The sequence below is a fragment of the Micromonospora sp. WMMC264 genome (assembly GCF_027497275.1).
Classification (GTDB): Bacteria; Actinomycetota; Actinomycetes; order Mycobacteriales; family Micromonosporaceae; genus Micromonospora; species Micromonospora chalcea.
Genome location: NZ_CP114907.1, coordinates 3,025,824 through 3,083,494, shown reverse-complemented (window position 1 = coordinate 3,083,494; position 57,671 = coordinate 3,025,824). Strand labels below are relative to the sequence as shown.

The window sequence follows — 57,671 nt, the reverse complement described above, 5'->3', positions numbered from 1 at the left end:
CCGCGCCGGTCTCCCGCGCCATCCGGATCAGCCGTGTGTCCCAGTCCGGCGCGAACCGGGTGTGGCTGTCGACCTGCAACAGCCAGTCCTCACCGCGGTACCGCTGGAACGTCTGGTCGCGTGCCCAGCAGGCGCCCCGGCTGTCGCGGGCGTCGTACTCCTGGACGTCCACGCCGGGCAGGTCCCGGATGGCGGAGATGTCCTCGTCGCCGAGGTGCTGCCAGCAGACCGCGACGCGGACGTCCTGTGGGCGCGCCGCCTTCGCCAGGCAGTCCAGCACCGTCGGCACCAGTTCCCGGTCCCGGTACGACGCGATCGCCACGAAGATCGTCATGCGTCCGGCGCCGCCGGCACGAGGGCGTACGACTGGAACAGCAGGGCCAGCGCGCGGTGCTCGTCGGCGGGATCGGTGACCGGCAGCAGATCCCCGCGCGAGCGGATGTGGGCCAGCAGGTCCGGTTCCGGCGCCAGCCCGTACGCCTGCAGGTAGTAGGCGACCGACTCGGGCCACAGCCAGCGGCCGTCCGTGCGGTAGGTCATCGGCACGACCCGGCCGCGTTCGGGCCGGACCACGTCCGGTCCCCGCGCGGTGGTGGCCAGCACCGGGGTGCCCGCGTCGAGGTACGCGGCCACCCGGGCCAGTTCCGGGCCCGACAGCCGCTCCCGGTCGGGCGCGAAGCGGGCCCCGTCGTCGTCCACCTCGTCGTGGACCCGGGCGATCCGCAGTGGCTCGGCGTCCCGGTCGGCCCAGAGCAGCGCGCCGGATGCGCGGGCCGCCGCGGCGTACGGCGGAAGCTTGTCACCGGAGCGGTACACCTCGACCAGCGGCGCGGTGAGCCCGGCCCCGGCGAGCGCCCGCATCACGTTCGCCGCCGTCACCGCCTGCGGCCCGTTCGCCTCCAGCACGTACACCGGCGCGGGCGGGATCACCGAGGCCGCCCACTCCGGGGCGATCCGCCACGCGCGCCACAGCGCCACGGCGTCGGGCTGCCGCCGGACCGCCGCGACGGCGACCCGGTCGGTGTCGTCCATCAGGCCCTCGCGGCCGGTGAGGTCCGCCAGCGGCGGCACCCGCCCACCGAAGACACGCGGATCGGGTACGGCCGAAGCGAACGTGAACGCCAGATCGAGGGCCACGGGCGGCTCGGGCAGGGCCACCGTGCCGGTGTCGGCGAGCCGCAGCCGCGCCTCGGCCAGCATCGCGTCGGGGACCTGCCCGCCGAGGCGCAGCAGCGCGATGTGCAGCTGCTCCTGCTCCGTCATTCCCGGCCTCCTCGCGTCCTCGTCGGCGGCGCTCGGCGCATTCGACCACGCCGGGTGCCGTGGGCGCCGGTCCGGCCGGACGGTCGTGCCCTAAGGACACCCCGACCGAAGCCGTTCGTGCATCAGCGCGGCCAGCCGGCGCGTACCAGAGCGGCGAGCGCCCGGTGCACGGCGACCGCGTCGGCCGGCGGCCCCGGCTCGGCCCGGCGCAGCCGCAGGTGCCGGCGCAGGCCCTCGTCGGCCAGCGCGCCCTCGTCGAGCACCCGGTCGGCCAGGTCGGCCGGCCAGATCCACGCGCCGTCGGTGCGCAGGCGCTCGGTCAGCGCGGGGGCGGACCGCAGGTAGGTGACGAACGGCGCGATCTCGTCGTCGTCCAGTGGGAGCCGCCCGTCTCCGTCGGCGGCCACCCGGACCTCGCCGGGTGGCCGCGGGGCCCAGATCAGCGCCGACCGGGACCGGGCCGCCCACTGGTACGCGGGCAGCGGCAGGCCGGGCCGGTAGACCTCGACCGGCACGGCGTGACCGGCGGCGCCGAGCGCCCGCTGTCCCCGGTCGGCGACGTCGGGCAGCTCGTCGTCGGGCAGTGTCGCCTCGACCAGGTAGACGCGCACGGCGCTCGCCGTGTCGCCCGGCCCGGCGGTGATCCGCCAGCAGCGCCACACCCCGGCGGTGTGCGCCGGGTCCAGCACGTCGAGCAGGGCCCGGTCGAGGTCGTCCACGTTTCCGCCCGCGGTCTCGTCCACGACGAGCGGCGCGGCGGTCGCGTACAGCGGCAGGTCGGCCGGCGGGAACGGGACGAACGGGGTGCGCGGCTCGGTGTCCACGTCCTCGTCGGCCGCCGGGTCCGGCGGCAACGGCGTCTCCGGTGGCAGCAGCGCGGCCAGCGCCGCGATCTCCGCCGCGGACTGCGGGAACGCGCCGAGCAGCCGGGCCGCGCAGGCGCCCCGGTCGCCGTCGGCGAGCAGCGCGCGCAGTGCGACGAGGTCGTCGTCCGGGAGGCGGCCCGCGGCGCGCAGCAGGAGCAGGTGCAGCGTCCCGGCGCTCACGGCGCCGCCTCGCGCAGGAAGGCGGCGGACAGGCGGGCCGGCGCCGGGCCGCCCGGGTTGACCAGCGCGTCGTACGCGCCGGCCGCGGTGGCCAGTTCCGTCAGGTCGAGCAGCCGCCAGCCGGGCGCCGGCACCCGCTCCCGGTGTGCCGCGCTCGTGGTGACCACCACGCAGCTCCCGTCCTCGGGATCGGGCACGACGAGTGGCCGCCCGTCGCCGTTCGTCGCCAGGTGGAACGTGGCGTCCCGCAGGACCGTGAGCAGGTCCGCCGGCTCGGCCTCGCCCGCCGCGGTCAGGCGCAGCAGGGCGTCGGCCGGGTCGGTGGGGGAGTCCGGGAAGCGGGGACGGTACTCCGGGTTGCTCCGGAACCGGCCGACCTCGCCGTCCGGGCCGACCGGCCACATCCCGACGACCGCCTCGAACGGCGGCTCGTCGTCCTCGCCGTCGGTCCACTCCGGATCGAGCAGCAGAAGGAACTCGGCGTCGCTCACCCGGCGGCCTCCTCGTCGGCGGGCAGCAGGGCGTGCCAGACGATCGCGGCGGCCAGCCGTACCGGCTCGGGACCGTCCGGGTCGACGAGCAGGTCGATGCCGTCGGGCAGCAGTTCGGCGAGCTCGGCCAGCTCGACCGGGCGCCACAGCGGGGCGAACGTGTCCGCGCGCGTGGCCGCCGAGGTGGCCACCACCACGCAGGGCATGTCGTCGAAGGAGCGCACGACCAGCGGCCGGCCGTCGCCGTTCATCGCGAGGTCGAGCCGGGCGTCGCGCAGCGCCGACCCGATCCGCTCCACCGGTTCGTCGCCGCGCATCATCCGGTGCAGCAGATCGGCCAGCGGTGGTCCGGGCGGGGAAGGCCGGTCCGTCATGGTTCCTCCAGGTGGCGGGCGGTCCGCCGCGACAGTCCTGCCGGTCGCGGCGGACCGTCCGGGCTCAGGCGAACGGGTCCGGCGCGGCCGGAACCGGCACCGGGGGCAGCCCCTCCCGTTCGGCGTACTCGTTGAGCCAGCGCTCCAGCGGCGGGCCGGACGGGGCCACCCAGGGCTCGGCGCCGTTCTTCGGCACCACGAGCGGGCCCACCGCGAGCGTGTCCATGATGCTGCCGGTCTCGGTGGCCCGGACCGTGTTGAACGGGTACACCCAGCACCAGGCGTACTCGGCCGGGGCGTCCGGGGCGAGCAGCGTCAGCGGCTGCGCCGGGTTCTCCAGCCGGCGCAGCGCGTCCTGCGCCCGGGTGCGGGCGTCGTCGGCGTCCATCAGATTGTCCTTGTCTGTCGATGGTGGTCGGGCAGGGTGCCCGCCCCGGCCGCGGTGACGGCCGGGGCGGGCGGTGGGTCAGCGCCGGGGTACGGGGTCACGCTCCAGCCGCATCTGCGAGTCGTCGTCCCCGGCGGGGACGACCCGGCCCGCCGCGTCGTACGCGAACCGCGTCACCGCCTCGCCGGTGCGCCGCTCCACGACCCGGCCGAGCAGGTCGTACGCGTAGTGCGTGACAGCGCCGGTCGTGTCGGTGCGCTCGACGAGCTGCCCGGCGGCGTCGTAGACGTACCGCTGGGTGCGGCCGTCGAAGTCGGTCTCGGACACCATCCGGCCGTTCGGGTCGTACGTGTACGTCCACGTCGCGCCCGCCGGGTTGGTGACCCGGACCAGCCGCAGCTCGGTGTCGTACGCGTACTCGGTGCGGTTGCCCTCGTCGTCGATCTCGGCCGTGACCAGGTCGAACGCGCCGTACTCGCGGATCGTCCGGCGGCCGGTGGCGTCAACCCACTCGACCAGGTTGCCCTCGCCGTCGTAGCGGAACTCCTCGACCGAGCCGTCCGGGTTCTCCCGCCAGGCCAGGTCGCCCTCCAGTGTCCAGCCGAACTCGGTGAGACCGTTGTCGTCCTCGATGCTGAACAGGCGGCCGAGCGCGTCGTAGGCGTACTGCGTCTCGCCCTGCCCGGTGCTCACCGAGGTGATCTGCCCGGCCGGGTCGCGCACGACGGCGGTCGGGCCGACGTGCGTGGTCGTGCCCCGGCCGTCGGCGGCCGGCTGCTCGTACCGGACCACCTCGCCTGCGGCGTCCACCTCGGCGACCATCAGGCCGTCCGGGCCGAACTGACGGTTGCGGGTGCTCCCGTCGAAGTCGGTCCAGGACACCGCACGACCGAGGTCGTCGTACGTGGTGGTGGACCGGCTGCCGTCCGGCCGGGTGACCGCGACCAGCCGCCCGAGCGCGTCGTACTCGCTGGAGGTGGTGCGGCCCAGCGGGTCGGTCGTGGACCGCAGGCGGTACGCCTCGTCCCAGACGTTGCGCGTGGTCGCGCCCAGCGCGTCGGTCTCGGCGACCACCTGGAAGCGGTCGTTGAGCTCGTAGACGCGCACCGCGCCGAGCGAGTCGGTCACCACGGTGCGGCCCGGCTGGTAGTCGAACCGGTAGCGCAGGTAGCCGCCCTTGCCGTCGGTGGCGACGCACCGGCCGGCCTCGTCGTAGGTGTACGTGTACCACTCGCCGTTGCGGTCCTCCCAGCGCACGAGCCGCCCGTCGGCGTACGTGAAGCGCTCGGGGTCGCCCGAGGAGTTCGTCACCTCGATCAGGTTCAGGTCACCGTCGTAGCCGAACCGCGACGCCGCCATCAGGTCACCGGCCGCGTTGGGCAGGGAGACCATCGTGATCAGCCCGGTGGACGAGGTGAACGCGACGGTGGCCCCGGTCGACGACAGCAGCTGCGTCGGCGTACCCCGGCGGTCGCGCTGGATCGTCCAGCTGACGCCGCCGTCGGTGACGTCGGTGAGCAGCGACTCGGTGTCCGACGCCGCGGCGAACAGCAGGCTGCGGCCCGACGTCGGATCGGTCAGCAGCCAGCCGCCGCCCACCAGCCGGCGCAGCGGCAGCGTCCGGCCGGTCTCCGGCTGCGCCACCTCGCCCTCGGCGGGCAGCGGGTAGGTGAGCAGCGAGCCGTCGGCGGCCAGGTAGCGGACCTGCTCGCCGTCGACGATGATCCGCTGGTCCAGCGTGGAGGCCCAGGCCCGGCCGAACGACCGGCCCCACCGGTAGTCGGAGCGGTAGGTCCGCTCCAGCGTGAGCCCCGGCAGGACCGCGTCGGTGTGGGTGAGGATCATCCGCCCGGTGGTGACGTCGATCGGGTCACCCACGGTGGGCGTCTGCGCGGTGGTCTTCGCCACCGCCTCGGGCGCCACCCCGGCGAACGTCTCGGTGGTCGGCGAGAAGTCGGCCATGTCGACGTCGCTGTCGGCGTCGCGGACGGAGGTCATGTCGACGTCGGAGTCGGTGTCGCGGACCGAGGTCATGTCGACGTCGGAGTCGGCGTCGCGGACCGAGGCCATGTCCACGTCCGAGGACGGGGCCGGCTGCGGGTCGCTGGTCCGGATCAGGACGACGGAGCCGTCCGGGCCGATCTGCGGCAGCGTGGCCAGGCCCGGCACCTGCGAGTCCTCGAACGTCACGCGGCCCTGCGAGTCCTTCGACACGTTGACCACGTGGCCGACGGCGCCGGGGCCGTCGGTGCGGAAGCCGACGATGCCGTTGGTGCCGTTCGGCATGGCGCCGAGCGCGTCCATCAGACCCTGGAGGGTGCCGACCTCCTCGGTGGTGCGGCCCGGGTACTGCTTCTGGATGTCGCTGAGCGCTCTCGGGTGCGTCTGCGGCGGGATCTGGGTGATCAGCCCGGACTGCTTGTAGCTGTCCACGGCCATCGTGAGCGTGACGCAGTCGTTCTGATTGGCCGCGTCCCGGCCCTGGTGGATCTGCCGCAGGTGCCCCCGGTCCGCGTCGTCGAGCGTCGCCAGGTCGGCGGCGGTGTTCGCGGTGCCGCCGTGCGAGTTGGCCGCCAGGATCCGCAGCGTCGACCCGTTGCTCAGCGGGACGTCGCGGGACAGCGCGTCCCGGAAGGTGTCGAGGATCCGGGACTGCGCCGCCGGGTCACCCTGCGCGGCTGCCAGTTGCTCGGCCAGCGGCGTCGTGGTGTCCGCCGACGGCGTGGCGGAGGCGGCGCCGAGGCTCGCGGGAGCGCTCTGCGGCCCCTGGAAGCCGTACGCCTGACCACCGCCGCGCCGGTGGCTGCCGCCGCCGGGACGGCTCCGGTCCCGCGGGCTGCGTGACCTGTCGCTGCGGTCGCGGCTGCCGCTGGGCTCGCCGTCGACCGCCAACGTGCGGGCCGCGGTTCGCTGCGGCCGGCGTTCACCGGTGATCAGCTGATCTGGCCGGGGGCGCTCCGACGGCGGTACGTAGTCCTCCTCGCTGGCGTAGCCACGACGGGCGGGGCCGTACCAGTGACCGACGTCCCCCCAGTAGCGCCGTGCGCGCCCGCTCCGGGCCAGTGAGTGGATCTCCTGGAGCGCGTTCGCCGCCTCGTGCCGCTCCTGGCGGTAGCCACGGGCCTGCTCGGCGAACGCGACAACTGTGGCGAACTCCCGCCCGGCGGTGCTCTCGATGGACTCCAGGGCGGTGAAGCCGCGCAGGTAGTTCGCGATCTGGCCGGCGGTACGGCGGCCGCCGTCGGACTCCGCGCCGATCCGGTCGCCGAGGCCGCTCGTCCCGTCCGCATGGTTGTACGGGCGGCTGCCGATCATCGGCTCGTTGAAGTGACCCTCGCGGTTGCTGCGGGGACCGGTACGCGGGCGGTGACCGGTCCGCGCGTACATGTCGGCGCGGATGCTCTCGAAGCTCTGGTGCGCCGTCGAGGACGTGTCGGCCAGCGCCGTCTGCGGGGCGAAACCGACGGTGTCGAACCAGGCCTGGGCCTGCGCGGTGACCTGACCGACCGGTGTGCTCAACGGCGGCGGCGACGGGGTGTCGCGCTCCACGTACACGTGGGTGACGGTGCCGTCCGCGTTGCGCCTGGTCTCCCGCACCCAGACCGGCATGCCGTACAGCGCGCTCGGCGGGGGCGGCGCCGCGGTCGTGGGCAGGCTGCTGGGCGTCTGCGCGGAGGGAACGGCGAGCGCCGGCTCCACCGCGGCCATCGGGTGGGGCGTAGCCGGGGCCGGCGTGCAACTGGTCAGACCCAGCGGGTCGGCCACGGTCAGCGGGTCGGCGACGTACGCCGTCGGGTTCGGGCCGCCGGTCAGACCGAGCGGGTCGGGGCTGACGTACCGGCCGGTCGCCGGGTCGTAGTAGCGGAACCGGTTGTAGTGCAGGCCGGTCTCGGCGTCGACGTACTGGCCGGGGAAGGCCAGCGGCGTCACGGTGCGGTCCGCGCCGCGTCCCCAAAGGTCACCCCGCGACCACCAGCGCAGCCCGCCGCCCGGCTCGACCAGGTGGGTCGGGGTGCCGATGCTGTCGGTGATCACCGCGCGGAGCGTGCCGCCGTCGGTCTGCGCGACCGGCACCGGCGCGTCCGGCCGGTAGTCCCACGTGGTCGTGGTGGTCGCGCCGGTGACGTCGCGGTGCGTCTGCTCCAGCATCAGGTCGCCGGACCAGGCGAAGCACACCTCCTCCAGCACCCGGTCGCCGTCACCGAGGCGCTGCTTGGCGATGCGCCGGCCGAAGCCGTCGTAGCGGTAGCGCCAGCGGTCGCCGCCGGGGGTGACGGCCAGCACCAGCCGGTCCTCGGCGTCCCACTCGAAGCGCCACGCGCCAGCGGCGTCGACCCGGCCGGTGAGGCGGCCCTTCGCGTCGTAGGAGAACGTCGCGTCGTCGGAGCGCACCAGCATCGTGCCGGTGAACTCCCAGCGTCCGCCACCGGCGCCGACCAGGTTGCCGGCCTCGTCGTAGTCGTACCGCTGCGGGACGTCCCCGTCGACGGCCCGGATGCGGCCGGTGTCGTCGGCGGTGAAGGACTGGTCACCGGCGAGCGAGTCGGCGATCGCGGTGACCCGGTCGGCGGCGTCGTAGCTGTAGCGGCGCTCGGCGGCGTCGGCGATCTGCTGCCCGGTGAGCCGGCCCGCCGCGTCGAAGGTCTGCCGCAGCGCGACCAGGCCGCCGACGGTCCGGCCGATCTCCCGGCCGGCGTCGTCGTGCGTGAAGCCGAGCAGGTGCTCCCCGGCGGTCAGGCGCTCCGGGCGGCCGGCGGCGTCGAACGTCCACCGGCTCGACCGGCCCGACGGCGTGGTGCGCGTCGCGACCGCGCCGGAATCGGTGTACGACGTGTGCACCGTCCGGCCGTTGATCGTCTCGGACAGCACCCGGCCCTCGGCGTCCCGGGTGAACCGCACCTGCGCGTCCGGGCTGAGCACGGCCGCGACGTGACCGTCGGCGTCGTACTCGACGCGGGTGACGGCGTCACCGACCCGGCGTTCGACGACCCGGCCCAGCGCGTCCCAGCGGTAGTGGGTGACGGTGCCGGCGGCGTCGGTGTGCGCGACCAGCTGTCCCGCGTCGTCGTGCTCGTAGCGCTGGGTACGGCCGTCGAAGTCGGTCTGCCCGCACAGGCGGCCGGCCGCGTCGTACTCGTAGCGCCACGTCCGGCCCGCCGGATTCGTCACCCCGACGAGCCGTAGTTCCGTGTCGTACGTGAACTCGGTGCGGTTCCCCGCCTGGTCCACCCGGGCCGTGGGTAGATCGAAGGGGCCGTACTCGAAGCTCACCGCCCTTCCTGAGGCGTCGATGACGTCCACCAGATTCCCTTCACCGTCGTAGAACCACCGTTGCGTGGAGCCGTCCGGGCGGACCCGCCACGCGAGGTCCCCCTCGGCGGTCCAGCCGTACGTCGTGACCGCCCGGTCCGGGGCCCGGGTCGCCCGGACCCGTCCGAGCGCGTCGAACTCGATGCCGCCCGCGGGCGCGGGCCGGGGCGGCGGGACCCGGTGGGTCGAGCCGTCCGGCAGGGTGACCGTGCGCGCGTCGTGGTCGAACCGGGTGACGCGCCCGAGCGGGTCGGTGCGCGACAGCAGCCGGTTCGCCGCGTCCCACTCCTGCCGGGTGGTAGCGCCCAGCGGGTCGACGATCGCGGTGACCTGGCGGCGTTCGTTGATCTCGTACCGGGTCACCTGGCCCAGCGAGTTCGTCACGGACGTGACGCCGTCGTCGTACCGCAGGCGGTAGCGCAGCCAGTCACCGGCGCCGCCGGCCCGCACGCAGCGGCCCGCCTCGTCGTAGTCGTAGCCGAACCACTCGCCGTTGCGGTCCTGCCAGCGCACCAGCCGGCCCGCCTCGTCGTAGCGCAGCCGCGTGGCGTGGCCGGAGGAGTTGCGTACCTCGACCAGGCGCCGCCGGTCGTCGTAGCCGAAGGTGGGCAGGTGGAGCGCCTCGGCGGCGGTGTCGCCGGCTGCCCGTACGTGCGCGCCGACGACCAGGCCACCGGCCAGGTGCGGCACCACGACCACGCCGGAGGTGCAGGTCAGCAGCTCGGGGGTGCCGTCGGCGGCGCGTTCGACGTGCCACCCGACGTCGTCGCTGACCACGTCGCTGAGCCACGAGTCACCGTGCCCGGTGGCCGGGGCGAACAGCAGCCACCGGCCCGGCTCGGTGAGCAGCCAGCCGCCGCCGGTCAGCCGGCGCAGCGGCCCGCCGGGGCCCAGGACCGGCCGGGCCTCGTCGCCCTCGGCGGGCAGCGGGTACGTGTGGACGGAGCCGTCGGCGGCCAGGAACCGCGCGTGCGTGGCGTCGGTGACGACGCGCTGGTCCAGCGTGGAGGCCCAGGCCGGGCCGAAGCAGCGGCCCTGGCGGTAGTCGGATCGGTGGGTCCGCTCCAGCGTGAGCCCGGGGAGCCGGGCGTCCACCTCGGTGTAGATCACCCGGCCGGTGGCGACGTCGACCGGGTCGCCGACGAGCGGCGTCTGCGCGGTCGGCGTGGCGACGTCCTCGGCCGGCACGTCCTCCGGCGGGACCGGCTCCGGCGGCCGGGTCACCTCGGCCTCGTGCGCGTGGTGGGCGTCCCACCAGGCGCGCTCGGCGTCCGTCACGGCCCGCTCGGCGGCGGCGACGTCCTCCGGGTCCGCGTCGGCCCGGGACGTCAGGCCGTCCCGGCGGGCCGTCGTCTCGGACAGCGTCTTCGCCGCGTCGGCGACGGCGAGCGCGGACGCGCGCAGCCCCGGGGGGAGGTCCCGGCCGGTGACGGTGCGGGCCGCCTCCTCGTCCAGCCGGACCACGTAGCCGCCCGGCACCCGGACCTCGGCGCCGCCCCGGTGCTTGCCGGCGGCGTCGCGGGAACGCGCCACGAAGCGGAACTCGACGTCGTACTCCACCGCCGCGGTGAGCTTGTCGTCCGGATCGGTGCGCCGGGTCGGCTTGCCGGTCGTGCTGACGGTGACCTTGCCCTCGTCCTTCACCTGGCGGGCCGGGTCGGTGCGGTAGAGCTGCTGCTCGACGAGGGTCGCGGCGTTCACCGCGTTGAAGGCGTCCCGCTCGCCGACCTTGCTCGCGCCGCCCGGATGACCGACGCCGCCGACGACCAGCGGCCCGGCCGTCCTCAGCGCGAACGAATGAGCGCTGGTCTGCTCGTACTCGGTGTCGGCGCTGCGCTTCGCCGAGCCGCCGATCTTCACTGTGGCGTCCGCGCGCAGCAGCTTCGGGCGGGCCACCAGGCGGGCGTCGAGGAACAGGTCGCGGCCCAGCCGGGCCGGCATCGGCAGCGGGAATGCGCCGGCCAGCATGGCCGGCAGCGCCTTCATCCGGGTGACGGTCAGGGCGTCGCGCAGCGCTGCGGTGACGTCGCGGCCGGGTTCGACGCCCGAGGCGACGAGCGCCTGCCGGGCCGCTTCGTGCAGGTCGGGCAGGCGGACCAGGACGTCCTCGACGGCGAAGCGGCCCGGCTCGGGCAGTGGATCGAAGCCGGTGGCGGCGCGCCACACCTGCCGCCCCGCATCGGTGGTCTGCCCGGCGGGTACCGCCGTGACCGGCTCGGAGACGGCCTGCGACCGGCCCGGCGTGGCCGAGTACGTGGTGACGTCGCGGACGGCCCGGATCGACACGCCGTCCTCGGGCAGCCCCTTGCCGGTGACGGTCATGGTCAGCCGGACCGCCCCGCGGAACGTCGGCACCGGCCCGGAGACGGTGAGCGTCTGTTCGTACGTGCGGCCGGCGCGTTCGGTCGCCTTGGTGGCCCGGTTGTCGAGGGCGGCGGTGCCGGTGAGGCCGGCGGCGACGGTGCCGGAGGCCGGGCCGTGCCCGGTGGTCCGGGTGGCGTCGTCCTCGACCCGTTCGGTCTCGGTGCCCTGCGCCCGGGCGGTCAGCGTCACCTGCGCCGCCGTCCGGGAGGTGGTGCGGGTGTGCGCCTCGCCGACGACCGAGCGGTCGGTGACCGACAGCTCGTCGACCACGTCGATGCCGGTGAAGCTCGGCTCGCCCATCGGCTCGGCGGTCAGCGTGATGTGGTAGGTGGAGCCCCGGAAGCGCCGCTCCACCCGGATCGGCTCGCTCCGGCCGCCGTTGAGCGCGTCCGCCAGGTGCAGGTGGGCGGCGCCGAGGAAACCGGAGCTGCCGAGCCTGCGTACCGGGTCGAAGGGGCTGCGGTCCTGGGTGGACGGCAGGATCGCCTGGGCGAGTTCCTCGCCGGCCGCCCGGGCCAGGGCCCGCCGCAGGTGCGGGATGCGGTCGGTGAGGTCGACGTGGGTGGTGGCGCCGCCGATGCCGAACGAGCGTTGCGGTCCGGGCCGGAACGCGGGTTGTTCCCCGTCGTGCGGGGTGCCGGGGTCGGCCGCGGCCTCGTCCTGCCGCTGCTGTTCCTGCCGGACGAGCTCGCGTTCGCGCCGCTGGTGCTCGGCCTGTACGGCCCGCTGGCGCTCCTGCGCCTGAAGCAGCGCCTGGGTGGCCTCGTCGTGCGTCGCGGTCAGCTCGGCGAGCTCGCGCCGGTGCCGCTCCTGCAGCGCGGCGAAGGACTGGTCGACGAGCCGCCGCTCCGCCTCGCCGACCTCGCGGCGCCGGCGTACCCGGTCGACGTAGTCGGAGGCGTCGCGGCGTTCGGTGTGCTGCCGCCGCAGCAGTTTCCCGCGCTCGGTGGCCTGTGCCCGCGCCATCCGGGCGCGCTGCTCGCGCTGGTCGGCGCGGACCGTCTCGGCGTTCTCGGCGTGCCGCAGTTGCAGCCGCACGTCGGCGCTCCGGTGCCGGCGGGCCCGGTCGCGGTCCTGGAGCCGCTTCAGCTCCGCCGGCGTCATCCGCATGACGACAGCGCCCGGCAGGGTGAGCCGCCGGCCGGCGCGGCGGGCCGGGGAGGCGGGCCAGAGGCCCAGCGGAAGCAGGTTGGTGTCGTGCCGCGCCTCGGCGACCACCTCCGCCTCCACGTCGACCCGCACCAGCAGCTCGCGTTCGGGCCGGCCGCCGACGCGCAGCTTCGAGATCCCCGAGACGCTGCGCTCGCTGATCCGGCCCCAGGCGCGCCGCCACGGCGTGACGGACAGGACGACGGCGCCCGCCGGCCGGCCGGTGCTGCCGCCGTGGTCGGCGGCCGGGCCGCTCACCGTGGCGACGCCGGTCGCGGAGAGACTCAGCTCGACCGAGCGTCCGTGCGTGGTCTTGCGCGCGGTGCCGCTGGCGAAGGTCCGCTTGATCCGGGCGAACTCGTCCGCGTCGTCGAGCACCACCGGGTTCGTCGGTCGCAGCCGTACCCGCACGTCGGCGCGGGCGTCCGCGGCCCGGCGGCCGTGCCACAGGTTGCTCAGCGCCAGCGGCCGGCTGAACAGCTCGGCGTCACCGGTGAGGCGCTCCGGCGACAGCTCGTCCGCGACGACTGTGGAGATCCGGCCGTCCTCGGCGGTGTAGATGTCGTCGCCGCTGGCCTCGTGCAGCGTGTCGACCACGGCTTCCTGCAGCCGGCCGGCGCCGACGAAGGACTCCACCCGGCGTCCGTCGAGGTCGTGCGGTCCGCCGGTCATCCGGCTCAGCGGCGGCGGGTACGCGATGGTCTGCTCGTCCCGGACGGCGGGGCCGGGCTCGGGAGCGGGGCGCTGCCGGGAGACCCGCGTCTCGGGAACGAGCATGCGCACGTCGAGGCGGTGGGTGCGGGGGCGCTGCTCGGACGTCGCGACGACGGTGGGCACGTCCCGGCCGTACGCCCCGACGGACAGCTGCCGGCCCGCCTGGTTGACCCGCACGCTGGACCGGGTCGTGACGGTGAGGTCGAGGGTGGCGGCGAACTGGCGCAGCCGTACCCCGGTGGGCTTGCCCTTGTCGTCGAGCGCCGGTCCGTGGCTGCTCTCGGCGGCCTGCCGGCCGGTGATCGCGCTCTCGTCGGCGGCGCTCCAGGTGACGGCGGCGCGGGGGCCGCCGATCATCGCCGAGGCGGCCTGGCCGAGCGGGCCGAGGATGCGCGGCTCCAGGCTGATCTCGGCCGACGTGCTGCGGTCGCGCCCGCCGGTCACAGTGGACCGGGCGTCCTGTTTGGCGTCGGCGCCGACCTTGTCGTGGTCGAGCAGGTCGCCGTCGGACACGTCGCCGAGGGTGCCCCGGATGGTCACCACAGTGACGTGGTCGTGGAACGTGCCGGTGCGGATCAGCGGGATCTTCAGCCCGGGGCCGACGATCCGGTCCGCCAGGTGGCGCAGCTGGTCGGGGGAGAGCTGGGTACGCAGGTCCGCGTCGCGGCTCAGCGCCGCCTGCAGTTGCGGGGTCAGCCCGTCGGCGAGCCGCGGGTCGTCGAAGTGCCGCAGCATCTCGTCCCGGGTGGCCAGGCGGAACCGGTCGTGACCGGGCACCGACCGCACCGCTTCGGCGACCGTCTCGTAGAGCCCCTGGTCGCCGAACCGGGTCAGGTACGCGCCGCCGAACGACTCGCCCCGTTCGATGCGGGCCGGCGCGAAGTGGGTCCGGGCGGCGCCGCGCCGTCCGTGCCATTCCCGGCCGCCCGGGTCGAGCGCGGTGCCCGGCAGCCGGTCGCGGGTGGTCCACTGGAGCGCCTCGACGGAGCCGGCCAGCATCCGCGGCGGACGGCCCAGGACGCGCACCTGGACGCCGTACTCGACGCGGTACCGCACGGCGGGAGCGGTGCCCGTCACGGTCTGCTTTGCGCCGGTCCGCTCGGTGATCGTCCGGCTGACGCCGGACTCCCGGCTGCCGCCGACCCGGGGCGCGACGACCAGGCTGAGCGGCCCTGCGTCCACACCGGGACCGGCGGTGCCCCAGACACCCCACAGCCGCTTGGCGGTGGCGCCGCCGGTGCTCTCGGCGGCGAGCGCGGACGTGTCGACGTGCGTGATGCCGTCGACGCTCTCCACCTGCTCGACGCGGCGGGCGACCAGGCGCACCTCGACCTGCTGGCTGCGGCCCGGGAAGAAGCGCCGCCAGCCGGTGCGCGCGCCGCGCGGCAGCGAACCGGACCGGACCCAGCCGTCGTGCCGGTTCGCCGGGTCGGTGACGACCGTCGTCGGCAGCTTGCCGGCGAACGCCGCGTCGCTGAGCAGCTTCTGCACGGCCGGACGGCCGGGCGCGCCGATGCGGACCAGGTCGCCCATGCCGTCCTCGGCGAGGATCGCCTCGACCTGCTCGAAGAACGTGGCGCCCGGATCGGCCGGGCGGCTGCGTACGCTCTCCACCGCGAACCGGGCCGGCACCGGTCCGTCGAGCGCCGGGCCCGCGGCCGACGGCGCGGTCGCGCCGACCGGACGCAACCCGGTCGGTACGGCGAGAGCGACGGTGCCGGCGGCCTGGACCGGTCCGGTGTCGGGGCGGCCGGGCCGGACGAGCCGGGCGACGAAGCGGATCGGCACTGTCACTTCGGCCAGGTCGCTGACCTTGACCGTGGTGGTGGACGTGTAGGTGCTCTTGTGGGCGGTGGAGTGTTCGGTGGTGGGCGCCGTCGGCACCGAGCCGCCCGCGCCGACGATCACGCCCGGCAGCGCGGTGACAGTCGCCTTCGGCTCGACGTGCCGGTCCCGGGTGTGCCGCAGCGTGTGGGTGAGGTTCTCCCGGGTCTTCGTGGTGACCTTGCGCGGGTCGTCGTGCACCCGGTCGACCGTCAGCCCGTCCCAGTCGAGGACGGCGGTCACCACCAGTTCGGCGGGGCGGCCGCCGACCGTGACCGGGTAGGGGCGGCCCGCGCCGAGGAACTGGTCGATGTCGTCGCGGCTGTCGGCCTCCACCGCGGCGACGACGTCGGCCGGCAGGCGGGGGTCGAGGGTCCGCAGCGCCGCGCCGAGCGCCGCGTCCCGGGTGGCCCGTAGCTGCTCGGCGAGGCCGAGGGTGCGGCTGTCCCGCAGGTAGGTGGGCAGGCGCCGGCGTACCGCCTCGGGTGACGGCAGCGCCGTCTCGCCCTCGGTGGTCAGCGCCGTGCCGATCTGTTCCGGGCCGGCTTCGGCCGGGGTCGCCTCGCCCGTCGTGGCCGCGTCGGTGCCGGCCTCCGGCGCAGAGAACGGCGCCAGCCCCGCCGGTGCGGTCTCCACCAGCAGGTCGGCGGGCGGTTCCAGGTCGGAGTCGGCGTCGTCCTGCGGCGTCGTCGCGTCCGGCGCGTCGGCCGGCGCGGGCGACGGGGTCCGGGGCGGCACGCCGAGCCGCTCGGCCAGGTCGTAGACGTCGTTGAGTCGCTCCTCCGACCCGGTCAGCGAGTCGTGGGCCTCGTCCATGTGCGACAGCGCGGCCGTGTGCGCGGCGTACGCCCCGGGCGCCCGGGACGCCACGTCGGCGACCAGGCGCTCGGCCTGGGCGGCGATGTCGCGCCGGTCCCGGACCGCGGTGGGCAGGTCACCGAGCGGGGCCAGCTCGGCGGTGATCCGGTCGAGGTCGGCGCGTCGCCGCGCGGTCGCGTTGACCGCCGGGTACGCCCGCAGCAGCGCGTCCGCGAGCGCCAGGTCCCGTCGTGGGCCGGGCGGGAGGCCGAGCGCCGCGGTGGCGTCGGCGGCCGCCCGGGCGGCCTGGTCCGCCCAGTGCCGGGTCTCGGCCCGCAGGGCGGCGAGCCGGTCGTGCCGCTCCCGCAGGAACCGCAGGTCCGCGTCGGCGCGCGCCGCCGTCGACTGCGCCCACGCGGCGTCGTCGCGCAGGTCGCGTACGGTCGCCACCTCGGCGGCCGAGGCGGCGAGCGAGGCGCGTACCCCGGCGTCCCGGTCGCGGATGTGCTCCTCGGTCCGGCCGGCGATCTCGCGCAGCCGCCGCGCGTCGGCCGTGTCCCCGGCCCGGGCCGCCGCGTCGACGCCGGCCCGCGCCAGCTTCGGTGCCTCGTCGGCGCGCTGGTCGAGCTGGAGCTGGCTCTCCGACAGGTCGGCCACCCGGTTCGCCGCGTCGCGGTGCAGCCCGGCGGCGCGCCGGTGCGTGGCGTCGGCCCGGGTGGCGTCGTCGAGGGCCGGAGCGAGCGCGTCGAGCGCCGGCCGGGTCCGGGTCTCGACCTCGGTGGCGTCGGACCGCGCCCAGGCGGAGAGCTGCGCGACGGACCGAGCCGTCCGGTCGGGGTCGACCTGACCGACCGGGGTGTACGCGTCGAGCACGTGCGACAACTCGGTGACGGTGAGCCGGGCGGGGTCGGTGGGTGACGCCTCGAACTCGACGAACCGGGTGTCACCGGTCGGCGGGGTGAGCGCTTCGCCGTCCGGGCCGCGACTGTCGCTGCCGGTGACGATCGCGTGTCCGGTCGACCCGGCCCACACCACGCCGCCAGGCGCGATGATCCTGGTGCCGGGCAGTTCGCGGGCGAGCTGCGCGGCGAAGCCGTCCCGGCGGTCGGTGCCGCTGTCGCAGACGATCAGGACGATCGGGCGTCCCTGCCAGCGGTCGTGGTCCTCGCGGATGCGCGCGGCGAGCTGCGCCGGGGTGATCCGGGCGTCGCCGACCCGGATCGCGTCCGTCTCGCCGTGTCCGAACACGTGGTAGCGGTCGGGCCGGTCCGGGAAGTCCCGGGCGGTGGACCTGGTGGCGCGGTCGTCGGGCGCGGCGAACACCAGGCCGGAGTCGACGGCGCCGCCGGTCGTGGCGCTCGTGGTCGTGGTCGTGGTCGTTGTCGTGGTGGCGGTCGGCGCGAACGTGGCGAGGCCGTCGTCGCCGAACATCCCGAAGTCGCCGGACTCGCTGTCGCTGTCGTCGCCGGTGTCAGCCGCCGGGGGCGGCGGGGGCACGTACGGCGCGTAGGTGACCCCGCCCCACGCGTCGATCGTGCGGACCAGCGCCAGCCGGCCCTGCGGCTTGGCGCCGCGCACCTGATACTCCCGGACCGGGCCGCCCGCCCCGTCGTGCACGGTGAGGTGCACCCGGCTGCCCCGGGCGGCGGCGAACTCGACCACGTCGTGCGCGTTGCCGATCCGCTGCCGTTCGGCGTCGTCGATCGGGGCGCCGCGGCGCTGCGTGCCGGGGTCGGGTGCGAGGGCCGCCCGCACGAAGTGCCCGTTGTCGTACGGGCGCTGCTGCCGCATCGCGGCGGCGTCGTCCAGCACGATCGTGTCCCGGCCCGCCCGCAGGGTGTCGATCCGCAGGGTGTTCGCGTCGGCGCCCGGCAGCCCGGCGGCGATCGCGTCGTAGAGGGAGCCCGGCTGCCGGCTGAGCCCACCACGATCGGCGATGGCGGTGGCGGCGGCGAACTCCTGCTGGATGGTCCCCGAGTCGTTCGACGTGGCGACCAGGTGCGCGGCGACGAGGCGCTGGCTGGTCGGCAGGCCCACGGTCCGGGCCGGCTTCGACGGGTCCAGGTCGGGGTCGACGGTGAACTCGCCGCTCGGCTCCGGCGCGGGACCGGACCCGGGCGGCGGCAGCGAGACGGTGGTGACGAGCCGGTTGTGCGGCTGCGCGCCGAGCTGCTGGAGCTGCTCCGGCGTCAGCGACTCCTGCCACGTGCGCGGCGGCTCGCCCGGGGCACGCGCCACCCCGGCACGGCGGGGCGTCACGTCGGTGGGGGCGGCGAACGGCTTGCCGGCGGCTCTGTCGGGCTTGCGCAGCTCGGCCCGGTACTCCTTGAAGCCGGTGCCCTCGGTGTAGAACAGCTGCCGGTTGGCGTTCGTGGGCACGGCGTGCGACTGGGGCAGGAAGTTGCCGGCGGCGAAGTCGGCCGCCAGCCGGGACAGGTCGGTGGGCGTGGCGGCGCCCACGAAGTCCGTCATGAACCCCAGGTCGCGGTCGGGGTGCCTGTTGTTCTGCGACTCGACCTGGACATCGGTGGTGAGGACGTCCGGGGGCAGGCCGGCCGGCGTCGCCGCGCCGTGGGCGACGGCCAGCTCGTCGCCGTACGCCTGGTGCAGGCTCTCGGCCAGCAGGAGGAACTCGGCGCCCGCGTCACCGAACCGGACCTCGGGCCGGCCGAGGACGAGCAGGCCGTCGACGAAGAGGTTCGGCTCCGGCGAGTACGGGAGCATGGGGTGGACGGTGGCCTGCCGGTCCCGGGAGCGCATGTCCTCGTCCACGGCCGTGGCGAAGTCCCGGACGAACTTCTCCTGCCCGGCCTCGGTGGCGAGCTTGCCGAGCCCGCCGTGGACGGCGGCCAGCTTCTGTCGCTCGATCCCGAGTTCCTTGCGCGCCTCCCGGTCGTCGCGCGTGGCGAGTTCGGCGATCCTCGCCTCGTGGTCGCGGGCGCGTCGTTCCAGCCGTTCCCGGGTCCGCCGGACCAGATCCGCGGCGTCGCCGACCCGGTAACCGCCGGAGATCATCAAGGGCCGGGCCGGGGAGTCCGCCTGCTGCCCGGTCGCCTCCGGGTCGAACCGGGTCGCCCGGTCGACGCGGTCGAAGACGTGGGTGCCGTCGGCGACCGTCCGGGCGCCCCGGTCGAAGTCCTGGATCGAGACGTACGGGTAGCGGCGGTCCGCGCCGTCCGGGCCGCCCTGCGCGAGGCCCCGGATCGCGGCCACCGTGTCGGGATCGCGCAGCACCTGGTTGCGGGTGCGGCCGTACGGGAACTTGTCGTTCTTCGTGCCGACCGCGTAGCCGTTCACCGCCACCGGCACGTCGAGGCTCTCGGCGAGCCGGGCGGCCCGGGCGACAGCGTCCCGGAACGCCAGGTCCGGCACCTCGGCGGTGGTGTTGACGCCGAAGACGAACGCGACCCGGGTGCCCGGGGCGAGGCCCTCGGTGACGGCTCGGACCACCTCGGGGATCTGGTCGACGTCGGCGGCCGGGAGCATCGAGTTGACGACGAACCCGATCGGCGCCGCCTCGGCCTTCAGGTCGATCGTCGCCTGCCGGTAGTTGCCCGGGTCGACGTCGCGGGTGTGCCCGGTCAGCTCGTCGAACCGCGCGTTGCGGCCGCCGGGCACCCGTACCGGCTCGAACCGGGCCGGCCGCGTCCGTGGCGGCAGCGCGCCGCGATCGGGCGAGAGCACGTCGTGCCGCAGGCCGGCGATCCGCTCGACGCCGCGGGCCAGCAGCCGCGGCTCGTTGCCGGGCTGCGGCGTGGTGGTCGCCATCAGCGAGTTGTCGTCGCGGACCAGCGCGCGCTCCAGGGCCCGGCCCGGTATCGCGTACTCGTCGCGCAGGCCCAGGAAGTGCCCGATCTCGTGCGCCAGGTCCAGGTCGGACGAATGCGTCGACCAGGCGGTCTGCGTGGTCGGCGACGGAGTGCCGTGCAGCGCGACGACGGCGTGCGCCTCGCCGGGCCGGGTCACGAACTCCACGGTGACGTTCAGCTGGTCGCGGTCACCGATGCGGAAGCCCTGGTTGTAGATCCGGTCGACCGCCTCGGTCACCCGGGTCTCGACCTCGTCCCGGGCGGCGGCGGCCGTGGCGTCGCGCGCGTCCAGGAAGACCTTGACCGTGAAGTCCTGCACGTTCCGGTCGCCGAGGTCGAGCACCCGGTGGTCGTACGCGATGCGGTTGTCGACCGCTTCGAGGCGCAGGCGGGGGCGGCCGGCTGCCGGAAGGGGCAGACCGGCCCGCTCGTAGGAGCGCGCGACCACGTCCGGAACCCGGGTGTCCGGACTCGGGTCGCGGACGATCACGTCGTACGCGCTGGTGTTCGCGATCCGGTGCGGCGCGGTGTCGCGCTGCTCGTGGCGCGCCCGGGCGATCTCGTCGCGGGTCTTGGGTACGTCGAGCCGGGCCGGCGGGGTCCCGGCCGTGCGGGCGGTGGTGTCCACCGGGGGCGCGCCCGGCGCGGCCTCACGCGAGCGGGCCTCCGGGTCCAACTTCAGGCCGGTGACCGTGGCGAGGGCCTGGTCGACCTGGTCGGAGCCGGTCTGGCCGAGGGCCTGCTGCCACCCGTCGAAGTACGTGCGGACGCTGCCGTCGTCGTCCTGGACGAAGTCCCGCACCGTGGCGGGATCGCCGCCGTGCCGCAGGTACTCCGACGCCGCCAATAGCCGGTCGCGGCCTTCGCCGGAGTCGGTCCGGACCGACGCGGGCCCGTGCTCCCACGGCCGGGTGTCACCCGCGGACGCGGTCACCGAGAGCGTGGGCTTGCCCGCCGCGAGGGACTCCTGCCAGGTGTTGGCGCCTTCGGTGACCACGAGCGTGGCGCGGTCGCGGAGCCCGGCCATCTGCTCCGGCGAGACCCGGGGCAGCGCCGCGACGTGGACGTCGGGGTTGCCTGTCGTGAAGCTCCGCCCGGCGTCGCCGACCACCAGGACGACAGTCGGCCGGCCGGGCCGGGCGGCGGCGGCCAGCCGGCCGACCACGTCGCTGTGCTTGGGAGTGGCCTCGGTCATGCCGTAGTAGACGAGCACCACGTCGGTGTCCGGGTTGTCGACCAGATTCGCGAGAGCGTCGGCCCCGGGAACGCCGGTGGCCCTGACTACCTCGGCGGCGGCCGGCGGCGGGGTGGCCGGTGGCCGGCCACGGTAGGTCGGAACACCGGGCAGGATCTCGTCCAGATTCGTGACCGTCCCGTCCGCGCTGCGGAACTGACGGGGGTACTTGTCCCACAGGAACGGCTGGAGCGTGAGCACGTCGTGCTTGCCGTTGTGGGCGTCGCGTAGCCCGCGCTCCCAGTTCTTCTGGAACCACTCCTCCTTCTTCTCCTCGCTCACCTCCGAGCCGTCGTTGTTCTTCGCGTCGACGGCCGGCAGGACGATCAGGGCGGCGCCCGGAGGTAGCGTTTCGGCGCGGACCAGGTCGAGGCGCAGGCCCTGGCCGACTTCCTGAGCGGTTGTCTCCGCCTCTTTCCGGAACGACGGCTGCAGCTCCCGTCGCCAGTCGGGCAGATCGCTGCCGCCGGCGCCGGGCCACTGCCTCTCCTTCCAGTCCCGCTCCTTGCGTAGGTCGTCGGCGGGCGTCTGTATCCGCCCCTCGCCCGGGTCGACGGGCTTCTGCTGCGGACGCATGACGACGTTCATCCCGCCCCGGCGACCGGTCCACTCGCGGTGGAACAGGTCGTACGAGCCCACCGGGCTGTCGAAGTCGGCCTGCCGGCCGAGCTGCCCGGCGTAGTACGGCGTCTTGTTGCTGGGGTAGGTCAGCACCACAGTGCCCTGGTAGCCGGTCGCGGCCAGCCCGTCGAGCATGGCGACCGTCGCCGCCTGGTGGCCCAGGCCCGGGGAGCCCTGGTCGAGGACGTGCACCATCTGGTACTTGTCGGTGAGCGCTCGCCCGATCGCCGTCGGCACGGGCTGCTGCCGGGGTGGCAGTGTGGCAGCGGAGAGGTCCGCCCGCTGTGGGGCGGTGTTCCGGGTCGGCGCTCCGGCCGGCCGCGGCGGGCGGCCGGGCGCGGCCGGTGGTGGCGGAGGGCCGGGCACCCCGGGGGGAGGCGGCGGCACCGGGGCGATGGGTGGCGGTGGTGGCGGGGGCACCGGGGCGACCGGCGGTGGCGGCGGCGGTGGGGGAACCGGAGCGGCCTGCGGTTCTGACGGTGTCGGGGCCGGCGCACGCGACGGGACCTGCGGATTCGGGTACGGGTCCGGCGCCTGCTCGCGCGTCGCCGATGGGATCGGCAGTTCGCGTACCGGTCCCGCGGTCAGCGCGGCGTCGTGGATCGTCGCCAGATCCTCGGCGGTGAGGTAGTCGACCGGCCCGGTCGAGGTCGCGGCCTGCTCCGACGACGTCGGCAGGACGTCGACCTCGAGACCCATCACACCCGAACGGTCCACTGTGGTGAGCAGGTGTTCGTCGGCCTGGTGACCCTCCTTGGCGCCGAGGTAGTGCATCACCTCGTGCACCATCACGCTCAGGCGGTCGCCGGTGTTCCACAGATGCTGGTCGGAGCGGACGCCGGTCTCGGAGGTCACCTCGACCGGCGGGTTGCGGCGCGGATCGGCCTGCCAGTCGCGGGTCATGCCGTCGCGCCACGGCGGCGTGTCGACGATCAGGTCGATGTGCAGCAGCCGCCCGTCGGGCAGCGTGTACCTGTCGTTGACCATCTCGTCGACGGTGCGCTGCACGGCGTCGGCGAAGTCCCGCAGCTCCTGCGGGGACATCCGGTCGTTCTTCGAGACCAGATCCAGGTGTACGTCGAACGACCGGTAGTCGCGTCCGTCGGCGGTGAACTCCCGCGTGGTGAAGTCGATTGTGGTGATCTCGCCGCGCAGCAGGTGCGTGCCGGGGACGACGGTGTCCTTCCACGGGACGTACCGCTCGGTGCGCAGCCGTTGCGGCTCCGCGTTCGCCTTCGCCCGCTGGAACTGCGGGCTCGGCGTGGCCCGGCCGGGCGTTCCGGTAGCCGGGGTGACGGGTTGAGTCGTTCCCGGGTCGCCGGTCCGGGCCGGGCCGGGGTGGGAACCGGCCTGCGCGAGGTCGTCCCGGCCGCCGGTGTGGTCCGCGCCCACCGGGGCGTGGGCGGTCGTCGCACCCTCCACGGTGACGGCTGGACCGTCGGTGGTGACCACCGGCCCGGTCGGTGTGGACGCCGCAGTCGCGGGTGCCGGGGTGGCCGGCGCGTCGATGCCCCCTGCGGGACCGGTCGCCGGTGGCACGCCGACCGCAGCGACCTCGACCGAGACGCCGCCCGCCTGCTCCCGTACCGGTGGCAGCACAGGCGCGGCACCGGTGCTGTCGGCCCGCCCCGCCGCGGGCGTGGCCGCCGACGGCGGGTTCGGCGAGGACGTAGCGGTGGCGGGTGCGGGCGGGGCGGCCGACGGCGTGGCCGGGGAGGACGTAGCGGGGGACGGCGCGGTCGTGGACGGCGTCGGTCCGGCCGGGGCTCCCGGTGGGGAGCCGGAGGTGGCGGGCGGCTGCGTCGCCGACGTCGACGGCGTGGTGGTGTCGAACCCGGGCAGCCCACCACCCGACGTCGAGACGTCCGGTCCGGCCAGGGTGCCGTCGCGCGTCGTCGCGGCGTCGGTGACCACCGTCGCGGGGGCGGCCGAGGGCGCGCCGGTGGCGGTCGACGGGCTTGCGGTCGCAGTACCCGTCGAGTCGCCGCGCGCGGACCTGTCCCCGGTGGAGACCGGGGCCTCCGTCCCGCCGGCCGTGTTGCCGGTCCCGGCGGGGTTGCCGGCGCCCTGGCTGCCGGTGCCGTCGCGACCCGCGGCCTGACCACTCGCGACCGGGCCGTCGGCGCCGCTCTGCCCACCGGCCGTCGCGCTTCCAGCGCCGGTCTGCCCACCGGTGGCCGAACCCCCACCCACCTGGACGCCCGGGCTTCCCGCGCCCTGCTGACCCGGCCCCTGACTACCTGGACCCTGACCGGCACCGCCCTGACTCCCGGCGCCTTGACCCCCGGAGCCCTGACCCCCGGAGCCCTGGATGCCGCCGACCGAACGGCCCGGACCGGAGTCGCCGGCGGCGCCACCGGCGGCGCCGGAGCCGTCGGCGGGCAGCCCACCGACGCCCTGGTTCCCGGCGCCGCCGTGACCTGCGCCCGTCCCGGTGGGGGAGCCGACGGGCGGGGGAACCGGTGGTCCGTCCACGCTCGTCGGCGGCGGCGCGGACGGCGTGGTGGTGAGGCTGTTCGTCTCGATCTTCGGTGGCGCCTTGGCGCCCGCGCCGGGGCCGTAGCTGTTGCCGACCACTGTGGCGTAGTGGTGCGCCATCCCGCCGATCAGCGAGGAGGACATGGTGGCCCACGGGTTGAATCCACCGCCGCCGACCATCATGGTGAACAGGCCCTCGAACAGCGTCTCGGCGAGCGCCGACAACCCTTCCCGGGACAGGATGCTGTCGTTGATCTTCGGGAAGAACTTGCCGCCGATCATCTGTACGCCGCTGACGCCCGCGCCGATGAAGGCGCCACCGGCGAACGAGATCGCCAGGTCCTTGTAGTCGAGGGACTTGCGGTTTCCCTCGATGATCTGGGTCACCTGGGCGGCGGCGCTCTGCCAGAGTTCCTCCAGGCCCTCCTGGAACGCCTCCCAGGCCAGCCGCATCAGCATGTGCCGCAGGCGCTGCCGGAACAGGTCGATCAGAGCCTTGACGATCTCCTGACCGATCTTGATCAGGGCGGGAACCGCCGCCGCGCCGAAGCCGGAGGCCAGCGCGATGGCGATCTCGACGACTTGGGTGAAGGCCGCGATGACGATGTTGTACTGGGTGTTCTCCGAGTCCAGTGCGAAGTTGTACGCCGATCCGCCCAGCGCCAGCGCGATGTTGCCGCCGGCCGGCACGTTCTTGGTGATGCCCACCTGGTACTGCTGGAACGCGTCCATCGCCGGGCCGGACAGGCTGCCGGCCAGCCCGTAGCCGAGGTTGGCGGTGGCGCCCATCCCGTTGAGGATGGTGCTGCTGAGCGCATACAACTCGTCGCCCATTGCGCGAAGGGCGGTGGGGTCGGCCTTCGGGTACTCCTCACCGACGGCGACGAGGATCAGGTCGTACGCCCACTGCCACTGCGGGTCGTTGGGGATGTGGAAGTCGGGCATGTGCTACCGGCGACGGGTGGTGGGTGGCTCAGGCGCCGGTGATGATCGGCGAAGGCGTGCCGTCCGGCGCGTAGCTCAGGTACAGCGGCTGGTAGCCGGGGACGGTGGGGTCGGCGGCCGGGTTCTCCTTGACGACGAAGAATCGGCCCTGTCCGGGATCGATCTCCCTGCCGTCCGGGGTGGTGACAGGCGTTCCGGCCAGCGGGGTGATCGAGTCGTAGAGGTTCGCGTCCACCCGGGTGCTGCCGTCGGCGAACGGGTTGAGCGCGATCAGCCGGTACCCGTCGGGCAGTGGCCGGCCGCCGACGTGCGCGGTCGCGTACTCCGGCTTGGAGAAGTAGGACGAGATGGCCGGCGTGGCGGCGGTGACCGGGATCAGCGGCTCGGCGGGCTCCACCGGCAGCAGCGGCGTGCCCTGCTGCCGCGGAAGGAGCCCGGCCTGCTCGGGGACCGGCTCGCCGGCCGCCCGGCGGCGGGACAGCAGATGAGGCCGGCGCGGCTCACCCTCCGCGGCAGGCTCCGGCACGTCGCCGGTGACCGCCGCCCGCATCGGGTACGCGGGGCGCCGCAGGCCGTCGAAGTCCTTTGCCAACATCCGGCTCACGTCTGCGGCGGCCTCGTCGGCCTCGCGGTACGCCCGGCCACTCTCCTTCAGGCCCTCGGCGGTGTAGTGCAGGGTGCCCTTGACGCCGCCGATGATCGCTTCGAGGTTGTCCATGCCCTGCAGGAACTTCTCCGAGAACTCCTTGCCCATGTCGTCGTCGCCCCAGGCGTTGGAGTACCGGGCGCGCAGCGCGATCGCCTGGGCGAGGTAGGACTCGTAGAGCTGGACGTGCGACTCGTACGCCTTGCCGAGCCCTTCCACACCGTCCGGGTCGACCCACAACCGGCCGCCGGGATTGTTGCCGGTCATTCGGGTCCCCGGGTCAGGAGTTCCCGCACGCTCGTCACCATGCGCGGCTCCTTCGGCAGGAACGCGTCGGCGCCGGCCTGGCCCCGGACCAGCTTGTGGGCGTCGACACCGTCCGGCAGCATCGGCGCCAGCACGTCGGCCGCCTGGTTCATGACCTGTTCCTTGGCGTCGGCGTAGGTGTCGAGGACGAGCCGGGTCAGGTCGGCCGTGGTGAGCCGCTTGTGGGCGCCGGTGGGGAACTGGATGTCGGTGAGCACGCCGTTCTGGCCGACGGTGACGCTCACCTCGCGGCGCGGTGACGACGCGGTGGCCGAGAGCGCGCTCATCCGGGCCTGCATCTCCGTGAGGCTGTTGCGCTGCCGCTCGTACTCCTGGAACAGGCCTTCGATGCGCTCGCTGTAGTTCACGACGGACCACTCCCTCGACGTCGCCGTCAAGTGAAGACGGCGCGGCCGTCGCGCCGGAACTCCGGCCGGGCATCAGTGCATGAAAGTGCAACCACTTTTCCCGGCCTCCCGGCCGTCGCCGCCGGGCGCGGGGGCGCTGCCGTGCAATGTTGGGTGACGTTCGGACATGGCGGCGCGACGAAGTTGCGCCCGCACGGGGCGGCGGATCAACACTCTTCCCTGCCACCTTTCCCTGACATGAGGAGTCCGGCCGTGACGATGCCGAGCGTCAGCACCACCGAAGCGGGTATGCAGCGGGCTGCCCAGGAGTTCTCCGACAAGGCCACCGAGTTCACCAGCCAGCTGCGCGCGGTCAACGGGCAGATGGCCGTCCTGATCTCCTCCTGGACCGGCCAGGCGTCGCAGGGCTTCAACCAGGCCATGGACAACTGGGAGAACGCGTTCCAGCGGGTCATCAACGAGCTGCTGAACATGCTCGAGGTCATGGGCGTGACCACCAAGGGCTACCAGGCGGCCGAGGACGAGGCGTCGAGCGTGGCCAGCTCCTTCGGCGCGGCCCTGCCGGGCATCTGAGCCGTACCCCCGATCCCTGATCTCCCGAGAGGACTGACGTGTCCAACTACACCTTCGACTTCGTGCAGGCAGACGCCGTGCTGACCGACATGCACCGCATCAACGGCCAGATCCAGTCGTCGCTGGAGGAGATGGAGCGCACCGTCGAGGCGAGCCTCGCCCAGTGGACCGGTGCCGCCCAGCAGCAGTACCACGTCTCGAAGGTGGCCTGGAACCAGGCGGCCGACTCGATGGTGGGCTACCTGGAGCAGGCCCGGCAGACGCTGCTGCGGATCTCGGACAACTACGGCACCACCGAGCAGCGTCACGCCATGATCTGGAACGACGTCCGCGGCGGTTGATCCGCCGGGCGGCTGCCGCGGACGCGGCGCGGCAGTCTCCGTCGTCCGTCCCCGGCCCGGTGAGCTAGACGACCCGGGCCGCTGGGGTCTGCGCCTTCGTCCCGCCGCCGTCGACTCTCGAGTGGAGTGATCTCCTTGGCCCGCATTGACTGGGGATACGCCAGCCCCGAAGCCATCGCCGCGATGAACGCCTACGGCATGGGCGACGCCGCCATCGGGAAGCCGGAAGGCACCACTCAGGCGGCGTACGACTCCTGGATGGCCTTCTACAACAAGCACCAGAACCGGCGCACCGGCGTGGATTTCGACAGGTGGAAGGACGAGGTCCGCGCCGAGCACCCGGAGTGGATCGAGGCCCGCGAGTGGTACGACAAGAACATCCTCGACATCGACGGCTGGCGGAACCTCGTCAAGGAGTACAAGGCCAACATCACCGACCCGTCGAACGTGAAGCCGCCCGCGTTCACCGACAAGCCCGACTGGATCGACGAGACGAAGACTCCGACGAACTCGGGCTTCACCCCGCCGGGCATCAGCCCGACGTTCAAGGGTGACACCGCCTCGACCAGCGGCGTGGCCGTGAACACCGCCGCGCTGGAGTGGTTCGCCAACGAGGTGCTGGGCCGGATCACCGGTCCCGGGAACATCCTGCTCACCACCGTGGACCAGTTGAACGCTGTCGACCCGCGGCCCGGGGCCTTCGCCCGCGCGGAGGTGCTGCGGCAGGCGGTGGTCGGGGCGACCGCCCAGGACGGCGGCGTCAAGGGCGACACGAAGGACATGCTCGTCGACATGAACACGGCCCTCCTCGCCGTGCAGCACGCCCTGCTGAAGATGGCCGCCCAGTACAAGAACCTCGAAGAGCTGAACTCGCTGACCACGGAGAAGCTCAACGAGGTCATGGGTGACTCCTTCAAGGGCCTCGACAACCTGAGCACGTACGGCCAGAAGATCATCAAGACCGACGGCAACTAGCGCGGCCGGGCGGTTCTCGCCGCTCGCGAAGAGGGACGGGGCATGGGCAACGGTCTCGGTGAGAGCAAACTCGACGGGTGGAACGACCCCGCGGAGGAGGCAGGGACCTTTCCGCCGAAGGTAATTCCCGTCGGTGACCTGTACGACTACCGGACCTGGGCGACCGAGACCCGGGGCTGGCGCAAGCTCGAGGCCGCGGTCAACGGGGGCGCCGCGGTGTTCAGCGAGGCGGGACTGCAGTACGCAGCCTCCCGCGTCAACGTCGCGTCGGTGGTCGAGGCGGCGCGGGCGTTCCAGGCGACGCAGGACCTGCTGATCTGGCTGGAACAGACCATCCGTACCGCTGTCGCCTCGATGGTCGGTGACGACAAGGCGTGGCAGGGACCCGCGGCCAGCGCGTTCCGCGACAAGATGAACTTCTACGCGGACCTGCTCGGCAAGCAGGCCGAGCACCTCGCCGGCGGCAAGGTCCCGGACTCCGACACCGCGTCGAACGCCATCAACTCCTCCCCGAACCTCACGTCGCTGCCGTCGCAGCTCTACGACGCGGCCAACCACCTCTCCTGGGCCCAGCAGACGATCGCCTACCTGGACGGCGAGTGGGCGAGGATCGCCTCCCAGAACGGCGTCGGCAGCGGCAGCGGCCCGGTGCCGATCAGCGGCACCGAGTACGAGAAGCCGATGGCGCAGCAGATGGCCGAGGTCGTCCACACCGTCGCCGAGCAGTACCGGATCACCACCGACAAGGCGAAGACGGCCGGGGTCACCATGCCGACGCCGAGCATCAGCATGCCTGCGACGTCGCCGTTCCCGACGCCGAACATCACCACGATGAACCTGTCGGCGCCTCCGACGCTCACCCCGCCGGTGTTCACCACGCCCTCCATCGGCGGCATCACCACCGCGCCCCTCACCGCGCCGCCGAACATCACCGTCCCCACGATCACGCCGCCGAACCTCGGCGGCATCGGCGGGCCGGGTCCCGGCCAGGGCCCGGGGACCGTCACCCCGCCGTCGTTCTCCGGCCCGGGCGAGATCGGCGGCCCCACCCCGGGCGGAGGTGGCGTCGGCGGCGGGCTGCCCGGCTTCGACGCCCCGGCGTTCAACGGCCCGGGCGGTATCGGCGGCGGCGGGCTGCCCGGCGGCGGCGTACCGGGCGGGTTCGTCCCCGGGGCGGTGCCGCCGGGGATCAAGCCACCGGGCTCGGCGAATCTCGGCGGCGGCGGTTCGGTGAAGCCGCCGTCGTTCTCCGGCCCGGGCGAGGTCGGCGGTCCGAAGCCCGGAGGCGGAGTCGGCGGGGGCGCCGCCGGCGGCGGGTTCACCCCGCCCGGCGTTCCGGGACTCGGCTCACCCGGCGGCGCCGGCAACGGCGCCGGCGGCAGCCCCGGGCTGCCGGAGAAACCGGACGCGAACGGGCTGCTGGGCAACGGCAAGGACTTCACTCCCGGCGCGATCAGCGGCGTGGACATCCCGGCCGCCCCGGGCGGCGCGGTGCCCGGTGGCGGCGGCTTCCAGTCGCCGATGATGCCGGGCATGCCCGGCGCCGGTGCTCCCGGCGCCGGTGGCGGCGGCGCACCCGCCGTTCCCGAGGCGCCGGACGCCAAGGGCCTGGTGGAAGGTGACGCGGCCGACTGGCAGTCGCCCGGGTTCGACGGCGTGCAGGTTCCCGGCGCGCCGTCCGGCGTGTCGTCCGGCGGCGCCGGGCTGGGCGCGCCCATGCCCGGCATGCCGGGTCCGGCAGGAGGCGCGAACGGTTCCGGCGCCACCGAGTCGCCCGACGCCCGAGGGCTGGTCAGCGGCGACGCCGACGACTGGCGGCCCGGCGTCGACGCCGGCGTGCCGGACGGGTCCGGGGGCGCGCCGGCCGGTGGCGACGGGCTCGGCGGCGTCGACGGGCCGCAGCTTCCCGCCACGTTGCCAGTGGCCTCGGACGTCGGCGTCGACTCGCCGGTGGCGACGGCGCCGGCCGGCATGCCGATGATGCCCGGAGCGCCAGGCGCCCCCGGCACGGGTGCGCCCGCCGGTGGCGTGCCGGACGCGCCGGACGCCTCCGGGCTGATCGAGGCGGATCCCGGCGACTGGAGCCCGCCGGCCCCGGACACCGGAGCGCCGGACGCGCCGTCGGGCGCGGGAGCCGGTGGCGCGGGACTGGAGACGGCGGTCCAATCCGCGCCGGACGTGCCGCCGCCGGTCGCTGGTGACTCGTCCACCGACGGGGTCGCCGTACCCGAGGTGGTGGTCCTGCCCGGCCGGACGGAGGCGACGCCGGTGGCCGTCGGGACGCTGCCGCCCACGCCCGCCGGAACCACACCCCCGGCCAGGCCCGGCGCGTCCGGTCCGGTCCGGCCCGGCGAGGCCGGCCGGACCCCGGCCGCAGCAGCGGGCTGCTCGCCGGACGCGGACGTCGCGGCGGGGGAGTCGCGCGACGGCGCCGAGCCGCCGCGTGCGTCCGTACCCGAGGCGGTCGCGCCACCGACAGTGATGGAGGCGCCGACGGCGGTGGAGCCGCCCACCGGTGAGGCGGGCGGCGGAGAACCGGACGAGGCGCGCCGCAAGACCGGCGGCGGCGTCCCGGTGGCGGACGTCGAGACCGTCGTGCTCCCCGGGGCGCTCGGGCCGGCGGCCGCGGGCGCGGTGGCCGGTCTCGCCGGCCGGAGCCCACGGGCGGGCGGCCCCGCCGACCCGGCCCGGGCCGGCACGCTGCGGCGTCGCTCCGGACGCGACGAGGACCGGGAGCCCGCGGAGAGCGCCGACCCCGCCGCCGGGCTGCGCGAGGACGACGCCGTCTGGGGCGGCGACGGCGACACCCGCCACCACCCGGCCGACGACCACGTCCCGCTGGTCCGGCCGGACGAGGACCCGGACGACAAGGCCGGGTGGGACGACCTCAGCGACGCCGACTGGCTGACCGGCGCGCCCGCCGACCAGGGCACGGAAAGGTGAGCATGTCCGAGACACCGGGGCTCCGGCGTGCCGTGTGGCGACGGGTCCCGCCTGCGAAGGCGACCCGGCCGGCCGACGGCACGTCCGACTTCTTCAGCGCCGACCTGGACAAGATGCGCCGCTGCGGCGAGCCCGCGGCCAGCGACGCGGAGTTCATGGAGGCGCTCGCGACGGCGGAGAAGGAGGAGGCCGAACGCGCCGAGGCGTTCTGGGCCGAGCAGGAGCGGCGCCGCAAGGAGGAGCAGGAGCGGGCGGAGAAGGAGAAGAAGCGCCAGGCCGAGGAGGACGACGACGTCAAGGTGACCGAGCGCTACCGCAACGACCGGTACGCCGTGAAGCTGCTGCGCCAGGAGAACACCGCCTGGGGTGGCGACGACGCCGGGGTGGGGCGGCTCGGATGAGTACGGTCACCGTCAAGCGCCCGCCCCGCGCCACCGGCCCGGAGGCGCCGGAGGGCTCGATCGAGCTCCAGGAGCCGCCGCTGATGGCCGAGGAGGCCCCGCTCGACTTCCGCTCGTTCGCGATGGTCGTGCCGATGGGCCTCGGCATGGGCGCGATGCTCGCCATGTTCGGCCTCTACAACCGCGCCCCGATCATGTACGTGATGGGCGGCGCGATGGCCGGCGGCATGCTGCTCATGGGCGTCATGCAGATCGGCCGCGCGGCCGCCGAGCGTAAGCGCAAGATGCGCGGCGAGCGCCGCGACTTCCTGCGCTACATCGGGCAGCTGCGCAAGCAGGCCCGGGACGCGGCCGACCAGCAGCGCCGGCACGTCCTGTGGAACAACCCGCAGCCGGGCTGGCTGTGGTCGATCGCGATGGGCAGCCGGCTGTGGGAGCGCCGGCCCAGCCACGACGACTTCGGCCGGGTCCGCATCGGTCTCGGCCGGCAGGCCGCGATGCTGAAGTTCAACCCGCCCTCCACCAAGCCGATCGAGGACCTGGAGCCGCTGTCGTCGATCTCGCTGCGGCGCTTCTCCGAGGCGTACCGCACGGTGTCCGGCATCCCCACCTCCGTCGGACTGCCGAGCTTCACCAGCGTCGAGTTCGAGGGCGCCATCGACCCGGCCATCGACCTGGCCCGCGCCATGGTGGCGCAGCTGGCCACCTTCCACGCCCCGGACGAGCTGCGGATCGCCGTGCTCGCCGCCGAGGTGCACCGGGGCCCCTGGGAGTGGGTCAAGTGGCTGCCGCACAACGCGCACCCCACCGCGTACGACGCGGCGGGCCCGGTCCGGATGTTCGCCGGCAGCCACGACGCGCTGATGGACATGCTCGGCCCCGAGATCACCGACCGGGGCGACCACGACCGGGCCGTGAAGCCGACCACCAGCGAGCCGTTCCTGGTGATCGTCGCGCACCTGGTGGACCTGCCGGACAGCTCCCGCCTGCTCGGCGCGGGCATCCGCAACGTGGTGCTGCTCGACCTGACCGGCGCGATGCCCGGCGGCCCGAAGGTGCTGAGGCTGACCGTCACCGATGACACCGTGGAGTTCCCGGCCGGCGCGACGACCGGCACGGCCAGGCGCGACGGGCTCGACGAGACCCAGTGCGAGGCCCTGGCCCGGATCATCGCGCCCAAGCGGACCAGCGGCACGCTGGAGGTCTCCGACGAGCCGCTGGACACCAGCTTCGAGCTGACCACGCTGCTCGGCATCCGCGACGCGATGACCTTCGACGTGCAGGCGCTGTGGCGGACCCGGACCCCGCAGCGCAACCGCCTCATGGTGCCGATCGGCGTCACCGAGGAGGGTGAGGTCATCGAGCTGGACCTGAAGGAGTCCGCGCAGGGCGGCATGGGACCGCACGGCCTGCTCATCGGCGCCACCGGCTCGGGCAAGTCGGAGCTGCTGCGTACCCTCGTCTGCGGCCTGGCCGCGACGCACAGCTCGGAGATCCTCAACCTGGTGCTCGTCGACTTCAAGGGCGGCGCCACGTTCCTCGGCATGGACAAGCTGCCGCACACCTCGGCGGTGATCACCAACCTGGCCGACGAGCTGCCGCTCGTCGACCGGATGCAGGACGCGCTCAACGGCGAGATGACCCGGCGGCAGGAGATGCTGCGTGCCAGCGGCTACGCCTCGCTGTTCGACTACGAGAAGGCGCGCGGCAACGGCGCGCAGCTCGTGCCGTTCCCGGTGCTGCTGATCATCGTGGACGAGTTCAGCGAGCTGCTGTCCAGCAAGAGCGAGTTCATGGACCTGTTCGTCTCCATCGGCCGCCTCGGCCGGTCGCTCGGCGTGCATCTGCTGCTCGCCTCGCAGCGGCTGGACGAGGGCCGGATCAACCGGGTCGAGGGACACCTGTCGTACCGGCTGGCGCTGCGCACGTTCTCCTCGATGGAGTCCCGGTCGGTGATCGGCGTGGGCGCGGCGTACGAGCTGCCGCCCGAGCCCGGCAACGGCTACCTGAAGATCGACACCACGAACCTGGTGCGCTTCAAGGCGGCGTACGTCTCCGGCGCGTACACCGGAACCGGCCGCCTCAGCGGCGTCGCCGACGCCGACGACGAGCTGGCCGACGACGTGGTGCCGTTCACCACCCGGCAGGTCGCCGCGCGCCACGACCCCGGCCGGGACCGCCCGGCCGAGCAGGCCGAGGAGCCCGGCGTGGACGCGGGCGGGCCGAGCCTGGTCGAGGTGCTGCTGGACCGGCTCGCCGGCTCCGGCCCGCCGGCCCGCCAGGTCTGGTTGCCACCGTTGTCCAGTGCGCCCAGCCTGGACTCGCTCATGCCGAGCGTGCTGCCCGACCCGGTGCGCGGCATGACCATCGACGACCCGCTCGTCCAAGGCGGTCTGCGGGTGCCGGTCGGCGTGGTGGACCGGCCCGCCGAGCAGCTGCGCGAGCTGCTGGTGGTGGACCTCAACGGCGCGGACGGCCACGTCGGCATCGCCGGCGCACCGCAGAGCGGCAAGTCGACGCTGCTGCGCAGCCTGATCCTCGCGCTGTCGCTGGCGAACACGCCCCGCGAGGTGCAGTTCTACGGCCTCGACTTCGGCGGCGGCGGTCTCGCCTCGATCTCCGGCCTGCCGCACGTCGGCTCGGTCGCGACGCGGATGGAACGCGACCGCGTCGTCCGTACCGTCGAAGAGGTCCTCCAGGTCATGGAGAAGCGGGAGGCGGAGTTCGCCCGGCACGGGCTCGACTCCATGTCCAGCTACCTCGCCAAGGTCGCCGAGGGGGTGATCGAGGACAGCTTCGGGCACGTCTTCCTGGTCATCGACGGCTGGTACACGATGAAGCAGGACTTCCAGGAGCTGGAGCAGAAGTTCCAGGAACTCGCCTCGCGCGGCCTGTCCTTCGGCGTGCACGTGATCGTCACCGCGACCCGCTGGTCGGAGCTGCGCACCTGGATGCGGGACCTGCTCGGCACCAAGCTGGAGCTGCGGCTCGGCGACGCGATGGAGTCCGAGCACGGCTCCCGCAAGGCGGCCACCGTGCCGAACCAGGTCGGTCGCGGCCTGACCGGGGGCGCGCTGCACTTCCTGGCCGCGCTGCCCCGGATGGACGGCAGCTCCGCGGTGGGCGACCTGGCCGAGGCGACCAAGTCGGTGGTCGAGGAGATCGGCACGTTCTGGCCCGGCCCGACCGCCCCGCCGGTACGGATGCTCCCGGCGCACCTGATGGTCGAGACGCTGCCGCCGCCCGAGTCCGAGTTCAAGGTCGTCATCGGCCAGGACGAGCAGCGTCTCGCCCCGGTCTGGCACGACTTCATGGCCACCCCGCACATGCTGGTCTTCGGCGACAGCGAGACCGGCAAGACCAACATGCTCCGGCTCGTCCTGCGGGCCATCCAGCAGCACTACCCGCCGGAGCGGGCGAAGGTCGTGCTCGGCGACTCACGGCGCGACCTGGACACCGCGATCGGCGCCGCGTACCAGGTGGGCTTCGCGTTCACCGGCGACAAGATGTTCGAGCTGGCCGGCCAGACGTCGGTCTCGATGAACCGGCGGCTGCCAGGGGCGGACGTCTCGTCGGAGCGGATGCGCAAACGCGACTGGTGGGAAGGGCCGGAGCTGTTCGTCATCGTGGACGACTACGACCTGATGACCAAGGGCACCGGCATGGGCTCGACGCTCGACCCCCTCCTGCCGTTGCTGGCCCAGGGCACCTTCATCGGCCTGCACGTGATCGTGGCCCGGAGCACCTCCGGCGCGATGCGGGCCATGATGGACCCGGTGATCCGGCGCATGTGGGAGCTGGGCACGCCCGCCACGCTCTTCTCCTACCCCAAGGAGGAGGGCAAGTTCCTGGGCGAGGCGAAGGCCCGCCAACTGCCGCCCGGGCGCGCCCAGCTCGTCACCCGGCGCGGCGTACGTCTGATGCAGACCGGTTTCGTGTCGGACACGGCCCGATGAGAGAGGCTCGCTGGTGAGCGCAGCGCTGAACGACCAACTGTGCCGGATCACCGTGGTCGGGCCGGCCCGGCGGGCCGACCTGGCCGTGCCGGCCCGGATGCCGGTGGCGAACCTGATGCCGCTGCTGGTGCGGCACACCACCGACCTGTCCCGGGTTCCCGACGGCGACGTGCCCGACGAGTCGTGGGTGCTGCAACGCCTCGGCCAGGCGCCGTTCGAGCTGTCCGGCACGCCGGAGAGCCTGGACTGGCTGGAGGGCGAGGAGCTGCACCTGCGCCCCGCGCAGGACCCGCTGCCCGAACTCGACTTCGACGATCTCGCCGAGGGCGTCGCCACAGTGGTCAACCGGCGGGCCGACAGGTGGCAGCCGGAGTACCGCCGGGTGCTGTTCCTGGTGCTCTTCCTGGTGGCGATGGGCCTGATCGCCGCCGTACTCGTGGACCGGGGCCCGGTGCTGCCCCAGGTGATCGCCGGCGCGGTGCTCGCCGCCGGCCTGTTCACCGCCGCGATCGTCAGCGCCCGCCAGCAGACCGACGGCGCTTTCCCGCTGCTGTTCGGCGGCGGCGCGGCGTTCTTCGCGGCGGTCGCCGCGTCCAGCGCCGTCGACGGCGACCCCGACGGCGTCGCCTGGAACGGCGACGCCGCGCTGGCCGCGGCCGTCGCGATCGTCACGGTCACCGCGTTCCTGCTGGTCGCGCAGCGTACGGTCACGCCGGTCATGCCGTTCGCCCCGCTGCTGATCGTCGCGCTGACCGCCGCGATGGTGGTGCTCGTGCTGCTGGCCGGCGCCGGGTTCCAGCTCACCGCGCCGAAGGTCTCCGCCGTCGCCGTCTCGGTGATCCTCGTGCTGATCGTGATCGCGCCCCGGGCGGCGGTGAAGCTGGCCCGGCTGCGCGGCCCGCAGCTGCCCAAGACCGGCGCCGACATGTCCTACGACATCGAGCCGGAGGACTCCGACCTGGTCAAGGCGCGGGCCGACGAGGCGGACACCTACCTGACCGCCTGCATGACCGCCTCCGCGCTGGTCCTGCCGGTGCTGCTGCACCACACCATGCAGGTACCGGGCTGGTCCGGCTGGACGCTGGTGCTCGTGACATCGAGTGCAATCCTGTTGCGCTCGCGTACCTTCTTCGGTTTCTGGCAGCGGATCGCCCTGGTGGCGGCCGGTACCGTCGGCTATCTCATGGTGGCCCTGATGTTCTCCGACACGCTCGCCCCGACCGGCCGGTACGTGCTGCTCGGCGGGCTCGTCGCCCTCCTGGTGCCGCTGGTGATGGCCGCGCTGCGGCCGTGGCCGCGGCGCATGCTGCCGTTCTGGGAGTACACCGCGGGTGGGCTGGACGTCGCCACCGGCCTGGTCGTGCTGCCGGTGCTCGCCCAGGTGCTGGGGCTCTACGCCTGGGCCCGCGGACTGTTCGGGTAGCCGACCGTGCAGACCCAGCGCGACCATGTGCACGCCCACCAGTTCATGATGGGCCGGCTGAGCTCCGCCCTGGTGCAGGGCGACCCGTCGACGGCGGAGATCCCCGGTCGGCGCGCCGTCACCGGCCTGGCCTTCGGCGTGCTCATCAGCGTCCTGGTCGTGGCCGGGTTCGCCGTCTACGGCTGGATCGTGCCCGGCGGCAGCAAGGCGTACACCAAGGCCGGCGTGATCCTGGTGGAGAAGGAGAGCGGCACCAGATACGTCTACCTCGACGGGATGCTGCGGCCGACGCCGAACCTGACCTCGGCGATGCTGATCCAGGGCGGCTCCGCCACCGTGAAGCTGATCTCCCAGGAGTCGATCAAGGACGTGCCGCGCGGACCGTCCATCGGCATCGACGGCGCGCCGCAGTCGATCGCCACCGGCTCGATGGTCGCCGGGCCGTGGCTCGCCTGCCTGCCCGGATCGGTCGCCGACACCCCCGGCGACCGGCTCGGCCTCAACCTCGACCCGCGTGCGGAAGCCACCGCGGTACCGGCCGACCGGTTCGTGGTGGTCCGCGACGCCGCCGGGCCGACCTACCTGGTGACCGCCGATCGCAAGTTCCGGGTCGGCGACCCGGCCGTGCTCGTCGCGCTCGGCGCCACCACGACCCGCCGGGTGCCCGCGCCGGAGAACTGGCTCGCCTTCCTGCCCGACGGGCCGGCCCTGACGCCGGCCACGATCCCCGGTGAGGGCCGGTCCGGCCGGGTCGGCGACCGCACGTACCCGGTCGGCACGCTGTTCCGCCAGCAGCCCGACACCGGCGCGGAGCAGCTGCTGGTGCTGCGCAGCGACGGCCTGGCCCCGCTGAGCCGCACCGAGTTCCTGCTCGCCACGGCCACCACCGGCGCGAAGGCGGTCGAGCTGACCGCCGCCGACCTCGCCGCCGCGCGCATGTCGACCGACCGGTCGCTGCTGACCCGGCTGCCCGACCTGACCGGCCTCACCCCGCAGGAGCCCGCCCCGAACGCGCTGTGCCTGCGGCAGAGCGCGGTGGACGGCACGCGGTTCGCCAGCACCGCCGTCCTCGTCCCGCTGGACCGCTCCGGCGTCGGCCCCGCCGGGCAGGCGTCGGTACGCACCCGGCCGGGCAGCGGCATGGCCGTGCTCCCGGCGCCCTTCGACTCGGACAGGGTGGCCCCCCTGCCCACCTACATCGCGGACGACGGAAAGGCGTACCCCGTCGGCGACCAGGACTCGGCGAAGGCGCTGAAGCTCGACCGGGTCCCGCACGTGCCCTTCCCGAAGGAGTTGCTCGCGTTGCTGCCGCAGGGCCCGGCGCTGAGCCTGAGGGCCATCGCGGCCGCGGAAGTGGGGTAGGTCGACCATGGCGACCCGGATCCGGGACCTGTTCGGCGGCGGCAAGGACCGCCCCGGCGGCGTCGTGCAGCACACGGTCGGCAACGCACTCGTGGTCCACGCCGAGGACGCGATCAGCCCCGAGGCGCAGTCGCTGGCACTGTCCATGATCGAGGACGCGGAGAACGACGTCGTCGTGCTCGACCTCGGCGACGGCATGCCGATCAGCGCGTGGGAGTCGATGGCCGGGGTGCTGCCGCGCCGCCGCCGCGGCATCCGCCTGGTCGCCTGCGGCCGGCACGGCAACTCCGCGGCGATGGCTGGGCAGTGGCTCTCCGAGCGGCTCAACCGCACCGTCATCGCCCCGGACGGCGACCTGGTACGCGGCTCGGCCGGCACGCTGTTCGTCCACTCCGTACCGGGCAGCGGCTGGGTGCGGTTCCGGCCCGGCCGCCCGCCGGCCTGGGACGCGAAGCGCTACCCGACGCCGACGTGGGACCGGGCCGCCGTCGACACCCGCCCGTCCAGCGCCGTCGCCGAGATCGAGCCGATCCCGGCCGGGGTCTGGATCCACAGCAACCGCGACCCGCAGGTGGTCGACCCGCAGCGGCGGCGGCTGACCGCGTACGTGCCGTGCCAGGCGGAGACCATGTCGGTGCTGCTGGGCTGCCCCGGCACACCGCCGCTGTCGCTCGACGACGTGGTGCGCTTCTGGCGCGGACTGGACGAGGAGCACCGGCAGCGGGTGCGCTTCGTGCAGTTCGGCGAGATCCGCATGCCGGAGGGCGAGGCGTTCGGGCAGGCGCTCGCCGACCTGCTCAACACCGAGGTCACCTGCTACACCGGCGTGCCGATCGGCAGCCCGCAGAAGTACGAGATCCGTACCGTGCTGCCGGACGGCGCGTTCGGCTGGGCCCCGTACGCGCTGGAACTGTCCTACTCGCCCCGGGCGCACCCCAACTCGCGGGCCCGCCGTCCCACGGTGCTGCGCCACCGTCCGCCGCTGACCGGCGCCGAGGAGCTCGCGCCCCGCGTCTACTGGTTCGCCCCGGGCGCGGTGGTCGAGGTGGTGCAGAGCGGGCTCTGGGTACGGGCCACCGCCGAGCCGAAGAACGCCGAGCAGGTTCGGGCCGCGATGCTCGACGCCCGCAGCGGCACGCTTGTCTTCGACGACACCGTCCACGCCGCCGCCGAGCGGATGCGGGAACTGGCGGCCGACCTGGCCGCACGGGTGGACGGCATGGCCGGCACCGCCCGGACGCTGATGCCGGCGTCGGTGCTCGTACCCGGTGCGAAGCCGTCCAGCCGGGCGCAGGTGGTCGTCGACCTGGAAGCGGAGACGCGCGCGATGGTCGGCCCCGCTCCGATGCCGGCGTACGTGGAGGTGGCGCCGCCCGCGCCGGTCGCCCCGGCGTCGGCGGACAGCGTGGTGGTCGCCGGTCCCGCGCCGGTGACGTCCGAGCGGGACCCGCTCGCGAGCACGCCCACGCTGCCGCCTCCGCCGGCGGTGCCGCGCCCGGTCGCGCCCGGGGTCCCGGCGTTCCCCACGCTGCCGCCTCCGCCGGTGCTGCTGGTCGCGTCCGAGCTGCCGGCCCCTCCCGTGGTGCCGTCCGGGTCGGATCTGCCGGCGCCGCTCGTGCCGGAGCTGCCGCCGCCACCCGTGGCGTTCGCGTCGGATCTGCCGGCGCCGCCCGTGGTGCCGCCTCCGGTCGAGCCGGTGCTGCCGGCCGCCCCTGGCGAGCGGGCCGTCTCCGGTCCGCCCTCCGCCGTGCCCGCTGCCGCCGGCCCGGCACCCGTCCCGCCTGCGGCCCTGGCCGGGCCGGTCCCCGCCGGCCGTCCGATCCCGTCCGGCGGGTCAGGGGAGTCGGCGGGGCAGAACGGGCGGCCTGCGCTGCCTGAGCCGATCGTCGCCGCCGAACCGGTGGTAACGGTCGAGCCCGTCGAGCCCGTCGAGCCCGTCGAGCCGGTCGGGTCGCTCGGGCCGGTCCCGCCGGTCGGGTCGGTCGCCCCGGCCGAACGAGCCGGAGCGCCCGAGCCGGTGGAGCACGCCGATCCGCTGGTCCACGCCGAGCCGTCGGCGCACACCGAGGCCACCGGAGGAGGGCTCACGGAGGCCGGCGGACAGGACGCCGCGCCCGGCGCGTACCCGATCCCCGAGCCGCCCACGATGCCAGCCGGCTTCGGCGAGCCGGAGCCGCCGACCATGCCGGCCGGTTTCGGCCAGGCGCTCGCGACGCCGCCACCGGTGGCGCCCGGGCCGGTCCCGCCCACCGTGCCGTCGCTGACGGTCCACGCCGTCGATCCGATTCCCGCAGCGGCGACTCCGGCCACTACCTCGGCTCCGGCGACCGCGTCGGGAGAGGTCGAACCATCGGCCGCTGAGGCCGGGCCGCCCGGCGAGGCCGAGCCGGCCGACAGCGCCGAGGCCCGGGTGCAGCCGGTCCCCTCCGCCGGCGCGGGCGCGCTGCTGTCGGAGAAGAAGGGGCTCGCCGACGAGCGGGCCTGGCTGCGCCGTACGCTCAGCCGCGAGTTCGACGTGATGGCCAGCTCGGTGTCCCGGATCATGTCGCAGCACCCGGGCATGCAGGGCTCCGGCGTGTCGACTGAGGACGTGCTCGCCGACTCGGTCGCGTTGCGGCTCTACCTGACCGGCCGGGGCCCGGGCGTCGACGCCGGCCTGCGTTCCGGTCGCAAGGGCCCGCACGTGCCGTTCGCGCGCTGCGTGGTCGCCGGGGTCTCCCGGATGCCGTCCTTCCGGGGGACGACCGTCTACCGGCTGTCCCCGACCGACCGGGAGTGGGAGCTCTACCAGGACCGCCGCCTGGTCACCGACTGGAGCTTCGTCAACGCGCTCACCCAGCCGTGCGCGACCGAGGACGGCGACACCGACGTGCTGATCTGGTCGATGACGGCCCGCCGTACCAGCCTGCTGGAGCCGGAGGGGGACGAGCACGTCGAGGACCGGGTGCTGTTCCTTCCGGGCACGAACTTCAAGGTGCTGGACCAGCGCCGGCCCGCGGCGGGCGAGCGCGGCGCGGTCCTGCTGCGGGAGATCGGCGCCAACGAGATCGACGACACCGGCCGGGTCGACTCCAACCGGGTGTCGCTCGACGAGCTGGCGGTCACGTCGCTGCGGCGCAGCCTGGACCGGTGGGCCACGGCCGAGCCCCGGGAGCGGATCGGCGCCGGGGCCCGTGGCCGTCTCCGGGTGCTGCCCGGACTGGACCGGAAGGGGTGACGCCGTGAGTCGGCAGGTTCTCGTGGTGGGAGACCGTAAGGCGGGCTCCTATCCGACCATCGGCTCGGCGCTGTCCCGGGCCGAGCCCGGCGCCACGATCGACGTCCACCCCGGCCGGTACGTCGAGAAGCTGGTGGTCGGCGACCGGGTGACGATCAGCGCCGTCCAGCCCGGCACCGTCGAGGTTCATGTGGAGGAGGGCAGCGTCCTCGTCGTCCGTGGCGAGGGCGCCCAGCTGCGCGGCATCACGCTCAGCAGCGCCGACACGACGCTGGCGGCGGTCGACGTGTACGCGGGCGAGGTGGCGCTGGACGACTGCCGGGTCAGCGGCGCCTCCTGGGTCACGCTGCTGGCGCGGATGCAGGGCACCGTGGCGCTGCGCGGCTGCGACGTGACCAGCTCGGCCGGCGCGGGCGTGGTGGTGATGTCGGCCGGGTCCAGCACGATCGAGGACACCGTCGTCCACGACGTCGCCACGAGCAGTGTCGTGGCCGGGGAGAGCAGCGCCCTGACGCTGCGCCGCTGCCGCCTGCGCACGGCCGGCGCGAACAGCGTCTGCGTGGGCGGCGACGCCCGGCTCACCGTCGAGCAGTGCGAGATCGCCGGGGCGGGCAAGCCGGCTCTCGTGGTCGAGCAGCGGGCCTGGGCCCGCATCCGCGGCCTGACCGTCACCGGAAGCGGGAACGTCGACGTCTTCGTCCGCGGCGAGGCCGACGTGCAGATCAGCGACTCGACGTTCACCGGCGCCGCGGTGCAGTCGGCGCACATCGCCGAGGGCGCGTCGCCGTCGTTCCGCAACTGCGTGTTCGGCGGGGCCGGGCACACCGCCGTGCAGGTGCTCGGCGCCGGACGGCCGACGTTCACCGACTGCACGGTCCTGGACTCGCCGGTCGGCGTCGCGGTCAGCGGCGGCGCACCGCGTTTCCTCGGGCTGACGGTCCGGGGCACGCGGGAGCACGTCGCCGTGCTCGCCGGTGAGTCGACGGTCGTGCTGCAGCGGCTGCGGGCCGAGATCACCGCGGGCGCCGGGGTCCTGGTCCAGGACGGCGCGTCGCTGGAGGGCGCCGACCTGGCCGTCGACGCCGGCGACGCGACAGCGCTCGCGCTCACCGGTCCCGCGCGGGCCGTCGTGCGGGAAGCCCGCTTCACCGGTACGGGGGCCGCCTGCGTGCGGGTGGGCCCCGGCGCCGACCTGACGCTGCGCGCGGCCCTGCTGCGGGGCTCCGGCGTACTCGTCGAGGGTGCTCTCCAGATGGGCGACAGCGAGATCGCCGACGCGGCCCGGGACGGCCTGCGGGTGACCGGCGCGGCGGCGGTCACCCAGGTCCGGGTGCGCCACGCCCGAGCGGACGGTGTGGTGTTCGAGGCCGGGTCCCGCGGGTCGGTCACCGACGGCGAGGTGCTGGGCAGTGGCGCGGCCGGCATCGGCGTGGACACCGAGGAGCCGGTGGCGCTCACCCGCTGCGTGGTGCGCGACAGCGGCGGCGAGGACGTGCGCCGCTCGCCCGGCGCCACGCTGACCGTCGACGCGCTGACGGTGGGCCGCCAGCAGGCCACGCCGCCCCCGGTCCCCGGCCCGGCGCCCGTCCCGCCGGCCGGCGACGACGGTACGGCCGAGGAGAGCGGCGGCGACGAGCTGAGCGAGCCGTTGCGCCAGTTGAACGGCCTGATCGGTCTGCGCGGGGTGAAGCAGGAGGTCACCGCGCTGATCAACCTGATCAAGATGTCGCAGGTGCGGCTCCAGATGGGGCTGCCGATGCCGCCGATGAGCCGGCACCTGGTCTTCGCCGGCCCACCCGGTACGGGCAAGACCACAGTGGCCCGCCTCTACGGCTCGGTGCTCAAGGAGCTGGGCATCCTGTCCAAAGGCCACATGGTGGAGGCGGCGCGGGCCGACCTGGTGGGCCAGTACATCGGCTCCACCGCGATCAAGACCACCGAGCTGGTCACCAAGGCGCTCGGCGGCGTGCTGTTCATCGACGAGGCGTACACGCTGTCCAGCGGCTCGGGCGGCTCGGGCCCGGACTTCGGGCAGGAGGCCATCGACGCGCTGATGAAGATGATGGAGGACCACCGCGACGAGCTGGTGGTGATCGTCGCCGGGTACTCGGAGCTGATGGAGCAGTTCCTCGCCTCCAACCCCGGTATGGCGTCGCGCTTCACACGCACCATCGAGTTCCCGAACTACTCCGTCGAGGAACTTGTCACCATCACCTCCAACCTGGTCAGCAAGCACTACTACGAGCTGACCGACGACGCGGTTGACGCGCTGACCGCGTACTTCACCCGGGTGCCGAGGAACGCGACGTTCGGCAACGGCCGGGTCGCCCGCAAGCTGTTCGAGGCGCTGATCAACAACCAGGCGTCCCGGCTGGCGGCCCACCCGCCGACGAAGGACAACGAGCTGAACCGGCTCACCGCCGCCGACGTCGAGCCCGAGCTGGCGCTGCTGGAGGACCTGCCGGTCGAGCCCGGTGAGCAGCCCGACGCGGCGACCGACCCGACCGGCGCCATCAACGCGGCCCGCAGCTGGAAGCGGATCTGCGGGCTGGTCGGCGGGCAGCGGGTGAAGGAGGCGGCCGGGCAGACGCTGTTGCAGTTGTGCGAGGGACGCAACCGCAGGCGGGGCCCGGGCCGTACCGGAAACGTGCTGATCGGCGGCGCGGCCGGCAGCGGCCGCGGCGAGTACGCCCGGCTCTACGCCGCCTGCCTGTCGGAGCTGGGCCTGGTGCCGGTCGGCCAGCTCGTGCGGGTGAGCACCCGCCGGGAGCTGGCGCCGCAGTGGCCGGGGCAGGCCGCCAGCCTGGTGACCGCGGTCCTCGACGACGCGGCCGGGGGCGTGCTCCAGCTCGACTACGTCGACGACGGCTCCGGGGTGGCGCCGGAGATCGCCGAGGCGCTCGTCGCGCAGATGCGTTCCCGGCTCGGCGACCCGGTGGTGGTGCTGACCGGCGAGGAGCCGGCGCTGGCGAGCCTGCGTGCCGCGGTGCCCGCGGTGAACGAGGTGTTCGGCCAGCAGTGGTCGGTGCCCGAGCTCAGCACCGACGAGCTGGCCGAGATCGTGCTGCGGCACCTGGTGCGGCGGGGCCACGAGGTCCCCGACGACGTCCGGGAGGCGCTGGCCCGGATGGCCGGTCAGCTGCCCGGGCGCACCGTCCACGCCGCCCACCAGTTCTCGCTCGCCCTGACCCGGCGCACCGGCTCCCGCACGCTCGCGCTCGCCGACCTGGCCGTGGCGCCGGCCGCGGTCGGCGAGCGTCTCGGCGGCCTGGCCGCCGTCGGCTGACGGTACGCCCGCTTCCCGTAGAAAGGTCCTCGCATGCAGCCCGAAGCCAAGCCGATCCCGCCCTCGTTCCAGGAGTTCATGGAGAACGCGCAGCGGCTCGAGGACCAGATGCGCGCCGCGCAGACGGAGCTGGAGAAGGCGATCGTCACCGGCCGCTCCCAGGACGGCACGGTCGTGGTCATGGCCAGTGGCCTGGGCAAGGTCCAGGCCGTCCGGGTCGACCCCCGGGTGTACGAGCAGCGTGACGCCGCGTCACTGCAAACGGCGATCATGGAGGCGATCCAGGCCGCCGCCGCGAACGCCGGGAAGCTCGCCACGGAGAAGATGGGTCCCGTCGAAATCAATCTTCACTGACTGAAAAAAGTCTGACCAGCGATTACGTGCCGATCTTCACGGGTTGCCGCGCCTCGCGGCACCACTGTGGAGATTTCCTGAAGGAGTCTCCACGAGACTGTCAGCCCCTACTGACAGTGATGGAGATGGCTGTGGAGCAAGTTGCCGTCTTTGTGCACGCGCCGGACCCGCTGACCCACACCGGGCTGACCGCCCACCTCCGGTCGCGGTCGGACGTCACGCTGCTGGACAGCGCGGACCGGACCCGCGCGCAGGTGCTGATCGTCGCGGCGGACCGCCTCACCACCGACGTGATCGCCATGCTGCGCCTCGCCGCGACCGAGATCGGCGCGCCCGTCGTGCTGATCACCACCGACATCAGCGAGCAGGAGCTGCTGACCGCCGTGGAGTGCCGGGTGGTGGCGGTCCTGCCACGCGCGGCGGTCACCGCCGAACGCCTCGCGCACAGCGTGCTGGCGGCCGCCTCCGGCGGCGGCGTGCTGCCCCCGAACCTGGTGGGCGAACTGCTCAAGCACATCGAACGGCTCCAGCGCGACGTGCTCAACCCGAACGGGCTCAACGCCTCGGGGCTCACGGCGCGCGAGATCGACGTGCTCCGGCTGATGGCCGAGGGCTTCGACACCAACGAGATCGCCGACGAACTGCGCTACTCCGAACGTACGGTGAAGAACGTCATCTACGGCCTCAACCACCGCCTGAAGCTGCGCAACCGCTCGCACGCGGTCGCCTACGCCCTGCGCTCCGGCATGATCTGAGGTGATCACCCGCCACACCGTCGGGAACGCCCTGGTGCTGCACCCCCGGGAACGGATCAGCCCGGAGGCCCGTACGGTCGCGCTGTCGGTGGACCCGGATCCGGACAACGACATCGTGATCCTCGACTTGCAGCACGAGTTGCCCTTCGACGTCTGGGACACGGTCGCGACCGAGCTGCGCCGGCAGCGCCTGCGCCGGGGCATCCGGCTGGTGGTCTGCGGCGCGCGCCCGGAGACCGGGGCGCTCGCCGGGCAGTGGCTCTCCGACCGGCTGGGCCGGCCGGTGATCGCGCCGTTCGGGCGGATGATCCCGGGCGCGGCGGGGCTGCTCTTCGTGCACGGCACGGACCTCGGCGGCTGGGTCTGCTACCGGCGCGGCCGGGCGCCGGCCTGGCAGTCGAAGCGCTATCCGGCGCCGGCCTGGGACGGCGCCGCCACCGACCACCTCACCATCAGCTCCACCTGCGCCGTGGAGCCGCTGCCGGGTGGCGTCTGGCTGCGCGACAGCCGCGACGAGGCGACGATCGCCACCCACGGCGGCCGCCTGACCTCGGCCATGGCGTGCCTGCCGGACGCGATGCCGGTCCTGGTGGGCTGCCCCGGCACCGCCCCGCTGCGGCTCGACGACGTCGCCCGGTTCTGGCGTGGACTCGCGCCGCAGGGCCGCGAGCACGCCCGCTTCATCCACTACGGGCCGGTAGCGCTGCCCGACGGCGAGCAGTTCGGCCAGGCGCTCGCCGAGGTGCTGGGCTGTGCGGTGCGGGTCTTCACCGGCGTGCCCACCGGCCGCCCGGACGACCCGGCCATGTTCACCGTCACCGCCGACGGTGGTCCCGGCTGGCAGGTCTTCGCGCGGGAACTGGCGTACGGTCCCCGGACGGCGCTCGGGGCGGCGGCGACGCCGCGCATCCTCAGCCACCGCGCGCCAGCGGAACTCGGCGAGCCGGTCGGTCCCGGCGTCTACCAGTACGCCCACGACGCGGTGGTCGAGGTGATCCCGTCCGGGCTCTGGCTGCGTGCTCCGCTGCCGTCCCGCGACGCCGACCGGATCCGTGCCGTCCCGCTGGACCCGGCGCAGGCCCGGCTGGTCGTGGACGACCCGGCGCCGGCGGTGGCCGACCGCCACCGGGAACTGGCCGCCGACCTGGCTGCACGGCTCGACCCGGCCACCCGCGGGCGTACGGCGGTGCGTCCGTCCTCGTCGGTGGCGCCGGCCCGGGAACCGGCCCCGCCGCACGGGGCGCGCCGGCACGCGGCGGTTCAGGCCCTCGTGCCCCCGGTTCCCGCCCCACCGCCGGTCGACCTCACCGTGGCCGGCCCGGTCGCCGCGCCGGTGGCCCCCGAGGTGGCCGTGTCCGCAGTGACTGACGCACATGCGGCCCGACCCGCAGTGTCCCGAGGAGACGCGCCCCGTCCCGCCGTGGCCGGAGCGGCCGCGGCCTTCTCCGCCTTGGCCGGGGCGGAGGCGGCCTTCCTCGGCGTGGCCGGGGCGGGTGGCGGGGGCGTGACCTGGGCGAGCGCTCCGACGATGGCGCTGCCGGTGCACCGCCCGACGGTGGCGCCCGCCCGCTTCCAGCGCACCCCCGTCGACGAGGCGCGGGGCGTACGCCCCGGTCCCGACCTCGACGAGGAGCGGGCCTGGTTCCGCCGCGCGTTCCGGCGCCAGATCGCCGCGCTCGCCGCCGACGTCGCCCGCGTGCTCGCGGCGCACCCGGCCCTGCCCGACGGCGCGGACGCGCTGGAGTACGCCACAGCGGTCCGCCTCTACCTGACCGCCGCGGGGGACGGCGTCGACCAGGCGCTGCGGTCCGCCGAGCCGGGTGGTCACGTGCCGTTCGCCAGGTGCGTGGCCGCCGGTACGCGCCCGCTGCCGGTGCACAGTGGCGTCACGTACGCCGCCGCCGACCTGACCCGGGCGGACCTGCGCCGGATCGCGCAGCGCCGGGTGCTGACCGACTGGGGGTTCACCAACGCGCTCGCCGAACCGCCCGCCGACCTGCCGGGAGACGTCGAGGTGCTGATCTGGTCGGCCACCGGCCGGCGCACGGGCGCGCTGGAGACCGGCGACGGCGTGCCGTCCCGCGTCCTCTTCCTGCCCGGCACGGCCTTCGCGGTGCTCCAGGTGCGGGAGCCGGCCGCCGGGGCTCCCGGGCGGCTGCTGCTGCGTGAGCTGTCCGCCGGTGACGCGGCGGCCGACGGGCGGGCGCGGTACGACGCCATGGCCCTGGCCGCCCTGGACCGGCACGTCGCGGGCGGCGCCGGCCCCGGCACGCCGGTCCCGCCGGCTGCGGCGCGCCGCTTCGTCGGCGTCCCCGGGCTGCGCTGAGCGCTAGCGGCCCAGGCCGTCCAGGAACGGCGCTAGCCGCCCAGGCCGTCCAGGAACGCGGCGAGCGTCTCCCGCTGCTCCGGCGCGCACCGGCCGCTGGCCAGGGCCCGGCGGAACAACTCGCGGGCCGGCCCCGGCGCCTGCCGGAACAGCTCCTCGCTGTGCGCGACGAGCCAGCCCACCTGCCAGTCGTCGACCTCGGGCGGCCCGGCGAGCAGGTGTCCGGCGACCCGGGCGGCGGCGCTGCCGTTGTCCGCGAGCGCCTGTGCCGCGTACCGGTGCAGGGTCGGCCGCAGCGCGGCGGGGATGCTCCCGGCGAGCGCCCGCCGCAGCACCGGCTGCCGGAACGCCAGCTCGCGGCCCGCGCCCACGAGAACTGTCGCGGCGACCGCCTCCTCCAGGTCGGCCATCAGGTCGAACGGCGTCCGCCCGGTGACCGCGGCGAGGTCGGCGACGGCGAACTCGTCGCCGAGCAGGGCCGCGTACCGCAGCGCCTCCCGGGCGCCGGGGGAGAGGTGGTCGAGGCTGGCCCGGACGGTGTCCACGAGCGAGCGCGGCATGCCGTCGGCCCGCGCGTCGACCTCGGCGAGCCCGTCGACCACCCGTACGCCGTCCTCCGCCACCAGACCGCTCACCAGCTCCCGCGCGTACAGCGGGTTGCCGCCGGTCAGCGGCGCGAGCGACCGCAGCGTGGCGCCGGGCGGGACACCCACCGCGGTGCCGAAGATCTGCTCGATGTCCGCCCGGGGCAGGGGAGCGAGCCGGATCAGGTGCCCGTCACGTGTCGCCACGCCCCGCCGCAGCCGGGCCAGGTCGCGGCGGCCGGGCTCGGGCCGGGTCGTCGCGACGAGCAGCAACGGCAGCCACCGGGTCAGCGCGGCCAGCCGTTCCCAGGCCAGCAGGCTCGCCTCGTCGGCCCACTGGAGGCGCTCGACGGCCAGCACCAGCGGACCGGCGGCGGTCAGCCGACGGACGTGTGCGAGCACCCGGTCGAGCGCCGCGCCCGGCTCGTCGTGCGGTACCGCCTCCTCGCCCAGCGCCGCCCGCATCACGTGCAGCGGGATACGGCTGCTCAGTTCCTCGGCGACGCCACGCGCGACCCGCAGGCCGAGGGTCCGCGCCTCGTGCAGCGCCGCGTCCAGCAGCGCGGACTTGCCGATGCCGGGCTCACCCTCGATCCACACGATCGCGCTGCGTCCCTCGCGCGCCTGACCGAGCAGGCCGCGCAGCAGCTCCAGCTCGCCGTCGCGTCCGACGAGGCGGCGGCGACGCGGCGCGACCGGACGGGCGACGACGGCGACCGCGGCGGTCGGTCCCGACTCGGTGAGAATCCGGCTCTGCAGCTCGCGCATCGCCGTACCGGGCTCGACGCCGAGCTCGTCGGCCAGCACCCGGCGCGCCGCGTGGTAGACGTCGAGCGCCTCGGTGCCGCGACCGGCCCGGTGCAACGCGCGCATCAGCAGCTCGTGGAACGGCTCGTGCAGCGGGTGGTCGCGGACCAGGGCGGTCAGGTCGGCGATCGGGCTCTCGTCACACCCACCGTCGAGGATCAGCCGGGCCCGCCGCTCCGCCGCGGCGATCCGCAGCTCCGCCAGGCGGTGCCGGTCGAGCTCCGCGAACAGCGCGGCCACGTTCGCGTACGCGTCGCCGTGCCACAGCGCGAGCGCCTCGTCGAGCAGCGCCACCGCCTCGCCGGGCCGGCCCGCGGCGGCGGGCGCCTCGGCCGCCTCGCACAGCGACACGAACCGGTCGGCGTCGAGCGCGCCCGGTTCGAGCCGCAGCGTGTAACCGGCCCGGCCGGACAGCAGCCGCCCGCCGGCCGTCCCCAGGCTGCGCCGCAGGCCGGAGACGTACGTGTAGACGTTGCCGGCAGCGGCGCGGGGCACGGAGCCGCCCCACAGCGCCCGGATCAGCTCGCCCCGGGTGACCGGCCGGTTGGCGTTGGCGGCGAGCATCGCGAACAGGGCCCGCCGCCGGGCCGGTCCCAGGTCGATCTCGGCTTCGCCGCGCCAGGCGCGTACCGGCCCCAGGACGTTGACGCGCAGGTCTGTCACGAGCGGCCGACGACGGCCTGCCCGGCGCTGCGGGGCGGGTCGTCGGAGCCGGCGATCCGGCTCATCTCGGCGCGCGTCGCGGCGTCCCCGGTGTGCGCCGACACCCAGATCGCCTCGGCCCGGGCGGGAAGGCCGCAGCGGTGCAGCACCCGGGCCAGTTGCGCGGTGAGCAACTCGCGGGACGACGCGGAGAGGCCCGGTGAGGCGACGGCGTGCCGCAGCACCGCGATGGCCGGCGCGGGGGCGGCGGCGCTGAGCTGCGCGGCGTGGGCGGTCAGCCATCCCTGCACCCAGGCGTCCACCGGCACCGGCCCGGCCAGCAGCTGGCCGGCGACCCGGCCGAGGTCGCCGCCGGCCTCGGCGATCCGCTGCGCGAACTGCCTGTGCATCAGCACCCGCAGCGCGGTCGGGATCGCGCCGCGCAGCACCCGGCGGATCACCGGGTGCCGGAACCGCAGGCGGCGGCCGTCCTCGACGAGCACCCCGGCGGCGAGCGCCTCCTCCACCGCCGGGACGAGCTGCGGCGCCGACTTGCCGGTGACCGCGGCGAGGTCGGTGACCAGATAGTTGTTGCCCAGGAACGCGATCGCCCGCAGCAGCTGCCGGGTGTCGTCGGCAAGCGGTTGCAGGTGCCGGTTGACGGCTTCGGTCAGCTCGGGCCCGGGCGTGTCGGCGGTCCGGCCGTCGCGGTCGGCGAGCACGAGCTGGCGGAGATAGAACGGATTGCCGGCGGCGGCCGCGACGAGCGCGCGTACGGTGTCCGCGCCCGGGCCGGGCGGGCGGGTCCAGGAACGCGCCAGCCGGGTCGCCGTGTCGTCGTCCAGCGGGCCGAGTTCGACGAGCGCGGTGCCGTTGCGGGGCAGCACCCTGCGCAGGAGCCGCACCTCGTAGCCGGCGGGCACCGGGCGGCAGGCGGAGACGAGCAGCAACGGCAGCCGCCCGGTGAGGTTGTGCAGCGCGTGCCAGACCAGCAGGGACAGGTCGTCGGCCCACTGGAGATCGTCCAGGACGAGCAGCAGCGGCCGTTCGGCGCAGCGCGCCACCACGAACCGCTGGACCGTGTCGACGACCGTCATGGTCGGTGGCGCCCCGCCGGAGCAGTCGTGCAGCGAGGCGGGCAGGCCGGCGTCGTCGCCCAGCGACAGGCACTCCAGCATGATGCTCAGCGGCATCCGGTACGCCAGCTCGTCGCCGACGCCCCAGCCGACCTGGACGCCGAGCGGCGCCGCGTCGCGCAGCCCCTCGGCGAGCAGTGCCGACTTGCCGATGCCCGCCTCGCCGCTGATCCAGACGCTGCCCCCGCGCCCGGCCGCGAGCGCGGTGACCGCCTGCCGCAGCCGGGCCAGCGCAGCCGTACGCCCCTGGAAGCCGGGGAGTGAGGGCGGCGCCGGGATGTGTCCGCGCGTTGCGGTGGGATCGGTGCCGAGCATCTGTTCGTGGATCTGGCGGACGGCGGCGCCGGGCTCGGTGCCCGACTCCGCCACCAGACGGTCCCGGAGAGTGGCGTAGAGCGCGCGTGCGTCGGCGGTGCGGCCCTGCGCGGCGAGCGCCCGCATGGTCACCGCGTACAGGCTCTCCCGGCCGGGGTGGCGTTCGACGAGCGAGAGCAGGCGGTCGACGACCTCGGCGGCGCGCCCGAGGCCCAGCATCAGCTCCGCCCGCCGCTCCACCGAGGTCAGGTACAGCTCGCCGAGCCGGGCACGCTGGCTGGCCGCCCGGGGCCCGGGGACGCCGACCAGCGCCTCGTCACCGCGCCACTCGGCGAGCGCGGCGTCGAGCGCGGCCAGCTCGCCGGCCACGTCACCGGCGGCGCGGGGCGTGCGGGCGCGTTCGCGCAGGCGCTCGAAGCGGTGGACGTCGACGGCGTCCGCCGCGACGTGCAGGCGGTAACCGCCACCCTCGGACGTGAGCACGCCGCCGGAGGACCAGCGGTCGCGATCGGGTTCGAGCACCCGGCGCAGCGCGGAGACGTACGTGTAGAGGTTGCCCTGCGCGCTGGCCGGCGGTCGGTCGCCCCAGACGGCGGCGATCAGCTCGTCCTTGGACAGTCCCCGCTGCGGGGTGAGGGCGAGCGCGGCGAAGACGGCCCGGCGCTGGGCCGACCGCAGCGTCAGTTCCTGCCCGGCGTACGTGACCCGGAGGGGGCCCAGCAAGCGGATGTCGAAGCCACTGCACTGTGCCGTCATGCCGTCCTCGTGGTGACCCTGTCCCGGTGACAACCATCCGGGCGGAACCCTAGCTCACCCATCCACTATGTCAACTTCGTCGACATGGCCGGAACCCTTACGGCACATGGCATTTCGGTGCGCCGCGCGATCGCGGAAGGCCCCTGCCGATCGCGCTAGCAGGGGCCTTCCGGCGGCGGGCGCGCACTGGCCGCGACGGCGGCCCGGCACCTGCCCGGTGCCCGGCGAGACGTTACTCACCTCCCGCCGGGCCGGTCGCCGCCGTGTCAGTCGCGTCTCAGCTTCCGGCGCACGTGACGGTGGCGCCGCTGCCGTTGCCGGCGCCCTGGAATCCGAAGGTGGTGGTCTGGCCCGCGCCGACCTGCCCGTTGTAGCTCTGGTTCGCCACGGTGACGGTGCCGCTGGTGCCGCTGGGCACACCGTTCCACAACGAGCTGATCGACGCGCCGCCCGGCAGGGCGAGCGTCACCCGCCAGCCGGTCAGCGCGGTGGTGCCGGCGGTGACGGTGACGGTGGCGACGAACCCGCCGTTCCACTGGTCCTGCACCACGTAGGCGGCCGAACAGGACGGGCCTCCGCCGGGCGGCGGCGTAGTGGGCGGGGGAGTCGTGGGCGGCGGCGTGGTGGGGGGTGGCGTGGTCGGGGGTGGCGTGGTGGTGGGCGGCGGGTCGAGCGTCAGGTTCTTCTGCTGGACCGTCCACTGGGTGCGGCACAGGCCGCAGTCCGGGCCGACGAAGTTGGCCCCGGCGCCCACGTCGCCCTTCAGGCGCCACTTCAGGTAGAGCACCGCCACCCGGCCGAACTCGCCGCCGTTGGGCTGGTCGTAGGTGCCGCCGTGACCGACGTTCAGGTTGCCCATGAACGCGGGCAGCCCGGACGGCAGCTTGCCCCAGTCGTCCATGGCGTTGGGGTAGGCGATGTCGCTGGGCCCGCCGATGAAGTACGCGATGGGCTTGGTCAGCCGGCGCAACTGGTAGTCGTCGGCGTCGTTGAGCAGCCCGCTGCTGAAGATGCCGGTCGTGGTGACGCGCGGGTCGTTGGAGACGGCGTACGCCTCCAGGCCGCCGCAGGAGAAGCCGGCCACGGCGATCTTCGTGGTGTCCAGCCGGTTGAAGTACTTGCTGCCCGACCGGGAGTTCTCCGCCACCGCCCAGTCGATGGACTGGGTGAGCATCTGGGCGTTGGTGGAGCCGGAGCCGTTCGGCGCGCCGTTGGCGATGGCGAGGAAGCCGTGGGAGGCGATCTCGCGGAGGAAGTTGCCCTGGGACAGGCCGTTGGCCGAGCACGCGCCGTTGCCCCAGACCAGGATGGGAAGGCGTTCGGACGGGAGGGTCTGGGGCCGGAAGATGGTGTGGTTGGCCAGGGTGGACGAGGTTTCGTAGTCGGCGGGGTAGGGGCCGGAGCCGCCGATCGCGGCGCCCGCGGGCGCCGCGCCGAACGTCATGGTCACAGAGGCGGCCGAAACGACGGCGGCCGCCAGTCCCGCGTAGATTCTCGATCTCCTTCTCATGGATCCTCCAGCGACTGACGCGTAGGCGCCCTTGGTGGTGTCGGTGTGCGGTTACTATCACCAGCGTAACGAAAAGTGTCAATGTAACGTCCGCTGTGTGGACGCGACTTCGCGCTGGTCGACCGGGGTGGCGGCCTGAGTGACGCATGCCGCCGTCCGCTCCGAGAGGCGGAGATCCTCTCGACTCGCTTCGCCTTTCCGGGTACGTCGGCACATATCGAGGAACGCCTAATACGCCGAGGCGTCCACCCGGCTCAATTGCCGAATTATCGGTCTTCCGGATCGCGTTCGCCCGCCCGGTGGTCGTGCCGGCGTTGCCCGCCCCTCCGCGCCGCAACAGACGAATCCGGACCGGCCGCTTCAACTCGTCGCAATCGCCTGAAGCGCTCAAATCCCTACGCAGGGCGCCTTGCCTTCGTGCGCCCGGTGGTATAACGAAAAGTTTTCATTGACGTCAATTTCCTGCGCGCCGTACTGTTCGCCTTTCCATAGGCCGTCTAACACGGGGGAGGGCCAGTAGTGGCTCCTGCGCGCGTGCCGAAATCCGGTGCAGTCAAGGACTGCGCCAACCCGAGAAGTGCCCGATGGGGCCGCCTGACGGCCTTCGCCATGGTGGCCGTACTGACCGTCACCATGAGCGACGTCCCCGCCGGACGGGCCGAGGCGGCTCCGTCGCCGAAGGCGCCAGCCGAGGTGCTGGAACGACCGGACGAGATGGCCGCCCTGGTCACCGCACGGATGACGGGCCAGCAGGTCCGCGTCACCGGCATGACCACGGAGACCGCCGAGTACGTCGCCCATCCCGACGGCCATGTCGAGGCCAAGGTTCACGCCGGCCCGGTGCGGATCCGGCAGAACGACACGTGGGTTCCGGTCGACCTCACACTCCAGACGGCGGCGGACGGCTCCGTGCGGCCCCGGGCGCACCCCGCGGATCTGCGGATCTCCGGCGCCCGCAAGGACGGTGGTGAGCTGGCCGCGGTCGGCGTCGGCGACGGCCGGTTGACCATGGGCTGGCCGGGTGCGCTGCCGGCGCCGATGCTGACCGGCAACCGCGCCACCTATCCGGAGGTGGCCGCCGGTGTCGATCTGGTGGTCGAGGCGACCCGGACCGGCTTCGCCCAGTTCCTCACGGTGAAGAACCGGGAGGCCGTGGACCGGCTGCCCGCGCTGACGTTTCCGCTGACCGGCAAGGGATTCTCCTCGTTCACCCAGGACACCTCGGGCGGACTGGTCCTCAAGGACGCCAGAGGCCGGGCGGTCGCTGCCGTACCGGCGCCGGAGATGTGGGACGCCCGGCGGACTCCCGGCACGGACGAACCGGTCCGGCGGGCGGTCGTGGCGGCCAAGTCGGAGCGGCCCGCCAGCCGCCTGGCCCGTGCGACCGGCGGTCTGGTCATGCGGCTGAACCCGGACCTGGCGTGGCTGAAGGATCCGGCCACCCAGTACCCGGTGACGATCGACCCGCAGATCAACCCGCTCTACACGACGTTCGACACGTATGTGAAGGAGGGCGACAACGTCGACCGGGGCGGAGCGAACGATCTTCAGCTCGGTCTTCTGTCCGGCTCGCCCAACGTCAAGGCCCGGTCGTTCGTCCACTGGGGTGTGTCCGCCCTGAAGGGCAAGCAGATCACCTCGGCCACTGTGAACTTCTGGAACTTCTGGTCGCACACCTGCACCGCCACCTCGTGGGAGATCTGGACCACGGGTGCCGCCTCCTCGGCGACCCGGTGGGGATCCCAGCCGACCTGGGTGCAGCAGGAGGCCACCTCCAACCAGACCAAGGGTGGCACGGCATGTGCCGACGGCTGGGTGAGCATCAGCGGCACGTCCTTCTTCCAGCGGGCGGCCAACGCCAACCAGTCCACCGCCTACATGGGCGTCCGCGGTACCGACGAGACCAGCCTGAACAGCTTCAAGCAGTTCCGCTCCCGCAACGCGACCGACAGCAGCCAGGTGCCGTACGCGGTGGTGAACTACAACTCGTACCCGACCGTCGGCACCCGTTCCACGGTGCCGGCCACCGCCTGCGTGACCGGCGCCTCCCGGCCGAAGGTCAACACCGCGACTCCGCAGCTTCGGTCGGTCGTCGCCGACGCCGAGGGGTCGACGGTCAAGGCCGAGTTCGAGTGGTGGACGCTGGCCGGCACCACCAAGCTCGGCAGCGCGATCACCGGTACCGCCGCCTCCGGCTCGACGTTCGCCACCACCGTGCCGTCCGCCGCCCTGACCCACAACACCTCGTACAAGTGGCGGGTTCGTGGCAATGACGGGACGGTCAACGGCGCCTGGTCGGCATTCTGCGAGTTCACCGTCGACACCTCGGTCGGCAGCCCGCCGATCGTCAGCTCGACCACGTACCCGGAGAACCAGTGGGGCGGTGACGCGAACGTCGCCGGCAGCTTCACCTTCGACGCCAATGGCGTCGCCGACGCGGCGGCCTACGAGTACAGCCTCGACCTGCAGACCCTGAACAAGGTCGTCAACACCGCGACGCCGGGCGCCAGCGCGACGGTCAGCATCACCCCGTTGACACCGGGCTGGCACAACGTGTGGGCGCGTACCCGCGACTCGGCCAACAACGTGACCGAGGTGCGCAGCTACCCGTTCAAGGTGGGCAACGGCGCGGTCACCTCGCCGAAGGTCGGCGACGTCACAGGGGCCAGGGTGGCGCTCGGCTCGACTGCCGCGCCGTCGTTCGGGGACGCCACGTACCAGTGGCGGCGTGCCGGCTCGGACGCCTGGGTCGCCGTCCCCGCCGCCCACGTGACCTACGCCGCCGGCGGTGGCGCCGTCACCTGGCCCGTCGCCCTCTCCGCAGGGGTGGCCCCCAAACTGAACTGGGACGTCGCCGCCACCCTCGCCTCGGTCGACCCGGCGAGCATCCCGCGGGACGGGCCGGTACAGGTGCGCGCCTACTTCAATCTGAGCAGCAACGGGGCTCCGGCCGACAACGTGAAGTTCCGGTTCGACCGGAACCTCGCCTCCGCCGACACCGCTCAGGTCGGTCCGGGTTCGGTCAACCTGGTCACCGGCAACTACCAGATCAGCCAGCAGGACGCCTCGGTGAACGACCTTTCGGTCACCCGCACCTACAACAGCCGCCAGCCGGGCGGGGTGGATCCGATGTTCGGCCCCGGCTGGGTCTCCAGCACGGCGGTCTCGACCTCGGAGGCGCCGTACACCCGGCTGACGGTGTACGGCAGCATCGTCCAGGTCGGGATGCCCGACGGTTCGACGATCGGCTTCGCCAAGGCGACGAGCGCCGGCACCACGTTCGAGCCACAGATCGGCGCCGAGTCCTACAAGCTGACCTACAGCACGACGGGTAACGTCTACACGCTGACCGACGGCAACGGGAACGTGGTGACCTTCGGGCGGAGCTCGACCGACCCGGCCGGCGTGTTCACCCCGACCGCCTCCCGGTCGCCCGGGTCGGGGACCACCACCACGTACTCGTGGCAGAAGGTCACCGTCGGCGGGCAGGACGTCATGCGGCCGACCCGGGTGCTCGCCCCCGTGGCCGACGGCGTCACCTGTACCACCCTGGTGCGTGGCTGCCGGGCGCTGAACTTCACCTATGCCACCGGTACGACCGCCACGGGAACGGCCGACGGCGCCTGGGGCGACTACACCGGGCGGGTGACGCAGATCAGCCTCACCGCGTGGGATCCGGACCTCGCCACCCCTGCGATGCGCACGGTGACCCTCGCGCGTTACTCCTACGACAGCGCCGGGCGTCTTCGTGCCGCGTGGGACCCCCGCGTGGACTGGACCGACGGCAGTGGCGCCCACTCACTGCGCACCACGTACGCCTACGACTCGAACGGAGTCATCACCTCGCTGGCGCCGCCGGCGCTGGAACCCTGGCAGTTCAC

Annotated in this window: 26 protein-coding genes (2 of these 26 cut by a window edge); 14 read left to right on the top strand and 12 right to left on the bottom strand. The window is 74.2% G+C overall.

The window, feature by feature from the left end:
* The 9 genes from O7542_RS13145 to O7542_RS13105 all read right to left on the bottom strand — a co-directional run.
* Positions 1-334, bottom strand: partial view of a GlcNAc-transferase family protein gene (locus O7542_RS13145; RefSeq protein WP_064446318.1) — the 5' portion only. 569 nt of this gene lie to the left of the window's left edge; the window shows 334 of its 903 coding nt (coding positions 1-334); it begins with the start codon at positions 332-334; its stop codon lies off the left edge, out of view.
* Positions 331-1,263 (bottom strand): hypothetical protein, encoded by a 933-nt coding sequence (locus tag O7542_RS13140; RefSeq protein WP_210884728.1) that lies wholly within the window; start codon positions 1,261-1,263, stop codon positions 331-333. The genes O7542_RS13145 and O7542_RS13140 overlap by 4 nt, the downstream gene beginning before the upstream one ends.
* A gap of 122 nt (positions 1,264-1,385) precedes the next feature.
* Positions 1,386-2,309 (bottom strand): hypothetical protein, encoded by a 924-nt coding sequence (locus tag O7542_RS13135; protein ID WP_281606314.1) that lies wholly within the window; start codon positions 2,307-2,309, stop codon positions 1,386-1,388.
* Entirely contained in the window at positions 2,306-2,800 is a 495-nt protein-coding gene (locus O7542_RS13130; protein ID WP_210884724.1) for a type VII secretion system-associated protein, read from the bottom strand. Before O7542_RS13130 ends, O7542_RS13135 begins: the two co-directional genes overlap by 4 nt.
* Positions 2,797-3,174 (bottom strand): hypothetical protein, encoded by a 378-nt coding sequence (locus O7542_RS13125; RefSeq protein WP_064446315.1) that lies wholly within the window; start codon positions 3,172-3,174, stop codon positions 2,797-2,799. Before O7542_RS13125 ends, O7542_RS13130 begins: the two co-directional genes overlap by 4 nt.
* Before the next feature lie 64 nt (positions 3,175-3,238).
* Positions 3,239-3,562, bottom strand: a complete 324-nt coding sequence (locus tag O7542_RS13120; RefSeq protein WP_209961454.1) for a YrhB family protein — start codon at positions 3,560-3,562, stop codon at positions 3,239-3,241.
* A 78-nt stretch (positions 3,563-3,640) separates the two neighbouring features.
* Entirely contained in the window at positions 3,641-24,808 is a 21,168-nt protein-coding gene (locus tag O7542_RS13115) for a DUF6531 domain-containing protein (RefSeq protein WP_281606313.1), read from the bottom strand.
* A 28-nt stretch (positions 24,809-24,836) separates the two neighbouring features.
* Positions 24,837-25,721 (bottom strand): hypothetical protein, encoded by an 885-nt coding sequence (locus O7542_RS13110; protein ID WP_281606312.1) that lies wholly within the window; start codon positions 25,719-25,721, stop codon positions 24,837-24,839.
* A complete protein-coding gene (locus O7542_RS13105) occupies positions 25,718-26,128 on the bottom strand; it encodes a YbaB/EbfC family nucleoid-associated protein (RefSeq protein ID WP_064446312.1) in 411 nt (136 codons plus the stop codon). The genes O7542_RS13110 and O7542_RS13105 overlap by 4 nt, the downstream gene beginning before the upstream one ends.
* Before the next feature lie 252 nt (positions 26,129-26,380).
* On the opposite strand from O7542_RS13105, the gene O7542_RS13100 reads away from it, so the two are divergent.
* The 13 genes from O7542_RS13100 to O7542_RS13040 all read left to right on the top strand — a co-directional run bounded on the left by O7542_RS13100 (position 26,381) and on the right by O7542_RS13040 (position 48,040).
* On the top strand, positions 26,381-26,701 hold the full coding sequence (locus tag O7542_RS13100) for a WXG100 family type VII secretion target (RefSeq protein ID WP_064446311.1): 321 nt from the start codon (positions 26,381-26,383) through the stop codon (positions 26,699-26,701).
* A gap of 38 nt (positions 26,702-26,739) precedes the next feature.
* Positions 26,740-27,042, top strand: a complete 303-nt coding sequence (locus tag O7542_RS13095; protein ID WP_064446310.1) for a WXG100 family type VII secretion target — start codon at positions 26,740-26,742, stop codon at positions 27,040-27,042.
* Between the two features lie 135 nt (positions 27,043-27,177).
* Entirely contained in the window at positions 27,178-28,017 is an 840-nt protein-coding gene (locus tag O7542_RS13090; RefSeq protein ID WP_064446534.1) for a hypothetical protein, read from the top strand.
* Positions 28,018-28,059: 42 nt separating this feature from the next.
* Entirely contained in the window at positions 28,060-30,960 is a 2,901-nt protein-coding gene (locus tag O7542_RS13085) for a hypothetical protein (protein ID WP_281606311.1), read from the top strand.
* A 2-nt stretch (positions 30,961-30,962) separates the two neighbouring features.
* A complete protein-coding gene (locus O7542_RS13080) occupies positions 30,963-31,361 on the top strand; it encodes a hypothetical protein (protein ID WP_281606310.1) in 399 nt (132 codons plus the stop codon).
* A complete protein-coding gene (gene eccCa / locus O7542_RS13075) occupies positions 31,358-35,317 on the top strand; it encodes a type VII secretion protein EccCa (RefSeq protein ID WP_281606309.1) in 3,960 nt (1,319 codons plus the stop codon). Before O7542_RS13080 ends, eccCa begins: the two co-directional genes overlap by 4 nt.
* Positions 35,318-35,330: 13 nt before the next feature.
* Complete coding sequence (gene eccD / locus O7542_RS13070; protein WP_281606308.1) at positions 35,331-36,740, top strand: type VII secretion integral membrane protein EccD; 1,410 nt, start codon at positions 35,331-35,333, stop codon at positions 36,738-36,740.
* Positions 36,741-36,746: 6 nt separating this feature from the next.
* A complete protein-coding gene (gene eccB, locus O7542_RS13065) occupies positions 36,747-38,102 on the top strand; it encodes a type VII secretion protein EccB (RefSeq protein ID WP_281606307.1) in 1,356 nt (451 codons plus the stop codon).
* 7 nt (positions 38,103-38,109) lie between these two features.
* Positions 38,110-41,319 carry a hypothetical protein gene (locus O7542_RS13060; protein WP_281606306.1) on the top strand — a complete coding sequence of 1,070 codons (3,210 nt, stop codon included), beginning with the start codon at positions 38,110-38,112 and terminating at the stop codon, positions 41,317-41,319.
* Between the two features lie 4 nt (positions 41,320-41,323).
* Entirely contained in the window at positions 41,324-44,605 is a 3,282-nt protein-coding gene (locus tag O7542_RS13055) for a right-handed parallel beta-helix repeat-containing protein (protein ID WP_281606305.1), read from the top strand.
* Between the two features lie 33 nt (positions 44,606-44,638).
* Positions 44,639-44,959: a YbaB/EbfC family nucleoid-associated protein gene (locus tag O7542_RS13050; RefSeq protein WP_069090100.1), complete on the top strand. Its 321-nt coding sequence runs from the start codon at positions 44,639-44,641 to the stop codon at positions 44,957-44,959.
* A gap of 119 nt (positions 44,960-45,078) precedes the next feature.
* Complete coding sequence (locus O7542_RS13045) at positions 45,079-45,714, top strand: response regulator transcription factor (RefSeq protein WP_176722919.1); 636 nt, start codon at positions 45,079-45,081, stop codon at positions 45,712-45,714.
* A 1-nt stretch (position 45,715) separates the two neighbouring features.
* A complete protein-coding gene (locus tag O7542_RS13040) occupies positions 45,716-48,040 on the top strand; it encodes a hypothetical protein (protein WP_281606304.1) in 2,325 nt (774 codons plus the stop codon).
* Between the two features lie 32 nt (positions 48,041-48,072).
* Here the strand turns inward: O7542_RS13040 and O7542_RS13035 are convergent, their stop codons facing one another.
* The 3 genes from O7542_RS13035 to O7542_RS13025 form a co-directional block, all read right to left on the bottom strand.
* Entirely contained in the window at positions 48,073-50,094 is a 2,022-nt protein-coding gene (locus O7542_RS13035) for a BTAD domain-containing putative transcriptional regulator (protein ID WP_281606303.1), read from the bottom strand.
* Entirely contained in the window at positions 50,091-52,280 is a 2,190-nt protein-coding gene (locus tag O7542_RS13030; RefSeq protein ID WP_281606302.1) for a BTAD domain-containing putative transcriptional regulator, read from the bottom strand. Before O7542_RS13030 ends, O7542_RS13035 begins: the two co-directional genes overlap by 4 nt.
* A 277-nt stretch (positions 52,281-52,557) precedes the next feature.
* Positions 52,558-53,790 carry a cellulose binding domain-containing protein gene (locus O7542_RS13025; protein WP_281606301.1) on the bottom strand — a complete coding sequence of 411 codons (1,233 nt, stop codon included), beginning with the start codon at positions 53,788-53,790 and terminating at the stop codon, positions 52,558-52,560.
* A 633-nt stretch (positions 53,791-54,423) separates the two neighbouring features.
* Between O7542_RS13025 and O7542_RS13020 the strand changes: the two genes are divergently transcribed.
* Positions 54,424-57,671: the 5' portion of an RHS repeat-associated core domain-containing protein gene (locus O7542_RS13020; protein ID WP_281606300.1), read on the top strand. The gene runs 2,899 nt beyond the window's last position; only the first 3,248 of its 6,147 coding nucleotides appear in the window; it begins with the start codon at positions 54,424-54,426; the stop codon falls past the right edge of the window.

Coding starts and splice junctions, on each gene's coding strand:
- O7542_RS13140 (WP_210884728.1), bottom strand. CDS start 1,263: ATGACGGAGCAGGAGCAGCTGCACATCGCGCTGCTGCGCCTCGGCGGG.
- eccCa (WP_281606309.1), top strand. CDS start 31,358: ATGAGTACGGTCACCGTCAAGCGCCCGCCCCGCGCCACCGGCCCGGAG.
- O7542_RS13085 (WP_281606311.1), top strand. CDS start 28,060: ATGGGCAACGGTCTCGGTGAGAGCAAACTCGACGGGTGGAACGACCCC.
- O7542_RS13050 (WP_069090100.1), top strand. CDS start 44,639: ATGCAGCCCGAAGCCAAGCCGATCCCGCCCTCGTTCCAGGAGTTCATG.
- O7542_RS13080 (WP_281606310.1), top strand. CDS start 30,963: ATGTCCGAGACACCGGGGCTCCGGCGTGCCGTGTGGCGACGGGTCCCG.
- O7542_RS13120 (WP_209961454.1), bottom strand. CDS start 3,562: ATGGACGCCGACGACGCCCGCACCCGGGCGCAGGACGCGCTGCGCCGG.
- O7542_RS13030 (WP_281606302.1), bottom strand. CDS start 52,280: ATGACGGCACAGTGCAGTGGCTTCGACATCCGCTTGCTGGGCCCCCTC.
- O7542_RS13110 (WP_281606312.1), bottom strand. CDS start 25,721: ATGACCGGCAACAATCCCGGCGGCCGGTTGTGGGTCGACCCGGACGGT.
- O7542_RS13115 (WP_281606313.1), bottom strand. CDS start 24,808: ATGCCCGACTTCCACATCCCCAACGACCCGCAGTGGCAGTGGGCGTAC.
- O7542_RS13045 (WP_176722919.1), top strand. CDS start 45,079: ATGGAGATGGCTGTGGAGCAAGTTGCCGTCTTTGTGCACGCGCCGGAC.
- O7542_RS13060 (WP_281606306.1), top strand. CDS start 38,110: ATGGCGACCCGGATCCGGGACCTGTTCGGCGGCGGCAAGGACCGCCCC.
- O7542_RS13025 (WP_281606301.1), bottom strand. CDS start 53,790: ATGAGAAGGAGATCGAGAATCTACGCGGGACTGGCGGCCGCCGTCGTT.
- O7542_RS13125 (WP_064446315.1), bottom strand. CDS start 3,174: ATGACGGACCGGCCTTCCCCGCCCGGACCACCGCTGGCCGATCTGCTG.